The organism is Flavobacterium gillisiae (genome assembly GCF_900107635.1).
Lineage (GTDB): Bacteria > Bacteroidota > Bacteroidia > Flavobacteriales > Flavobacteriaceae > Flavobacterium > Flavobacterium gillisiae.
The window spans coordinates 172,545-230,215 of record NZ_FNRD01000008.1 but is presented as its reverse complement, the minus strand read 5'-3'; the positions used below and the strand labels follow the sequence as shown (position 1 = coordinate 230,215).

The window sequence follows — 57,671 nt, the reverse complement described above, 5'->3', positions numbered from 1 at the left end:
TTACTCTTGTTTTCTCTTTTCTGTAAATAGAAGGAATAGCTTCTTTTATGATTGCGAAATCAAGTACATTCTCTAATGCGTGGTCTTGAGTTGTTGTATTATGATTCGGTACTGTTTTTGCTTTTTCAGGTTTGTACAAAATTGTAGACAAATCTAAACCGCTAGCTTTATAATGTTTAATGGCTTTGTTGACATTTAATTTTTGTGATTGTCCTACCATTTCTTTTAAGGTTCTAAAGCCTAACTGAGCCATGATTTCTCTCAACTCTTCAGCAATAAAATACATGAAGTTAATGATGTGCTCTGGAGTTCCTTTGAAATTTTTTCTTAACTCAGGATCTTGAGTAGCGATACCAACTGGACAGGTATTTAAATGACAAGCTCTCATCATGATACAACCTGAAGCTACTAACGGCGCAGTGGCAAAACCAAATTCTTCCGCTCCCAGTAAAGCTGCTATTGCAACATCACGTCCTGTTTTTAATTGTCCATCACATTCTAATACTACACGACTTCTTAAGTCATTTAATATTAAAGTTTGTTGTGCTTCGGCAAGTCCAAGTTCCCAAGGAATACCTGTATGTTGTAATGAAGTTAATGGTGCAGCACCAGTTCCTCCGTCGTAACCTGATATCAAAATCACATCTGCTTTTGCTTTTGCAACACCGGCAGCGATAGTTCCAACACCCACTTCAGAAACCAACTTAACATTTACGCGGGCTTCACGATTGGCATTTTTTAAATCAAATATCAATTGTGATAAATCCTCAATAGAGTATATATCGTGATGCGGTGGAGGAGAAATTAATCCAACATATGGAGTTGAATTTCGAACCTTTGCAATCCACGGCACTACTTTTTCACCAGGTAGTTGTCCACCTTCTCCTGGTTTAGCACCTTGTGCCATTTTAATTTGGATTTCTTTGGCACTTGTCAAATAATTGATAGATACACCAAAACGTCCAGAGGCAACTTGCTTAATCGCACTATTTTTTGAATCTCCATTTAATTCTTTTTGGAAACGTTTTGGATCTTCTCCGCCTTCTCCAGAATTACTTTTTCCACCGATTCTATTCATGGCTATTGCCAAGTTTTCATGAGCTTCCTGGCTAATTGAACCATAAGACATGGCGCCAGTTTTGAATTTTTTTACAATTTCTGTCCAAGGCTCCACTTCATCAATTGAAATAGGGTCTAAGTTGTTGAATTCAAATAATCCTCTGATTGTCATAAGGTTTTTACTTTGGTCGTTGACCATAGTGGAGTATTCTTTATAACTTTCTGGACTGTTCAAACGTACTGCTTGTTGCAATTTAGCAATAGTAGTAGGGTTAAACATATGTTTTTCTCCGGTTCTTCTCCATCTGTAGATACCTCCAATTTCTAGAGATAATAAGCTGGCAACTGTCGAATTAGGAAATGCTTTTTGGTATCTTTGTTTAACTTCTTTTTCAATTTCCATCAAACCTATTCCTTCGATTCTAGAAGGTGTATATGGAAAATATTTGGAGGTAAAAGTTTTGTTTAAACCTAGAATTTCAAAAATTTGAGCTGCTCTATACGAATGTAAAGTAGAGATACCAATTTTGTTCATGATTTTCAGAATCCCTTTTGCAATAGCTTTATTGTAATTTGCAATGGCATAATCTGGATCTATCCCTGTGATGAAACCTTTATCTACTTGATCGCGAATAATTTCATTTACCAAGTATGGATTAATAGCACTTGCACCATAACCAAATAACAGTGCAAAATGATGTGGTTCACGTGGTTCTGCAGATTCAATAATGATTCCGAATTTAGAACGAACCTTCAATATATTCATCGAATGATGGATATATGAACAAGCTAATAGCATCGGTATTGGTGCCATTTTTTGACTAACGCCTCTATCAGAAAGTATAATGATATTGTGTCCTTCTTGTACTGCTTTAAAAGTTGCTTGAACACATTTTTCTAATGCACGCTCTAGTCCATTTGCTCCTTTTTCTATTTCATATAAGGTAGAGATAGATGCTGACTTGAAATCTGGATGGTCAATGTTTCTTATTTTATCTAGATCTTCTTTCGAAATTACTGGATTCTGAATTTTTAATTTCTTGCAATGTTTTGGGTCAATGTCAAAGATGTTAAAATCTCCACCAATTGCCAAACTAACATCAGTAATAATTTCTTCACGAATTCCATCCAATGGTGGATTGGTAACCTGAGCAAATAGTTGTTTGAAATAATTATATAAAAGTTGTGGTCTATCAGATAATACAGCTAATGGAGTGTCATTTCCCATTGAACTAATTACTTCAGTCCCTTTAGAGCCCATTGGGTTTATTACCGTTTTTAAATCCTCAATAGTATATCCAAATAAACGTAATCTAGTTTCAAAATCTATATTTTCAGTAGGAGTGCTATTATTAGTATAAGGTACTTGAGATAAATGCAGTAAATTTTCATCTAACCATTTCCTGTAAGGACGTTTTGTTACAATTGCATTTTTAATCTCATCATCTTCAATAATTCGACCAGCATTCATGTCAACTAAGAACATTTTTCCAGGCTCTAAGCGGCCATGTTGAACTACATCTTCTGGTTTTATATCCAGAACACCTATTTCAGATGCCATGATTACAAATCCCTCTTTTGTAAGGGTGTAACGAGAGGGGCGCAAGCCATTTCTGTCAAGAAGCGCTCCAATTACATTTCCATCCGTAAATGGAATAGAAGCAGGACCATCCCAAGGCTCCATAATACAAGCATTGTACTCGTAAAAGGCTTTTTTGTCATCAGACATGGTTTGATGTTTTTCCCATGCTTCAGGAACGACCATCATCATGACTTCTGGTAATGAGCGTCCTGTCATTAATAAAAGTTCGACAACCATATCCATAGAAGCAGAATCTGATTTTCCGTCTAGTATTATAGGGAACAATTTTTTGATATCATCGCCAAATACATCACTTTTCATCAATTCTTCACGGGCACGCATTCTGCTTACATTTCCACGAAGGGTATTGATTTCTCCATTATGACACATGTATCTAAATGGCTGCGCCAATTCCCAAGAAGGAAATGTATTAGTAGAAAATCGTTGATGAACTAAAGCTAGTCGAGTCACCAAATCAGTATCGGTTAAATCAGTATAGTATCTACTGATGTCTTCTGGCATCAATAGACCTTTATATATTATAGTAGTAGTAGAGAGACTAGAGAAGTAGAACATATGACTTTCTGAAATCTTTGAATTCAGGATAGTGTGTTCGGCTATTTTTCTAGCTGCGAATAATTTGGCATTGAATTGTTGTTCGGTTAGTTCCAACCCATTCTTGCCAATAAAAATTTGTTTTACTGTTGGTTCTTTTTCAGCTGCTATTTGTCCAAGGTTGGATACATCGACAGGAACATCTCTCCATCCGATTATATTCAAATTTTGATTGCGTATAGCAGTTTCAAATGTAGTTTTGCAAAATTCAACTTGGTTTTTCTTTTTTGGTAAGAAAACCATTCCCACTGCATACTCTCTTGTTTCTGGAATAGTGAAGTCACATACTTTTTTAAAAAAATCATGAGGAATGTCAAAAAGAATTCCCGCTCCATCTCCAGTTCGTCCATCTGCACTCACTGCACCACGATGCTCTAATTTTATTAAGATATCGAGTGCTTTATGAATAATGTCATTAGATTTAATTCCATTTAAATTACAAATAAATCCTGCGCCACAGTTGTCATGTTCAAATTCAGGCAAATAAAGGCCTTGTTCTTTAATTTTCATGCTTTATAATTTTTTTTATACAAAAATAGAGATTTCATTAAATATAATGTAGCGTATGTAGTTAAAACGGGTTATTTTTGCAGTAAAACTATAATAACGTTTAATAAATGATAATAATCATATTTAAGCGTATGGGAATTACAAAATCGACAACCTGATTTAGTTGTAATGACGATAATTTAAGATATATAATGCGTATCATCAAATTTACGGATTTAATTTCAAACGTTATAGTAACTTTTACTCCAATGTTTTAATGGACTTTTACTTTTCTTTAAATTTAAATTTTCGTGTTATTTTAAATTTATTGTTTAACTTGTAATATAAGAAATTTAAATAGGGAAAAGATTTTTCTGTTAAGATGAATTTTGCTATTTTTGTGCCACTTATATTCTGAAATAAATTCAGGATCCAGACAAATTCTATATTATGAACATACACGAATATCAAGGAAAAGAGATTTTAGCTAGTTACGGAGTTCGCATTCAGCGTGGTATCGTTGCTAATAATGCAGTTGAAGCTGTTGCTGCTGCAAAACAATTAACTACTGAAACAGGAACAAGTTGGTTTGTAATTAAAGCACAAGTTCATGCAGGTGGACGTGGAAAAGGTGGGGGAGTAAAACTTGCCAAAAACTTACAACAAGTAGAAGAGATTGCAAGTCAGATTATTGGAATGCAATTGGTTACGCCTCAAACTTCTGCAGAAGGTAAAAAAGTACACAAGGTTTTAGTTGCTGAAGATGTTTATTATCCTGGTGAAAGTGAAACTTCAGAATTTTATGTATCTGTTTTATTGAATAGAGCAACTGGTCGTAATATGATCATGTATTCTACTGAAGGTGGAATGGATATTGAAGAAGTAGCAGAGCATACTCCGGAATTAATTTTTACTGAAGAAGTTGATCCTTCTGTTGGACTTCAAGGTTTTCAAGCAAGAAGAATTGCTTTTAACTTAGGTCTTTCTGGAAATGCTTTTAAAGAAATGGTGAAATTCATCGATGCTTTATATAAAGCATATATTGGTTCTGATGCATCAATGTTTGAAATCAACCCAGTTTTAAAAACATCTGACAATAAAATTTTAGCTGTTGATGCTAAAGTTAATATTGACGATAATGCTTTGTACAGACAAAAAGCGTATGCTGAGATGCGTGATATTCTTGAAGAGAATCCAATCGAAGTAGAAGCAAAAGAAGTAGGATTAAACTATGTAGATCTTGACGGTACAGTTGGATGTATGGTTAACGGAGCTGGATTAGCAATGGCAACTATGGATTTAATTAAGTATGCTGGTTTTGAGCCTGCAAACTTCCTTGACGTAGGTGGAACTGCTGATGCAAAACGTGTTGAAACTGCTTTCCGTATTATCTTAAAAGATCCAAACGTAAAAGCAATTTTGATTAATATTTTTGGTGGAATCGTTCGTTGTGACCGTGTGGCACAAGGAATTGTTGACGCTTATAAAAATATGGGTGATGCTATTAAAGTGCCAATCATTGTTCGTTTACAAGGTACTAACGCAGCAATTGCAAAAGAATTAATTGATAATTCAGGAATGCCAATTTTATCGGCTGTTGAATTCCAAGAAGCAGCTGACCAAGTAAAAGCAGCTCTTTCTTAATTAGAAAATTAGTTAGATATAAAAAAATCCTGAGTGAAAGCTCAGGATTTTTTAGTTTGTAAAGAATCTATTTAATGCCAATTGCTTCTCCTCTTAAAAGAACCTTATTCTTATTGTCTAAATTTTCTTTAGTTTTCAGCAAGATGTTAATTATGTCAAATTTAGTGTCGCTTTTTCTTAAATTGTAAAACTCGTTTGAATTCGTAACTTCAACAGTTAAAATATAGTTTTTATCTATTTTGAAGGTTTCGATATTGTCTTTAATAAATTCCCCATTTATCATATAGATGACGTCGGCTTTTTTAATTTTAGTATATTCAGATTTGATTTGTTCTAAACTTAAAAAAATGTATTTATTAGGGCTTTTAGAACTAATGTGTATTTGTCCAGAATAGCTATTGCTGTTAATTATCGTGTCATTTTTAATAATGTTTACAGACTCTATTTCGTCAGAATTTATATATTTCATATTATTAGCAGAAAAAAAAACAGAGTCAATGAACATCGCTGGTTCTTTAGATTTATTATTTTGTCCCAAGCAGAGTGTAGTAACGAATAACAACAAGGTCGTTTGGTATGATTTCATTTTTGGAGAGATAAAATAGTTTTATGATAATTTAAATGTACAAAAAAATCCTGTTGGCCGCGGCGAACAGGATTTTTTAGTTTTTATTAGTTTCCGATTTGTTGGAGCTCATCGGATTCATATATTTCAAAACCTTTTTTGTTTTTTTGTGCAATTCTAAAAAGTGCTTTTGCGACGGCGTCACTTTCTATGGGCTTGTATTTTTTAATACCTCCAATAAATATAAAGGAGAATATTTTCATAAAAACAGCGCCTAGTTTTTCTCCCAGTCTAAACTCTTTTCGATCTCCTAGAAGTAAAGAAGGTCTCAAAATTGCAACACTTTCAAAACTTGAATTTTTCAAAAAGTCTTCTATTTCTCCTTTGGTCTTCAAATAGAAACTCCCAGAAGCTTTATCTGCACCGAGAGATGAAATAGTTAGAAATTGCTTTACGTTATTTTTTAAAGCAAAGATGGCAAACTGTTGTGGATAGTCAAAATCTACTTTTCTGAAAGCTTCTTTACTTCCCGCTTTTTTGATAGTAGTACCAATGGTACAGAAAAAATCATCACCAACAACTAAGTTTTGATAGCTTTCGGGCTTATCAAAATCTATAATATGTTGTGTCAATTTTGGATGTGTCTTTCCAGTATCTCTTTTTACAAAAGTAATTACTTTATCATAGGCTGCACTTTCTAAAAGATTATCCAATAATTGGGAACCAATTAAACCAGTACTTCCAATAATTAATGCAGTTTTCAAAATCGAGTTATTTTTTATTCTTTCCGAAATTGTATTTTACTTTTTCTACGACCTGCGTTTTTGAATTTCCTTTAGGGTAATCTTTCTTAGACGGTTTTTTTGTTGCAGATTTTGTTTTCGAAGGAGCTTCATCACCTCTTGATTTATCCTCGTCTCTTGGTTTTGCTTTAAATTCAGGTCTGTCTTTAGATCCTTCCTTTGCAGGTATTTGTGCTTTATGTTTTGCTAAAACATCATTCGGATTTTTAGGATTTTCCTTAGTTCCACGTAAGTGAATAACTAAAGCATTCAGGAAATTGCGCAACACTTGGTCACCGCACTCCATATAATTTTCATGTTTTTCATCACGGAAAAAAGCACCTAATTCTGATTTAGTAATTCTAAAGTCTACTAATTCCAATATTTCAACTATTTGATCATCACGCAACATTAAGGCAACGCGTAGTTTTTTGAAGATATCGTTATTTGTCATCATATTCTATATTTTTTACAAAGGTACGTTTAAAAAGTAAGTGGTTGTAATTTTAGGTTCAGAATTGGTATTGGTTTAGAACACCAATTATTTTGTTTAAATCGTCTTCTGTGTGATTAGCTGTAAATATGATCCTGTTCAAATCTTTACCGCCGGTAGAATATTTAAAGTTAGTTACAATAATGTTATTGGCCGTTAAGAGTTCGTTAATTCCTTCTATTTCGGGATAGATGACAGGATAGTCGGGGTTAAAGGGAAATGATTCATTTTTTACCAATAAATTAGCAATGTATTTAAGATTGCTTTTTAACTTTAAATGTTGGCTTGTATAGATTGTTCCTGCTTCTGCTAGTGCTTCAATCAACGCAGGGCTCATTCCTGCACTTGAAACAAATGAAGGATTGTTCATCATTTGATCAATAAACGATTGATCAGAGGCAATAACACCACCAGTAACGCCCATTGCTTTTCCTAATGAAGCTACCATGATTTTCCGTTTGATATTTTTATGATGAGTCGTAGAAAAAATTCCACATCCGTTATTTCCTAAAACACCTAAAGAATGGGATTCATCAATAACCAAAGTAACTTCCTTATTAGAAACAATTAAATCGATAGCGGCTAAATCAACTGCTTTTATCTGGAAACTAGCAACTGCATCAGTGAGAATCGTTATCCGTTCAATTGTACTATCTAAAAGGCGCGGATTTAATTCGTTTTGGATAAAAAACGGTAAACTGTTGGCTACTTTTAAGGCAGTATGAGTATTAGGAAAGTGAAAGAAGACATCTGTATGAGGGGCAAGTTCTTCAATTACTAATTTTGCGGCAAGCATTCCTGAGGAAACAGTAACCGTAGCTTCGGCATGAATATAATCAGTCAGAAATTGTTCACCTTTTTCGTATGCTGTAAGTTGTATGTTTGAATTTCTGGAACTTCCGTAAGCAGAGCCCCAGCGCAGTATGTTTTTAACAATCAGCTGCTGAAATTCTGGATTTGCTGGCATTCCTAAATAGGCTGTTCCGCCAAAATATAAATAACTTTTCCCTTCGACCTCAATTATTCTGTCTGGAAACTGATTAATTTTCATTTGTAATTATTTTAAAACAACTCCAGTACCATTCAATTCAGAATAGATAATTTTTCCGTCTTTAATAGTTACTCCAGTTGCTATATCTTCCGCAAGAAGTAGCGCTCCGTCCATATCAACATAATCCAATTGTGGTAACAATTGTGCAATGGCTGAAATTCCCACTGAAGATTCGGTCATGCATCCTACCATTGTTTTCAAACCTAGTTGTTTTGCTTCTTGAATCATACGTCGGGCAGGAGTTAATCCGCCACATTTTACTAATTTGATATTTACTCCATGAAAATGGTTGTGGCATTTTGCGACATCTTCTTCGATGATACAGCTTTCATCGGCTATAATTGGAAGTACTGAATGTTTAAAAACTTCCTTGTGTCCTTCCCAATTATCTGCTTTCATAGGTTGCTCTAGGAATTCTACACCAAGTTTCTTTAGCTCAATTGAATTATTGATTGTCTCTTCGACTCCCCATCCACAATTAGCATCAATTCTAAAAATCGCATCCGTATGTTTTCTCAGTTCCGTTACGATGGCTATGTCTTCGTGGGTACCTAATTTAATTTTATAAATGGGCCAAGGCAATTCCTTCATTTTAGAAACCATTTTATCTATGGAAGCAATCCCGATGGTGTAATCGGTTAATGGATTGTTCTCTGTTGTATAGTTCCAATATTCATATAGTTTTTTTCCTTTTTTCCGAGCATACAAATCATTGTATGCCATATCCAAAGCGCATAGCGCAAACATGTCGTCTTTTAAGTGGAAATGCATTTTATTCCAAAAATCCTCAGGGGTATCACCTTCACTGGCTTCAATAATGCTGCGAATTTTGTTCAAATCTTCCGCCATTATTGGTACTGTAGTATTGTAATACGGATTAGATGTTGCTTCACCAAAACCTGAAAAGTCACCGCTTTTTAATTCGACAATTAATGAAGGTTGGAAATCGATAGATTCTCTTGAAATAGTAAACGTATGCTTTAATTTGAGGTCGTATGCTCTTATTATTAATTCCATAATTGATTGTAGATGTAAAATTTTATGTAAATCAGTGCTGACAAAGGATTGTAAATATAATGAATAAGTTAATATCCCAACCAAAGAATAGCTTTTGTAAAGCCATCCCGCCATAATTTTTCATTGTGTTGGCCGCCTTTTATAATTTTCTTTTCATTCAAGTTCAAACAGTAGCAACGCTTTGTGTTTATGAGATATTCCATTTTATTTAGGTCTGATACCATATCTTCACTTTCATTGTCGCCACACATGAAGTATATTTTGCTTTTTATTTTTTTTGTGTTTTCGGCTACATCATATATTTTATCTGAGAACCAAAATGAAGGACTGAAAACGCCCGCTTTTCCGAACACTTTTGGGTATTTCAAAATAGCGTAAAAAGAGACTAAGCCACCAAGAGAACTACCCATTATTAGGGTGTTTTTCTTTTTTGTCTTGGTTCTGTACTTTTGGTCAATTTGTGGTTTTAATGTTTTGACAATAAACTCAAGATAAGCATCGGCATTTCCTCCGCCGTATTTTTCGTTTTTAAAGGGTGTCAACTCTTCCATTCGTTTTTCATTTCCATGCTCGATTCCAATGACGATTAACTGTGCATTAATACTGTCTAGTTTTTCGTCAACATTCCATTCGCCTGCATAGGACGTTTTTGAATCAAATAAATTCTGGGCGTCGTGCATATAGATAACTGAATATTTCTTCTTTGAATTTTCATAATCCTTTGGAAGATAAACCCATATTTTTTTTGTAGTTTCTAATTGTGGAGCTTCAATCATAAAGGTAGAAACTTGTTTTGAAGCAGTGCTTTCTTGAGCGATTGTGTTAGTTAATGCAAAAAAAAGTGTAATAAGAAAGAGGAGTCGTTTGATCATTAAGGCATATTTTTATTTAGAAGCAATTTTGTAGCTAAAAATAGTGATTATTTTTATAATTTGATTTTGATTCCAATTAAAATCAGGAGTCTTTTATCTATATAGTGAGCTAGTTCAAATAATTAAATCATGCAATTTATAGAGCTTGATCTGCTTGTTAGTTTGATTTAGTTCAAATACTATTTTTTAAACTATTGAATTTTATTTATTTTTCGGTTTGCTGGTTTATTGTTTAAATCGCTGATATTGATGGTTGTAAGTTTGTTTTTCTGCGGTTTTTAGTTTGTTTTTGGAATTCTTACATTGCTTAGAATCATTAAGTGGCACAGTTGTTGGTTTTAACCAAATAGCTAATAATTAAAATTTTGAAAAAATGAAAAATATAAAACTACTCGCAATATTAGGAATTACCTTTTTTGCCTCAAGTGCAATAAATGCGCAAGTTTCAGTAGGTGTAAATATTGGATTGCCGTCAATCGTTATCTCGGGTCATTATGAGCGTGGATACGAACCGCAAAGAAGGACTGTTGAGCATCGAGAAGAGCGTGTTATATACGTTGACAATAGAGATTATGATGATGATAGATGGTATGATGAAAGAAGATGCGAAGGGAAAAAACATCATGGGAAATGTCATAAAGATAAAAAATATAAAGAAAGAGATCACGATGATCGCTATGATGATTAATCCTCATTTTAGATAAATAGTAAAAAAGAGAACCAATTTTGGTTCTCTTTTTTTTGTTTACCCCTTTTCATTTTCTATTCTGAAGTTGAGGCAAGTCATTAAAAAAAAAGTGAATTTTCTATACCGATTTTACTAAGATTTTGCCATTTCTAATGGGAGTTTACTTTGATCCTTTATATTCGAAAGAAAAACTTATGCTGTTGTCAAAAAAATAATATAATTTGGATAAATTGTTGAATCACTACTTGTTTTAGGGTTTTAATTATAAAAGCTATATTTTAGCTAAAATTAATAACTTGATGAACATGTACGAAGATAAAAAGAACTTACTTCTAGATATGATTGCTTTTTCAACGGTTGACGGTCATTTGAATAAAAAAGAATATGAATTTTTATTTTTTATTGCCAATGAATTGAATATCGAAAAAGGAGGATTCAATGATTTATTTCATCAAGAATTACCAATGTTGTCTTTAAAGAATGAGTCTCGAAGGATTCAACAATTTTATAGATTGGCGCTATTAATGCATAATGACGCGATTGCACAGGGCAAAGAGGCTACAGCGATTAAACAAATTGCAATACGCATGGGGTTGAATCCTGAGGCTGCCAAACGGGTGTTAAAAAAAATAGAGAAATCTCCCGGTACAACTATTGCAACAGATGTGTTATTGAAAATTTTTAAAGAAGAACGCAGCTAGGTCAGCTGTTCTTGTAATCTCTTGATGTCATCACGTAATTTAGCAGCTTGCATAAAGTCCAAATCTTTGGCTGCTTTCTCCATTGATTTTCGTTTTTCACGAATGCGCTTTTCTATTTCTGCTTTTGATAAATATTCTGTTTCTGACTCGGCAGCCGCATTTAAAGTAAGGCCTAATTCATAATCCGCCAAAGGATTCTTAGTAAAAGCACTTTCTATTTTTTTGTTTAGTGCTTGAGGGACTTGGTTGTTCTCTGTGTTGAAATTAATTTGTTTGGTTCTACGGTAATTAGTTTCGTCAATTGTTTTTTGCATGCTGGCGGTGATTTTGTCGGCATACATAATCGCTTTCCCATTAAGATTTCTAGCGGCTCTACCGATAGTTTGCGTAAGCGAACGATGACTGCGTAGAAATCCCTCTTTGTCGGCATCTAAAATGGCCACGAGAGATACTTCTGGTAAATCTAATCCTTCACGAAGTAAGTTTACCCCAATCAAAACATCAAACATTCCTTTTCGTAAGTCTTGCATGATTTCAATTCGCTCTAAAGTATCGATATCCGAGTGAATATAGCGACAACGAATATTAACCTTTGTAAGGTATTTGGCTAATTCCTCTGCCATTCTTTTGGTTAGAGTAGTAACTAAAACTCTTTCGTCTACTTCACTACGCGCATGAATTTCCTCAATTAAATCATCTATTTGATTTAAACTTGGTCGAATTTCAATTACGGGATCTAATAATCCTGTTGGTCGAATAACCTGTTCTACTACAACACCATCCGTTTTTTGCAATTCATAATCCGCTGGAGTTGCCGAAACGTAAATAACTTGGTTTTGCATCGCTTCAAATTCCTCAAACTTCAACGGACGATTGTCCATAGCAGCGGGGAGTCTGAAACCATATTCTACTAGGTTTTCTTTTCTGCTTCTGTCTCCACCGTACATGGCGCTAACTTGCGAAAGTGTTACGTGACTTTCGTCCACCACCATTAAATAATCTTTAGGAAAATAATCTAACAAGCAGAACGGTCTTGTTCCGGGCAGTCTTCCGTCAAGATAACGGGAATAGTTTTCAATTCCAGAGCAATAACCCAGTTCCCGAATCATTTCTAAATCAAAATTAGTACGCTCTTCTAATCGTTTTGCTTCTAAGTGTTTTCCTATTTCTTTGAAATAGTCGACTTGTTTAACTAGATCTTGCTGGATTTCCCAAATAGCACCTTGCAGTACATCTGGAGAAGTCACGAACATATTCGCGGGATAAATTGTTAATTTGTCAAATTTTTCAAGAACCTTAGAGTCTTTTGTGTCGAAACTTTCAATTTCTTCAATTTCGTCACCAAAGAAATGGATACGATACGCTTCATCTGCATAGCTAGGATAAACATCTACCGTATCTCCTTTTATTCTGAAACTTCCGGGATTGAAATCAGCTTCTGTTCGGGAATATAAACTTTGCACCAGTTGATGCAATAATTTAGTTCGTGAAATTATTTGGCCTTTCTCAATAGGGATTAAATTTTTCTGAAATTCCACAGGATTACCAATACCATACAAACAAGAAACCGATGCAACTACCAAAATATCTCTTCGTCCAGAAAGCAACGAGGCAGTTGTTGACATTCTCATTTTTTCCAGTTCTTCATTGATGGATAAATCCTTCTCAATAAAAACGCCCGTAACAGGCATAAAAGCTTCCGGCTGATAGTAATCGTAATAGGATACAAAATACTCTACTGCATTGTTAGGGAAAAACTGTTTGAATTCAGAATACAACTGAGCAGCCAAAGTTTTATTATGTGCCAAAACTAATGTGGGTCTTTGTACTTCCTGAATAACATTAGCCACTGTAAATGTTTTACCAGAACCAGTTACTCCTAATAAATTTTGGAATTTCTCGCCGTCAATAATACCTTGAGTTAATTTTTCAATGGCTTGTGGCTGGTCGCCTTTGGGCTGGTAATCGGATACTACTTGGAAATTCATTTGTATAAGAGGCAATGTTTTATAGCTGCAAAGTTACAAAGTTTATAATCATTCTAATACGAAAGTTAAAACCAAAAAAAAAAACCACCATGCTAAGCATGATGGTTTTTAATATAAAATCATTGTTTTACTATAAGCTGAAACTTAGTCTAGCAAAAATGAATCTTCCGTTTTGTCCAAATTGAGAAACATTTCTTGAATAAGTAAATTGGTTTGAATTTGATAAATCTACTGTTGATGGAGCAGCAGTATAATCAATTGCACCGTTTACTAATCTAGGTCTAATTGCAGTCGTTGGTCCGTAATTAGCATCTGGATAAATATCAAAAATATTATTTGCACCTATAACAACTTTTGCAGATTTAGAAAAATTATATGCAACAGATAAGTCTGTTATAACTTTTCCACCCCAAACTGGATGTTCAGTTTCAACTACTTGTCCATTAATTAGAGCACCTTCAATTCTTCCATCTCCATTTACATCAACTGTATTTGGGTCAGTAACTTGACCAAAATATACATTTCTCAAGAAGAAATCAAATTTATTTACAGAAAGTGAATTCGTTAAATTTGCTTTTACTCTTGGTACGGCTTCTTCTAAATAGATTCTACTAGTCTCAGAATAGTATTTGTTAACTTGTCCGTTAGCTTCTAATATTGGCGAACCATGAATATCACCTACCCTTGTTGTTTTAGAAATAGTTCCAGACAAATCAGTTTTTAAAGTCAATCCGTTTCCTACGTTAGCTTTATGGCTAATAACAACATCAATACCTTTTGATCTAGTGTCAATTGCATTTGCAAAGAATGTTGCTGCAGTAGCATTTGCAGAATCAAACAAAGCGTTTAATTGAGCAGCAGGAGTTCCTGCAGCAGGAGTTCCACCTGGTCTAGAAAACTGATCAGTAAGTACTACTCTGTCATCAATATTTACGATGTAAGCATCTGCAGTTAAAGTAAGTTTTGCTTCTGGAATTTTAGCAGTAAAACCAATACTTGCACTTTGCGACTCTTCTTGTTTCAATTGAGGAATTCCTAATAATTTAGCTGCTGGCGAATCATTACTGAATGTTCCTACTTCAAATGGTACACCACCTACGAATTGAGTAGCAGTAGAATTAAAGTAGATTTGGTGTAATGAAGGAGCTCTAAATCCTGTAGAAATTGCTCCACGTAGATTGATATTGTCTGTTAGTTTGTAACGAGAAGCTAATTTATAGTTTGTAGTTCCTCCAAAATCAGAATAATTCTCGTAACGAAGGGCACCGTTAAGTAACCATTTTTCAGTTACGTCATATTCTAAATCTGCATATACAGCGGCACTATTTCTTCCTTTATCAACGGCATTCACAGGCTTGAAACCTGGGAAAACTTGAGATGATCCAGGTCTAACAGATCCGTAAAAATCAGTTACCTTAATATTATTTGCTGTAGTTCCAGTAACGATTCCTCCGTTAATATCGTAGGTGTTGTAAGATTCCGGTTGACCTTGATTTATTTTGAAGTTTTCATGTCTGTATTCTCCTCCGAATGCTACATTCAATTTATCAAATTTTCTACTTACATCAAAATTGGTTGTGTTTTGAGAAAATCCTAATCCTCCAGCATCAAATTCTGTAGGAGATTTTTCTCTTAAGGTAGCATTTGATGTGTTTTCGATAGTATAATCGAAGGTGTTTTGACCATAAGTGTTACTTAAATCAAAATTCCAGCTTTCAAATATTTTTCCTCTAAGTCCAGCTGCTGCTGAAACATCATTAATTGTAGAGTGTATTTCAGGTAAGAAACCATTTGGATACAAAGCAGTGTATGCTCTTGATTGATTCGGTCTTCTATAAAAACCTGCAGCTTCACCTTCTCTGTAACTAGTACCTCCAAAAGCGTATACTTCAAGATTCTCGTTAATTGGATAAGCTCCATTTAAAAAGAATTGAGCGCTTTGTAGTGAAGATTGACCTACTTTCATGTTGAAAGCACTTCTTTCTAATTTTCTATATGCTAATTCTCCTGCTGTCGCATCAAAATTTAAAGCAGTTTGCATTTGTGAAATAGATGTCGCACCCAATATTGCAGTTTGTTGACCAGCTGTAAAATATCCTACTTGTGGAGCATAAGTCTTAATAAGACCAAGTATTTGAGTAGAATTCGGGGTGTTATTGATATTACCAAATAACGCATTAATGTTAGTTCCTGCTTCAGCAGCTCTTTGTTCAACAGCATTAAATGCATTGAATAGATTACCTGTAGCATCTTTAGCTCTACCTGTTTGTCCTCTTAATTGAAAACTTGCAGTGGCGTTAATGAAACTTTTTTCTTTACCCAAACCTGTTCCGTAGTTCATGTCTATCTGAGCATTATTTCCATCGTTACCACCTCTGTGATCATTTGCTCCTTTTGAAAATTGGCTTCCCGCAAAAAGGGCGATGTCAAATTTATTAGTTGCTTTTTTTACATTGATGTTGATAACACCTGCAATCGCATCAGAACCGTATTGAGCTGATGCTCCATCTCTTAAAACCTCGATTTTTTCGATAGCAAAAGCTGGTATAGCATTCAAATCCGTTCCTACAGATCCTCTTCCTGGAGATCCATTTATATTTACTAATGAAGAGGTATGTCTCCTTTTTCCGTTAACCAATACTAAAACTTGATCAGGTCCTAATCCTCTTAATTGAGCTGGGTCAATATGATCCGTTCCATCAGCTACAGTTGCAGTATTTGAAGTAAACGATGGGGCTACCATGTTCAAAATTTGATTTAAATTTACTTGTGCACCTTGAGAAGAAATTTCTTTCATGCTGATCACATCAATTGGTACAGCAGATTCTGTAACTGTTCTAGGTGCACTACGAGAACCAAGTATCACTACATCTTGCAGTGTTTCTCCACTTTCAGCTAGAGATACATTTACTGTGCTTCCAGTAACTTTTACACTTTTACTTTCAAATCCTATAAAAGAAAATTGTAAAACATCTCCGATAGCGGCAGATATTGCATATTTTCCATCAGCATCTGTTGAGGATCCCTTTGTGGTTCCCTTAACCAGAATTGATGTACCTGGTAAAGGCGCTTTTGTTCCGTCAGTAACGACTCCTGACACTTTAATCTCTTGGGCAGTCAATCCTGCCGAAAAAATTAAGGTTAAAATAAATAATAGTTGTTTCATGGTTTAGTTTGTTTAATTTGATTATTCAAAATTACAACTAAAAAAATCAATATGTTATTTAAATGTTAATTAATAACAAAATAGTAGCTGAATGTTGTTTTCGTTACGCATTATTGAATATTCGTCTGTGTTTATGTTGTTTTTGTGCTAAATTAATTTTTTTCAAACTATTTTTAGTATTGGATTATGTTGGTTTTTAAAGAGTAAATGCTATCAATTTATTTTTTATTTAAAAAAAGACAAGCCCTTTCTTAAATAAAAAAAAGGGCTTGTCTTTTTAAACGTATTTTTCGGTCTACGCGGGGTGTTTATATGTTTTGACAGTCTAATTTAACGGTTCAAACTTCCATTGTTTTTGTTGTGCTTCACTCAAAAAAGTCCAAGCAATTATTCGGCTTGTTTTTTGGCCTTGAGCCATATCAATCGTTTTTATTTCGACAACATTGACCTTGTTCAATGTTTTATAGATACTAGAAAGATGGGATTGCTTTGATACTAAGGTAGTGAACCAAAAACATTGCATAGGATATTTAGCACTTTCATATATCATTTGGGTAATGAAGCCTAGTTCTCCACCTTCGCACCATAATTCCGCATTATGTCCCCCAAAATTCAAAACGGGCTTTGTTGCTTTATTTGCAAAATCGCGAGATTCTAAATTATTCACTTTTCGCAAAGAACCTTTTGTAGCTTCTTCTTGTGATTTGTGAAAAGGCGGATTACAAATCGTGAATGCAAATTTATCTTCGGGTGTAATAATATTTTTAAAAATAAAACGAGCTTCAGTTTGTTGTTGCAGACTTATAAAATCAACTAATTTTGGATTGGCTTCAATTATTTTACTGCAATTCTCAATCGCTTTTTCATCGATATCTGTTCCTACAAAACTCCAGCCGTATTCTACATTACCAATTATCGGGTAAATACAGTTAGCGCCAACACCAATATCCAAGCCTTGAATTGAGTTGCCTTTTGGGATTATGCCATTATTACTGCCAGCCAGTATATCAGCGATATAATGAATGTAGTCTGCTCTTCCAGGAATGGGAGGGCAAAGATAATTTGCGGGAATATCCCAATTTTGAATATCGTAATAAGTAACTAATAATGCGTTATTTAAAGCTTTTACAGCTTCAGGGTCACTAAAATCAATCGTTTCAATATCTTGTTCGTTAATAGAAACATGTGGATTTAATTCTGGGCAGTTTTCTATTAAAAGTTTAAAATCGTAGCGAAATCGGTGTTGATTTCTAGTGTGTAAATTTGTTTTCTCAGTATTCTTTTTAGGTGTCATTTTTTTTATTTCAAGGCAAATATGCAGATTTTTTTTAAAATCAAGATTTGTAGCAAGTTATGTAAAAAAGTATTGCTTTAGTAATTTACTAAAGATTTGTTTTTAATTTTCTGGAATTATAAATTAATCACTGCATTCCATCATCAATAAATCACCTGCGTCATGTTCTATAATTACAATGCCATCTTTTACTACGTGATTGCTACTGCCTGTGCGATAACCAATGGTTAAAGTGTCATTTTGCAAAGGATAAAATAAATTTTCAGAATGGATGCCAGTTACATGTCCTATTGGAATTAGTGAAATAGGGGTATTTGCAGTGTACCACTTTTCGAATCTTTTGGATAGTAAAAAAACTTTTGAATGGTCGTCCAGAATTACAATTTTTAATTTTTCGCGGTAGCGAACAATATTTGTAAGGTTTGTTATCGTATGATCCGTACGTTTTCCTGTTGCCCAAACAACATTTACCGCAGGAATTTTTCTTTCGTACAAGTAATCAAATGCTTTTTCCAGATCTGTTTTGCTTTGGTCTGGGGTATGCACTATTTCAATAGGAAACTGAGATTTTTTGTAATATTCAGCGTCAAAATCTCGGTCAAAATCCCCTAATAAGACATCGACTTTTATATCCAATTTCATTACTCTTTCCATCGCAGAGTCAAGTACAATCACTAATGGTGACCATTCTAATAATTGTCCGAGTAACTCTGGATCGCAAGAAGCGCCATTAGCTATTATTAATGCGGGTTCTTGGTCGTCGCGAACGATGTGGTGTGAGGACATTTTAGAGTGTAGATTTCGGTTTTATTTTTAAACTTTAAAATTAGATTGAAAGACAAACGAATTTTAGTTTTGCAAAGTTAATCAAAATCTAATAAAGGTAACTACTGTATTACGTAGGTTCGTGTGTCCGCTTCACTCACGGCAAAATAGCCTAGTGGGTAATTAGTAGTATTCGTAGTATTGATAATATTTCCTCTAACAGTTGCAGGTGGAGATTGAAAAGGGCCACCGCCATTGCCTCCAGCTATACTTACTATCACATTGATGTAATTATAATAGGCCTTAGAAATTCCGTAATGACTTACAGTGATTTCGTCTCCTGTCTTTAAATCGTCATTTTGTGAAATACTGAAAAATTTGTTGCCTTGAAAGAAAGTGTCTTCATCGGCATAGTAATTTTTCTTTGTTTGATTTGAATAATTGTATTGGTACAGATAATAATTAGTTTCGTTTGCTGGATCTGTATAATAAGTTTTGATTTCAATATTTTTTCCGGTAAATCCACCTTCGTTATTTTGAACGATTTCAGAAATTGGCGATACTGATTTTAATTTTTCTGTAGCGGTATAAGTAGCTCCATTATGTATTACCGTTAGGGTATAGGTCTCATTGATTACAGGAATGAAATTACTGCAAATGTAAACTCCTGTATTAGGGGTTTCGACAAAATTAAATTGGGCATTGGAGCTGTTTGTAATAAATATTGTTGCGCCAGATACGACTGGAATTACAGAGCTAAAATAGCCAGTTGTTGTCGTTAATTTTATTTTTTGCACATTTCCGGAGTTTCCTTTAAGCCAGTTGATAGATGCTTCGATAACTAGTTTTGGAGAGGCAGTATCTAAATTTACATCCACAACTTCTTCACAACTGATAAGTAGAAAGGATAATAGTAGTACTGTATATTGAATTGCTTTTTTCATGTTGTCTGTTTTTAATTTCCGTTTGGAGTCTTAAAATTTAAAATTGTAACTAACTGCGGGTACCATCCCGAAAATAGAAGTTTTTATAGCTTCATTATTTCCGGTATCGTCGTTTCTTCTAAAATTAATGGAAGCCGCATTTTTTCTGTTATATAGATTGTAAATGCTAAAAACCCATTCTCCTTTCCAGTTTCTGCCCTCGTTTTTTCTCGGCGTCAAAGTAGCCGAAATATCAAGGTGATGATAGGTAGGAAGTCGGTTTTCATTTCTTAATCCATAACTTGGAACCGTAATTCCTAGGTATTCGTACTGACCGTTTGGATAGCTCACTGGTTGCCCAGTTTGAAGAGCAAAGTTAGCTCCAAAAGACCATTTCTCATTTAGATTATAAGAACCGGTGACCGCTACGTTATGTAGTTTGTCATAAGTTGAATTGTACCAGTTACCGCCGTTAATACCTGATTCTTCTGGCGTTCTTCCAGGAGTTTGTTGCTCTGATTTTGATAAAGTATAGGAAATCCATCCGTTTAATCTCCCTTCGTTTTTGCGAAGCATAATTTCTAATCCATACGATCTTAACTGGCCGTTCAAAATTATTTGTTCAATGGCTTTATTTGCAATTATATCAGCACCATCGATATAATCCAATCTATTTTTGACCTCTTTGTAATAGGTTTCTACCTCCAGTGAATAGCTGTCGTCTTTAAAGTTCCTGAAGTAACCAATAGCGACTTGGTCGGCAATTTGTGGTTTTATAAAATTATCACTTGGCATCCATACGTCTAGTGGAGTAGGTGACGATGTATTAGATATTAATTGTAAATATTGAGTCATTCTATTATAGCTCGCTTTTATCGCTTGAGCATCGTTTAACTGATAAGAAGCTGAAAATCTAGGTTCCAGATTATTGTAACTTTGAATCACTTCATTCTTGTCGTAGAATTTGGTTCCTATAGGTGTTGCCTTTTCGTAAATTTGTAAATCCGTATTGAAATTTAGAGGGCTATCGTTTTCATAAATATTCACTGTAGATGATCCTAATCTGTAAAATTGGCTGTATCGAAGTCCGTAGGAAAGAGAGAGTCTTTTTGAAACTTCTTGAACCGCACTAATATAGATCGAGGGTTCGAATGCATATTTTTTATCCAATTGGTCGAAATTGATTCCTGAGTCGCTATTAGATGGGCGTATGGTACCTGGATTAAAATCGTAATAGATAGCGTTTACACCATAGTTTAATTTGAATTTATCAGAAATGTAATTTTTAAAATCATATTTAATGTTGTAATTCTTAATGCCAGAATCCCATTTAAATCCAACGAAGTCCAAATCCAATCCATAGTAATAGTCACTGTAAATAAGGGACAGGTTAGAAAACAGTTTGTCTGAGAAAAGGTGGTTCCATCTTAGATTCAAAATTGAATTACCATAAATATTGGTGAAACTTTTGTTTAATGAAAAGACGTCTCGTCCAAAATATCCTGATAAAAACAAATTGTTATTCGGATTCAATTTATAACTCATTTTGGTGTTCAAATCATAAAAATAAGCAGAATTGTTTTTTTGATCTTCAGAAAGTTTTAAAAATAAATGAGCGTAAGAACTTCGACCTCCTATTAAGAAAGAGCCTTTGTCTTTTACTAATGGCCCTTCCAGTAAAAGCCTGGAGGAAATTAATCCTATACCACCATTCATATGGAATCCTTTGCTGCTTCCGTCTTTTTGGTAAATGTCTAAAACAGAAGAAACTCGACCTCCAAAATTAGCTGGAATTCCTCCTTTGTATAATTTTAAATCTTTGATGGCATCAGGGTTGAAAACAGAGAAAAAACCGAAAACATGAGAAGAATTGAATATGGTAGCTTCATCCAATAAAATCAGATTTTGATCTGCACCACCACCACGAACGTTGAATCCAGAAGCTCCTTCGCCTGCGTTTGTTACTCCAGGAAGTAGTAAGAGAGATTTTAGAACATCGACTTCTCCAAGTACAACTGGCATTTTTTTGATGGCAGAAATAGAAAGTTTGTTGAGGCTCATTTCCGGAGAGCGAATAGCGCTACGAGGATTAGTATCGGTAATGATTACTTCTTTAAGTATTTCACCACTTTCAGATAGACTGAAGTTCATTTTTTTGTTTTCAGATAATTCTATTTTTTGAGATTCAATCTGAAACCCGATGTAGCTAATTAAAACTGTGTAAGTAGCTGCGGGGAGAGTTATCGAATAAAAGCCATATTCATTTGTTGTAGTACTTGACTTGATTTCAGGAATGTAAACATTCACGCCAATAAGTGTTTCGTTATTTTTTATATCTGTAATTACGCCGCTAAGTGTAAATTTCTCTTGGGAATAGGAGGAGAGCGTAAATAAAACCCCGACAATTAAGATGATAATTTTCTTGAAGAACATACTATATATTTAGAATTGCAAATTTGGTGTAACGATAAGTGAAATTCGATTAAACAAAGGTTAAAAAAATATTAATAATAAAAAAGACAACCGTTGCGGGTTGCCTTTTAAAGTATAGTTAGTATCGTGAATTAATTAAGCAATTTTAGCTAAAACAGCATTAAATGTTGCGCTAGGACGCATTGCTTTGCTTGTTAATTCAGAGTTAGGCTGGTAATAACCACCAATATCTTGTGGTTTTCCTTGCGCTCCAATTAATTCAGCGTTAATTTTTGTTTCGTCTTCTTCCAGTTCTTTTGCAATAGGAGCAAATATAGCTTGTAATTCCTTGTCTTTGGTTTGAGCTGCTAAAGCCTCTGCCCAATACATTGCCAAATAGAAATGAGAGCCACGGTTGTCTATTTGTCCAATTCTACGAGCCGGAGATTTATCGTTTTGTAAAAACTTCTCTGTAGCTTGATCTAAGGCTTCTGATAAAACCAATGCTTTTGGATTATTATAAACAGAACCTAAATGTTCTAATGAAACGGCAAGAGCTAAGAATTCTCCAAGAGAATCCCAACGTAGATAACCTTCAGAAGTGAATTGTTCAACGTGTTTTGGAGCAGATCCACCAGCACCAGTTTCGAACAAACCACCACCATTCATTAATGGAACGATCGATAACATCTTAGCTGAAGTTCCTAATTCAAGGATAGGGAATAAATCAGTTAAATAATCACGTAAAACGTTTCCAGTTACTGAGATAGTATCTAATCCTTCTTTAGTTCTTTCTAAAGTAAAAATAGTTGCTTCAATCGGGTTTAAAATACGGATATCTAAACCAGTTGTATCGTGATCTTTTAAGTATTTTTCTACTTTTTCGATTACTTTTCTATCATGTGCTCTGTTTTCGTCTAACCAAAATATAGTAGGTACGTTTGTAGCGCGAGCTCTGTTTACGGCTAGTTTTACCCAGTCCTGAATTGGAGCGTCTTTCGCCTGACACATTCTGAAGATGTCTTTTTCTTCAACCGGCTGTTCCATTAAAACGTTTCCTTTAGTATCTGTAACGCGTACAACGCCGTCTGCAGTCATTTGGAATGTTTTATCATGTGATCCGTATTCTTCTGCTTTTTGTGCCATCAAACCTACGTTTGGTACACTTCCCATTGTTGTTGGGTCAAAAGCACCGTTCTTTTTACAGAAATCAATAGTTGCTTCATAAACACCAGAATAACAACGGTCCGGAATCAAAGCGATTGTATCTTGTAATTTTCCCGCTGCATTCCACATTTGCCCAGAAGTACGAATCATAGCAGGCATAGAAGCATCTACAATAACATCGGAAGGAACGTGAAGGTTTGTAATTCCTTTATCTGAATTTACCATAGCTAAACCAGGACCATTTTCAATTGCTTGAGTAATGGCAGCTTCTACTTCAGCTTGTTGAGGCTGACCTGCAATTTTTGCATAAACATCACCTAATCCATTTCTGGTGTCAATGTTTAATTGAGTAAATAAAGTTTTATATTTTTCGAATACGGTTGCAAAGAAAACTTCGACAATAGCAGCAAAAATGATTGGATCTGAAATTTTCATCATTGTTGCTTTCAAGTGTACAGAAAGCAAAACGTTTTCTTTTTTAGCTTCTGCAATTGCGTTAGCTACAAAGCTTTTTAAAGCTTTTAAGTTCATCACTGAGCTATCGATTATTTCGCCCGCCTTAAGTGGAGTACTTGCTTTTAATACGGTAGCCGTACCATCTTTTGCTACGAATTCAATTTTTACGTCAGTAGCTTCAGTAGTAGTTAGCGATTGTTCACTTCCGTAAAAATCACCACTTTTCATAGCTTCTACTTTTGTTTTTGAATCAGCAGACCAAGCTCCCATGGAGTGAGGATGTGCTTTTGCGAAGTTTTTAACCGCTTTAGGAGCTCTACGATCAGAGTTTCCTTCACGCAAAACTGGGTTTACTGCAGAACCTAATACTTTTGAATATTTGGTTTTAATTTCCTTATCTGCTTCGGTTTTAGGGTCTTCAGGGAAATTTGGTATTTTATAACCATGTTTTTGTAATTCAGCAATAGCCTCTTTTAACTGAGGTACAGATGCAGAAATATTTGGTAATTTAATGATGTTTGCTTCAGCTGAAGTAGCTAGTTTTCCAAGTTCAGATAAAGAATCTTCTACTTTTTGATCTTCATTTAAAAACTCAGGGAAGTTAGATAAAATTCTAGCGGCTAGTGAAATGTCTTTTGTTTCCATTTCAATACCTGCTGTTGCAGTAAATGCTTGTACAATTGGTAAAAAAGAATAAGTTGCCAATAAAGGCGCCTCATCAGTTAATGTGTAAACAATCTTTGATTTTTGTGTCATTTTTTTATTTTTATAATCGTATCCTTTGTTAAGTAGGATGTCAAATGTATGGTCTGCTTAAAATTAAGCGAAGCAAATATAAGAAAATCAGACTGAAAATTGACTCGGTTTGACACAGAAATATATGATTTTTCAGATAACTCACGTGTTCGTCTGAAAATGTTATTTTTATTATGGATTGCAACAGTGTTTAAGATTTAAAAAAAAGGCATAAAAAAAGTCCCAACAGTGTTGGGACTTTTATGATAAAGAGATATTTGACTATCTTCTTTTGTCTTTAATTTTTGCTTTTTTACCAGTAAGTTCTCTGAAGTAGAAAATTCTAGCTCTACGAACTGCACCTTTTTTGTTGATTTCAACTTTTTGTAAAGCTGGCAAGTTCACAGGGAAGATACGCTCAACACCTACAGCACCTGACATTTTACGAATAGTAAAAGTTTCTGTGTTAGCAGATCCTCTTCTTTGGATAACAACTCCTTTGAAAAACTGAGTTCTAGTTTTTTCACCCTCTTTAATTTCGTAGTACACAGTGATAGTATCACCAGCTCCGAATACAGGAAAATCTTTTCTTACTACTAATTCGTCTTTAACGAATTTCATTAAATCTGCCATGATAATTTTAATTATGGTTGTGAATCAGAGCAACATACGCGGATCTCGCCAGAGGTTAGTCTAAAGTGGTCGCAAAAGTACTTAAAAAAGTTTAAAGTTTAAAGTTTTTTTTAGTCTAAAGTTGAATCGTTCTGATAAAACAACTTTAAACCTTGAACTTTAGACAAAAAAACTACTCTTCTAACAAATCCGGACGTCTCGTTTTAGTATGTTCGTAGGCCATATCTTCACGCCATTTGTCAATTTTGGCAAAATTACCGCTGGTTAATACTTCAGGAACTTTCCATCCATTATAGTCCGCGGGTCTGGTATATATAGGTCCGGACAATAAGCCGTCTTGAAAACTATCTGTCAATGCTGAGGTTTCATCACTCAAAACACCCGGAATCAATCGGATTAAAGCATCTGATAATACTAATGCACCTAATTCTCCTCCTGATAAAACATAATCACCTATAGAGATTTCTTTAGTGATAAAATGGTCACGCACACGCTGATCTACTCCTTTATAATGGCCACACAAGATGATGATATTCTCATACATGGACATGGTGTTTGCCATTTTTTGATTTAGCGTTTCTCCGTCAGGCGACATATAAATAATCTCGTCGTAGGTTCTTTCGCTTTTCAAATGCGTAATGCAGGCGTCAATCGGCTGCACTGTCATTACCATTCCAGCACCACCACCATAAGGGTAATCATCAACACTTTTTTGTCTGTTGGTTGTGTAGTCCCGTAAATTATGAAAATGAACCTCTACTAATCCTTTGTCAATAGCACGTTTCATAATGGAAGCCTCAAATGGACTTCTTAGCAATTCAGGTAAAACGGTAACAATATCAATGCGCATGATTTTATATCTAAGTTTGAAGGTGCAAAGGTACAAAGTTTTTTTTCAGGAGCTAATCCAGCTATCCATTACAATCTTTTCCTTTTTAAAGAAAATAAGGAAAAGGATTTTCACTTCTATCTGGGCTATTATAGTGTATTTCAACAACGACCAACAATAGTTATGAGATCGTTTTAGTAACTGTTTTTTTTAACTACTTTTATGGCTAGAAATTAATAAATCTTAAAATATGCAATTTTTTTCAAAAATTAATCTGGCAAGCGCAATAGTTGTTTTTGCGGCTTCATTGCAAACAAACACGATTCAAGCACAAAATAATTCGGTTAAAATGACAAATCCTCTTTTACAAAGAAGTACGCTGCAGTATCAAGCTCCCCCTTTTAATTTAATTAAAGACGCGGATTTTAAACCCGCTTTCGAGTATGGTTTAGGAGTTCATGATAAAGAAATAATGGCAATCGCAGATAGTCCTGCTAAACCTAGTTTTCAAAATTCAGTACTAGCCTTAGAAACTTCGGGAGTTGATTTAAAAAGAGCAATGAGTGTTTTTTATAACTTAACGGGTTCTAATACTAACCCAACTTTGCAAGCTTTACAAGCCGAATATGCGCCTATTTTTTCGGGACATAATGATAAAATATATTTAAATAGCAAGTTGTACAAGCGATTCAAAGCACTGGATCTAGCAGTTTTAAAAGGAGAAGATAAAAAACTGACTCAGTATTATTTGCAGAAATTTGAATTAGCTGGTGCTAATTTATCGGATGCCGATAAAGTCAAAATGAAAAAAATTAATGAAGAGCTAGCTAGTTTAGGTACGCTTTTCGGAACGAAATTATTGATTGCCCGTAAAAATGGTGCCGTTTTGTTTGATAACGTTAAGGATTTAGATGGTTTGAGTGCTAATGAAATTGCTGCCGCAAAAGCTAAAGCAACCGAGGCAGGTCATGACGGACAATATTTATTAGGATTATCGAATACAACCCAACAACCGGTTTTGCAAAGCCTTACCAATAGAGCAACTAGGGAAAAAATATTCAAATCGTCTTGGACGCGTGCTGAAAAGAATGACGATGGTGATACTCGCGAGGTGTTAGAAAAAATGGCAAAACTGCGTTTGCAAAAAGCCAACTTGATGGGGAAAAAGAATTTTGCCGAGTGGAAGCTGCAAGATCAAATGGCTGAAACACCAGCAAGAGCTATGGATTTGTTAGCGAAAATTGCTGGCCCAGCGGTTGCTAAAGCAAAAGTAGAAGCAAAAGAAATTCAGGATTTAATTGATGCACAAAAGGGTGGTTTTAAATTAGAACCTTGGGATTGGAATTTTTATTCGGAGCAAGTACGTAAAGCCAAATATGATTTGGACGAAAGTCAAGTAAAACCATACTTTGAGTTGACAACGGTACTAGAAAAAGGAGTGTTTTTTGCAGCCCAAAAAATGTATGGAATTACCTTTAAGCAACGTAAAGATTTGCCTGTATATCACCCGGATGTTATGGCTTACGAAGTTTTCGATAATGATGGAAAATCAATGGCAATATATTATTTAGATTTCTATACAAGAGATAATAAAAATGGAGGTGCTTGGATGAATAGCTTTGTAAGTCAATCTCATTATTTAAAACAAAAACCAGTAATTGTTAACGTTTATAATTTTGCAAAACCAGTAAGCGGAACCCCTTCTTTAATTAGTTTTGATAATGTAATCACAATGTTCCATGAGTTCGGACATACATTACACGGGCTATTTGCTAATCAAAACTACAGCAGCCTTTCTGGAACGTCTGTACCACGTGATTTTGTAGAATTCCCTTCTCAAATTAATGAACACGCTGCTTTAGACCCGGAGGTTTTAAGAAATTATGCACTACATTATGAGACTAAAGAGGTGATTCCTCAAGAGTTAATTGACAAGATTAAAAAAGCAGAAACCTTTAATAAAGGATATGATGTTACCGAGCTTTTGGCGGCATCTACATTAGACATGAATTGGCATAGTGTAGAGAACGAAGCTGATTTTAAACCTACTTTAGTTTTTGAAAACGAAGCGCTTCAAAAATACGGATTGTTAGTAAACGAAGTGCCTACAAGATACCATACGCCTTATTTTGCTCATATTTGGAGTGGAGGGTATTCTGCTGGATATTACGCTTATACTTGGTCTAAAACGCTAGATTATAATGCTTTTGACTGGATGAAAGCTAACGGTGGTTTAACAAGAGAAAATAGTGAACGTTTTAGAAAATACATTTTATCAGTAGGGAATAGTGTAGATCTAAATAAAGCTTTCAAAGAATTCATAGGACACGATATGGAAATCGAACCTTATTTAAGAAACGCAGGGCTTTCAGATAAATAATCGTATTTTAATTTACCAATCAAAATGGCATTCGTAACGGATGCCATTTTTTTTATTTTTTTTGAATCATTTTCTGGAGCAATTTCCAGCTGTCCACTCTATCTATTGTGCCGAACACCTGCACAATAGGATGCCGTTTCCATCTGGGCTAGCACATCTAATTCGGATTATGTTTTGTTTCCAAATTATAAAGTTTCCTTAATATTTTTCATACAAAAATCTTTATGTCTAAATTTACATTTCATCAAAATAAACGTATAAAAGGCCAAAAATGAAATTCAAATTTATTCTTCCACTATTTTTTATAACTCTATTTTCCTTTGCACAACAAGAGCAGTTAAAATGGTTAGATATTAATTTAAGTAATTATGAATATCCTTATCCAGTGCATTTTATCACATTAAATGTGCAGCAACAAGAACTCAAAATGGAGTATATGGATGTGAAGCCAGACAATTATAACGGAAAAAATATTGTTTTGCTTCACGGAAAAAACTTTAACGGAGCCTATTGGCAAACAACTATTGCTGCTTTAACTAAAAAGGGATTCCGAGTAATCGTACCAGACCAAATAGGTTTTGGGAAATCAACAAAACCAGATCACTTTCAATATACTTTTCAACAACTGGCACAAAACACAAAACAAATTTTAGATACACTCGGGATTGAAAAAACAGCTGTTTTAGGACATTCCATGGGGGGAATGGTTGCCACTCGTTTTGCACTACTATATCCTGAAGTTACAGAGAAATTAATTCTTGAAAACCCAATAGGTTTAGAAGATTGGAAACTTAAAGTGCCATATCAAAATGTAGATTGGTGGTATCAAAATGAATTGAAACAGAGTTATGCTGGAGTCAAAAAATACCAGTTAGATAGTTATTATGATGGTAAATGGAAACCAGAATATGACCAATGGGTCAATCTTTTGGCTGGTTGGACTTTAAATTCTGATTTTAAAAAAATAGCTTGGAATTCAGCTCTAACTTATGATATGATTTTTACACAGCCTGTTGTTTATGAATTCCAAAACATAAAAGCGCCAACACTTTTAATTATCGGAACTAGAGATAGAACTGCTTTAGGAAAGCCATTGGTAAGTGAAGAGGTTAGAAAAACAATGGGGTTATACTCCGTTCTAGGGAAAGAAACACAAAAGAAAATACCAAATTCAAAACTTGTTGAGATACCTAATATTGGGCACATGCCACATATTGAAAGTTTTGACAAATTTATTCAGCCTCTCGCTGATTTTCTAGAGAAATAATAAGTAAAGTAAAATTGCAAAATAAGAATAGTACGGATGAGAGTAAATTTATCCTAATTAATAAAATAATATATTATGAGTACAGAAAATATAACAAACGGTCTACAAGCAACTTTAGATAATGCAAGAAACGTATGGGAAGCAAAAGCGCCAGAACAAATTAAAGAAATATACGCTGAAGGAATTGCTGATGTAACACGTCAAAATGTGGTTATAAACGCTAAGAAAAATCATGATATGGCGCCTAACTTTAGCCTTACAAACGCTATAGGAAAAGAAGTGCAATTAAGTGATTATCTTAAAAAAGGACCAGTTGTTTTAACTTGGTATCGTGGCGGGTGGTGTCCTTATTGCAATATGACTTTGCATTATTTGCAAGAGCAATTGCCAAACATTCAGTTAAAAGGAGCTAATTTATTGGCTTTAACGCCTGAGTTACCTGACAAATCAATGTCTACGGTAGAAAAGCACGAATTACAATTTGAAGTATTGAGTGATGTGGGGAACAAAGTAGCGAAGGAATATGGTATCGTTTTTAAATTGACTGATGATGTAGCCGCTTCGTACCAAAAAGGATTTGATTTACATGGTTATAACGGAGACGAATCAGATGAGTTGCCTTTAGCAGCTACTTATGTAATTGATCAACAAGGAAAAATTGTGTACACGTTTTTAGATGCTGAATATAGAAATAGAGCTGAAGCTGATGATATTTTGGCAGCACTTGATGCGATTCAGAAATAATACCAAACAAATTTATAATTTTGTTCAAATCCCTCCGGTATAATTAGGTCAAAGTTTTATTTACTACCCTCAAAAGTGAAAATCTTCTGGGGGTATTTTAATTAATAAAAGTAGTTTTTTTATGTTAAAATTATCTTTTGTTTAGAACAATAATCTAAATACACAACGTAATTTTGCGCGATGAATTTATCAAAGAAAAATGTCTTGTTTATGGCAGCGGCTACGGGACTTATAGTAGCGAATTTATATTATTGCCAACCCTTAATAGTTTTAATAGCAGACGAATTTAAAATTCCTCATGCTGATGCAGGAACAATAACTTATCTTACTCAAGCTGGCTATGCTATTGGCTTGTTTTTTATGGTTCCGCTAGGAGATAAATTAGAACGTAAAACACAAATTTTATATACCACTTTTGCTTCTGTAATTGCTTTAATTATTGCTGCTACAGCACAAAGTTATTTTATTTTAGAAATTGCCTCGCTTTTAATCGGAATCACATCTATCGTTCCGCAGCTTATTTTGCCGCTCGCGGCGTCATTAAGCGCTCCCGAAGAACGAGGTAAAGTAGTAGGGACAATCATGAGCGGACTATTAGTAGGAATATTATTATCGCGAACATTGAGTGGTTTTATAGGTGAGGTTCTAGGATGGCGCGCCATGTTTTGGATTGCCTCAGGATTGTGTTTGCTATTGTTTTTTATCATAAAAAAACAATTTCCTTATAATAAACCTGTTTTTAATGGTTCATACGGGCAACTGATTGGTTCGCTTTTTACTTTAATTAAAGAACAACCTTTATTACGAGAGGCTACTTTGATTAATGTATTTAGTTTTGCTCAATTTGGGGCTTTCTGGACCACGATGGTTTTATTACTCTCGGCAGAACCGTTTAATTTTAATAGTGCAACTATTGGTTTATTCGGAATCGTCGGGGCTTCGGGAGCTTTGGCAGCTCCTTTGGTTGGGAAGCTAGGAGATAAGGGAAGTTCCAGAGTTGCGGTAGGTTACGGTTGTATGCTGATCACCTTGAGCTTTATGATTTTTTATTTCTCAGGTACAAGTGTCATCGGAATCATTTTCGGAATTATATTTATAGATATTGGTTTACAAGGGGTACATATCTCAAATCAGACCCGTGTTTATTCGATAATGCCGGAAGCAAGAAACCGTATGAATACCGTATTTATGTCTTTTAGCTTTTTAGGAACAGCAGCAGGTTCGGCCTTTGGATTGTTTTTATGGCAATTTGGTGGCTGGCATGCGGTAAGCTTAGGTTGTTTGTTATTATCAGCATTAGCGTTGTCAGTGTACGCGTATACCTATAAATCAAAACGGAAAGCATTAGAAAGCATCAATGAATAAAAAATTAATTCGTAAATTTGCACTTCAATAAAAATTATACAACAATGGAAAATGGAATATATGCTAAATTCAACACTGCAAAGGGGTCGGTTTTAGTAAAATTAGAGCACGAATTAACACCAGGAACTGTTGGTAACTTCGTAGGATTAGCTGAAGGAAACTTAGAAAATAAAGTAAAGCCACAAGGAACAAAATTTTATAACGGATTGAAATTCCATAGAGTAATTCCTGATTTTATGGTTCAAGGTGGATGTCCACAAGGAACTGGAACTGGTGACCCTGGATATAAATTTGATGATGAATTTCACCCAAGTTTAAAACATGACAAACCGGGAATATTAGCTATGGCTAATTCAGGTCCTGGATCAAATGGTTCTCAATTTTACATTACACACGTTCCTACTTCTTGGTTAGACGGCAAGCATACTGTTTTTGGACATGTAGTAGAAGGACAGGATGTTGTTGACGCTATTGCTCAAGGTGATGCTTTGGAAAGTGTTGAAATCGTAAGAGTAGGAGAAGAAGCTGAGAAATGGAATGCTATTGAATCTTTTATTACTTTCAAGGGAGCACGTAACAAACGTGATATTGCTTTGAAAGCAGATGCTGAAGCTGCAATGGAAAAACTGGCTGCTGGGTTTGAAAAAACTGAAAGTGGTTTACGTTACCAATTCATCCAAAAAGGAGAAGGTAAAAAAGCAGAAAATGGTAAAACAGTTTCGGTGCATTATACTGGACAACTTCCTGATGGAAAAGTTTTTGATAGTTCATACCCAAGAAAGAAACCAATTGAATTTCCATTAGGACAAGGAAATGTGATTGAAGGATGGGACGAAGGTATTGCTTTATTGCGTGTAGGTGATAAAGCACGTTTCGTGATTCCATCTCATTTAGGTTATGGATCTCGTGGTGCTGGAGGAGCAATTCCACCAAATGCTACTTTGATCTTTGACGTAGAATTAATGGACGTTAAATAAATTTTAGTATTTAGTGATCAGTTTTTCAGTGATCAGCTTATATAATTCAAAATCCCATCTCGTGTAAAACGAGATGGGATTTTTGGTTTAATAGACATTTTTAATTTTCCACTTCCCTCTAACCTTCAGTCTTATTTCCACTTAATATTACATCCAATGCTCGGTTTCTGTTCGGGATTCAGCGCACGGTTGTACACAACGCTGTCAATAGCCCCGCGCAAATCGCTACCGCTTAAGGGAATTCCGTTTCCGGGTCTGCTGTCATCCAGTTGTCCGCGATAGACTAATTTGTCCTGGCTGTCATATAAAAAGAAGTCAGGAGTGCAGGCGGCATGGTAGGCTTTAGCTACTTCCTGTGTTTCATCATACAAATAAGGAAATTCAAAATTATTTTCAAAAGCAAATTCCGTCATGAGTTCTGGCGCATCCTGCGGATAATTCACTACATCATTACTCGAAATTGCAATAACCCCAAGTCCTTGAACGCGATAGTCATTAGCAATCATAACGACCTCTTCAATTACATGAAGGACAAACGGACAGTGATTGCATATGAATAGTACTAAGGTTCCTTTTTCCCCTTTTAAATCGGCAAAAGAAAACGACTCTGTTCCGGATGTCATGTCTTTCAGATAAAATTCGGGAGCTTTCGTTCCCAGAGCGGCCATATTTGATGGAGTTCGTGACATTGATTATTCTTGTTTTAGATTACAGGTTTAAAGTTAAGGAAAAAGGTTTGCTTTTAGTCTTAAATGATTATTTTTAGTTTTTATAACGCATTGGAATAAAACTATAATTTAAGATGGAGAATAATTTAACGTGGCAAGAATTTGAAAGAGTGGCAATGTACGTGGGCACCATCGTGGAAGTTAATGATTTTCCGGAGGCTAGAAAACCGGCATTCCAACTCACAATCGATTTTGGAGAAACTATTGGAGTCAAGAAAACTTCGGCACAAATTACCAAACGCTATTCTAAGGCCGATTTACTCCACCGTCAGATCGTTGCCGTAATTAATTTTCCAAAAAAGCAAATTGGCAAGTTCATGAGCGAATGCCTCGTGCTTGGCGCAGTCGGAGAAGAAGGAGATGTGATTCTGTTGGCGCCCGACTTCAAAATTGAAAATGGGCTCCGAATCGGTTAACAAGTACATACTTCCCTTTGATTGTAAAATATATTAAACATTATAATACTTGCTTCTATTAAAGGGTATTATTTATATAATTAAAGCTTCAATTATAGAAATGTTAATGTGTTAACAATTAGTATTTTAAATTAAAATTTATCGTAAATTTACTTTAGGTTTGATTATATGCGGCATAGATTTTTTACGCTTACTTAAATAATTATTAATCTGGAATCAAAGCTTTGATAAGGATTACAGCTTTCTAGCTGATATTATCAAAGTGATTGTCACTGATAAAATAGGATGTCTACACTTATTACGCTGCTGAAATTGATTTAAAAAAACATATGCTTCACATTAAACTGGTTGGAAATCAAGTGTTGGAAGCATTCGCATTTGGAGTATAAAATAGAAATAACTATATAAATCTAAAGTCTGATTACAATGGAAAAGCAAAAAATGATTGAGGTATTGCAATTTTGTGCTGCACAATGTACACATTGTTATGATGCATGCCAATTAGAAAAGGAAATGGATATGAGTGCATGTATGATGCATGATCAGGACTGTGCTGATTTATGTCGTTTGACAGCGCAAGTATTGGATAGAAAATCAGAGAATATAGATATCTTTTTAAAAACATGTTTAGTGATGTGTGAAAGATGCGCCTCTGAATGCGAAAAGCACCTGAAAATGGAGCATTGTGAAAAATGTGCTGAAGCCTGTCGTAAATGTGCAGAAATGTGTCATGAATATGAATTGGCGCATAGAGAGTAGTGCTGTCAACTTAAAGCATATGCTCTAGATACTAAAGAAAGTGTTTTACCCCAAAGCATTAATGAAAAAGAATTCATGACAGCAGTCAAACTATATATTGTTTAGTTTGGGGAACTGATGAGTTTGTGTAAAAAAAGTAAGGCGACGTAATAAAACAAAATAGCTACTTTTATGACGGTAGCTATTTTGTGATGTTAATGCAGGCTAATCACTTTTGTAATGTGCCACTTGGCATTTTTGTACTGCCACATTATTATAAATTTACTGGCGTTTGACGGTGTTCCAGATGGCTCTTGATTGTTGTGGAATTTATGTAATCCTATTTCTACTGCGCCATAATCTTTGATTGGGTATACTTCAATACTTCCTGTGACTAATTCTCTGGTTACTTTACCACAGATATTTCTTTTGGTAGCGTCTAGAAGCTCTTGCTTTGAAGTCATCAATCCTCCTTTATCATGATAAAATTCTAGACTATCCGCATATATTGCAGTCTGCGCATCCATGTCGCAGTTGTTGTAGGCTCGAAAAAAAGTACTGTCCATACTGATGATTTCATCATACAATGCTTGGTCATCTATAGTATAAGTATAGTCTTGTTCGCGGGTAGGAATGTGCTTCGAAGAGCAGGCGGATAGAAACAGAACAATCAACAAGAAAGGGAAAAGGAAGGTTTTTATGTTTATCATAACTTCAAAGTATTTAATATTTAGTACTTTTTAACAGTGCCGAATTTAGAAAAAGAACAATGATTAGAGAATTTTAAAAATAGTGTTGTAATTCCGGTCTAGCTTTCTTGTGCAATTTGCCAGATGCTCATTTTTATTCGAGTTGTGAAACCTAATTTTTCATATAATTTTACGGCACCGATATTAGCTTCTGCAACGTGTAAGAAAGGAATTTTGTTTTGCTCCAAAATAGCATTGACAGCGTGCGCCACAAGTTGTTTTGCATAGCCCTTTCCTGTGTGTTCTGGATGTGTAATAACAGCACTCACTTCTATGAAATTATCCATTTGCATGCGTTCCCCGGTTATGGCTACGAGTTGGTTGTTTTTAAAAATACCGTAATAATTACCTAAATCAGCTGTTTTGGATTTGAAATATTCTGGGTAAACGATTTTTACTAATGCCAAAAGTGCTGGTCTATGACTTTCGTCCAATTTTACAATTTCGTCAGTATAAGTCAAGTTGATTTTATCACTAACAATCATTTGTAAACACAACAATTCGTCTTTAAACTGTAGTGATTTAGGTAGGTTTGGTTTTGCACCAAATATAAAAAAAGAAGGAACTAATTTGGCGTAAGCCAATAAATCATCTTCATTATTAGAGAGTTCATTAAACGCACCAAAAGCACAATAGTCGGGATTATAAAAACGGGTTGTATTGTAATTAAATGCTAAGTTTTTATGGCTTTCCGCCAAGGAATACCAAACGGGGTTGTCTAGTTTATATTCTTCGTTCATCGTTTGATTTTATTATTCGATTGGTAAGCTTTGGTTTTGTCCCCATTCAGTCCATGAGCCATCATAAACCGCTTTTGGGTTCGTATCTCCAATAAGTTCATAGGCGATCAAATCAATACAAGCCGTTACTCCAGAGCCACAACTAAAGTATAAAGCGCTGTTTTGTTGCGGTAGTATTTTAGTCAATTCTTCTTTGGATAGAAATTTTCCATCACTTAATAAATCGGAGTACGGAATATTAATTGAACCAGGAATATGTCCGCTGCGTAATCCGGCTCTTGGTTCTTTGGTTTCGCCTAAGAAACGATCACTAGAACGTGCATCTATCAAGACCGCTTCTTTTGATTCGATATTAGCTAGAATTTGCTCTGTGGTTTTTACCATTTCGGGTTTCAGTTTTGATTCGAAATCGCCACTTTGATATGTTCTTTTTTCGGGTTTTTCGAGCGGCAGATTCTCTTTCGCGTAAGCGGGAAGACCACCATCGAGAACCCAAACATTTTCATGCCCCATAAGCGTGAATAACCACCACGCTCTGGGACTCGTGTATATGCCTACGCTGTCATAAACGACTATTTTACTGTCTTTGTTAATGCCTAGTTTTTGAGCCGCTTTTGCAAAAGTATCAGCAGTAGGAACGGTATTGGGTAATGAATTTGCAGTATCGCTGAAATCATTTTTAATATCAAAAATACGCGCACCTTTTATTTGAAGATCTTCAAATGGAGACTCGTCTTTGTTTTGATTTGCTTTTTGAGAGGCATCTAGTATAATTAAGTCTGCATCTTCAAGATGTTCCTTGAGCCACTGAACAGATACTATTGGATTTTTCATGATTTTTATATTTCGTTGGGTTGTGTGTTATTTTTTCGCTTGTTCCATTTCCAGATTTCAATCCAAAGTACCGAAACGGCACTTACACCAATACAAATCGCGATTTGATCTAGTTGCAATGGAAGAACATCAAAGAAACGTGCAATTGGACTGATATATACAATCATAGCAAGGAACAATAAGGTCAGTGAATTAGCAATCAGCATCATATTGTTTTTGTTTTTCAAGGAGGCAAAAACAGAATAATAAAAGGAACGATTTACTAAGGACAGAATCACATTCGAAAATACTAAAGTGGCAAATACCATTGTTCGTGTGAGCTGTTCATTACCTCCATTTTGTACGGTTAATTGGTACACAAATAAAACTCCTATAGTAATCCCGATTCCTTGCACGATACTTATTCCTAATTCTTTTAGCGATAAGAAGGTACTGCCTATTGGTCGAGGTGCTTGTTGCATAGCATTTTTTTCGGCAGGTTCATTTTCATACACAATGGAACACATCGGCCCCATGACTAATTCTAAGAAAATGACGTGAACAGGCGTGAAAATATCAGGATAAATCCAACCTAAAAATAAGGGTAAGGATACTGTTAGTATTATTGGAATATGAATGGAAACGATGTAGCGTATTGCTTTTTTAAGATTGGAATAGATGCGTCGTCCAGCGGCAACGGCAATAATCATTTTTGATAAATCGTCATCTACTAAAATTAGATCTGCGGCTTCTTTTGCAATTTCAGTTCCCTTTTTTCCCATGGCAACACCTATATTAGAGGCTTTCAATGCAGGTCCGTCATTTACACCATCGCCAACCATCGCTACCACTTGATTGTCTTTTTTTAAGGCATTCACAACGGCCAGCTTGGCTTCTGGAAACATGCGGGTTAAAAGGGTTGTGCCGTGAATGGCTTTTAGCATTTCGACTTCGTTCAGTTTCATGAACGCTTCACCTTCCATTACGATATCGGCATTTTTAATTCCTGCTTTTTCAGCAATGGCTTTTGTGGTTATCGTATTATCTCCTGTGATAACTTTTACCTGTATACCAGCTTCATAAAATTGTTGAATTACGCTTTGTATGTTTGCTTTAGGAGGATCGTAAAAAACCACCAAGCCCATGAAATGAAAGGGTAATTCCTGTTGGTCTTTTGGATAACTATTTTCTGCATAATCAGAATAAGCAACGCCAAGGATACGATAACCATTGGATGCCAATGTAATTATTGTGTCTTGGATTTGTTTTTTTTGTTCCGTGTTGAGGTTGGATACTTTTATAATGGTTTCCGGGCCACCTTTGGCAGCAATAATTCGCTTGCCTTCCCTATTCTCAAAAACGTGCGTCATCATGGGCGGTTTCCCTTCAAGCGGATATTCATGTACCATGGAAAACTGTCTGCGGGTGTCGTTGGTTGTGGTTTTCGCATATTCCTTATGCAGCGTTTTTTCCATTGGATCAAAAGGCACAGGTTCGCTCGCCCACATTGCGATTTCAATAACTTTTTTGGCCTCTTCTGTATCCCACTGCTCCTTTTCGTATAATTTATCGGTGCTAAAAGTGTAAACGGATTGCAGACTCATTTTGTTTTGGGTCAGCGTTCCTGTTTTATCCGTACAAATGATTGTAGCACTTCCCAAGGTTTCCACCGTTCTGATTTTTTTGACTATGACACCTTCTTTCATTAATCGCCAAGATCCCAAGGCCATGAAAGTAGTAAATGCCACTGGAATTTCTTCGGGAAGAATGGACATTGCTAGGGTCAGTCCTTTTAGTAAACTGGTTAAGATATTTTGTGTTTTCCAAAAATAAACGCCCCAAACCAATAGGAAAACAGCAATACCCATAATAGCCATCACTTTTACAAATTTTTGAATCTGAACTTGTAATGGTGTAGGTGTTTCTTTGATGTTTTGTAACGAGGCACCTAGTTTTCCAACTTCTGTATTAGCGCCAATTTTAGTTACTCTGTAAACCGCTAAACCAGAAGCGACTAAAGTCCCACTAAAAACAGATTTCAATTCCGTTTTTTCTGATTTGAAAACAGCATAGGGTTCACCGGTCAGTAGGGATTCATTAACAGAAAAATCATTGCTGTGTATAATTTCTCCATCCGCATTAATCGTGTTTCCTTCCTGAGCAATTACTAGATCATCGATGACAATTTCTGCAGTGGGAATTCTTGTTGGTTCTCCATTTCGCAAGACTGTACTCAACGGCTCATTCAATTTTTCTAAAGATTCCATTGCAATCCGACTGCGGTTGTCCTGATAAAAAGAAATTCCAGAGACGGCAACTATTGCAGCCAGCATAAAGTAAGCTTCGCTATTTTGTCCCATGACAAAATAAATGATTGATACGGCTATTAACAATAGCAACATGGGCTCTTTGAATAACTCAAAAAGAGCGATCCACCATTTGTGTTGTTGTTTGTGAATTTGTTTGTTCTGACCAAATTCATCCCGAGAAGTTTGAACTTCGGCATCGGTCAAGCCTACGATATTTTCAGGAATATTAATTTCTATTGACATAGTTTTGGGAATAAATACTGCTACTCAAATATAAGATTTTTAGTCGTAGTATCCCTGTTATAGTCATTGGTTTATGAAACAAAAGAGTATAATCCGAGCATGAAATTCAAATTATGCTTTTTCGGTGGTCATGAAGATAAAATAAAGACCAATTAAAATACTTGCAAATGCAGTTACTAGAAAAGCGGTGTCCGCGCCAAAGTGGTACCAAATCAATCCTGCCATGGAACTGGCGAGCATAGTGAAAAAGCTTTGAAAAGCAGAATATGTGCCGATAGCGGTCGCAGTATCCTTTTCGTTCGAAATATTGCTGATCCAAGCCTTGGAAACGCCTTCTGTTGCTGCAGCGTAGATTCCATAAAGCGCAAAAAGTCCTGCGAAAACATAAATGTTCTGTTTGAACCCCATGCCAAAATAGACAATCGAGAAAATAGTTATCCCGAAAACTAGCATTTTCTTTAAACCTATTTTATCAGCTAATATTCCTATTGGAAAAGCAAATAAGGCATAAACGAGGTTGTAAAAAATATAAATACCAATAACCAGCGTATCACTTAATCCAGATTCTTTGGCTTTAAGCAGTAGGAAAACGTCGGAGCTGTTAAATAAGGTGAAAGCTAAAAGACCGATTACGACTTTGCGGTACATAGGAGGACTTGATTTCCAATAGCCCAAAAACGAGAAGAAAGGAGTTGCTTTTTTATCTGTCGTAATTGTTCTTTGTTTTTCCTTTAACAAAAAGGTAGCGGCTATAGCCAAAAGTCCGGGAATGAACGCGAGGTAGAATAGGGTAACGTAATTTTCAGGATAAAAGTAAAGGTATAGCAAGGCTAATGATGGGCCCAAGACAGCGCCCAATGTATCCATCGAACGATGAAAACCAAATATTTTTCCTTTGGTTTGCGGAGTCGCTTCGTCAGAAAGGATGGCGTCTCTTGCCCCGGTTCGGATTCCTTTTCCAAAACGGTCGATGGTTCTTGCAAAGAAAATCCAAAGCGGATAAACGAATAGTGCCATCATGGGTTTTGAAATGGCACTAAATGCATAGCCCAGTTGCACAAACGGAACTCTTTTTGCGGTTATATCAGATCGCTTTCCAAAATAGCCTTTACTCAATCCTGCTGTAGCTTCTGCAACACCTTCGAGAATCCCAATAAGTACAATTGAAAAACCAATTGACTTTAAATAAATGGGCATGATGGGGTATAACATTTCACTAGCCGTATCAGTAAATAGGCTTACTAGAGACAAAATCCAGACGTTACGACTGATGTTTTTCAAAATAGGATGGATTGAAAATTATGTCCTATAAATGTAAAAAAAATGTCTGAAAATCATATGACTTTCAGACATTTAAAATAATGTTTGTATTGGAACAGATTACCTTCCTAAATGAATTCGATTACGATTTTTGAATTTCGTTTGCGTCATTTTTAACTGTAGTTTCTTCAATACTTTTTGGTCGGTGCATCACCACTTGTGGAAACGGAATTTCTATTCCTTCCTTGTCAAAGGCCACTTTTAGTCTTTTGCGAAGCTCTCCAGTTACCTCCCATTGTCTACTAGGTAATGTTTCTCCTAATATTTTTAGCATAATCGAAGAATCAGCAAAATCATTTACTCGCAAGAATTGTGGTGCAAGTATAATTGCGTCTTTCCATAATGGGTCAGTAGCGATTTCGTTTCCTACTTTGTTAATTACCGTAATGACATGCTCTAAATTCGAACTATATCCAACACCCATGTCTAAGTTAATGCGAGAAAAATCTTTGGAAAGATTAGATACTTTTTTTATTTCGCCATGAGGAACGTGATGAACGGTTCCGTCTAAGTCTCTTAACGTTGTTTTTCTTAAACTGATCTCTTCAACAGTACCGCCTGCATTATCAAAATTTACAATATCACCAACGCGGTATTGATTTTCAAGAATAATAAAAAGACCAGAAATAATATCTCTGATGAGGTATTGACCTCCAAAACCAAATGCTAGTCCTACAATTCCGGCTGCAGCCAAAATAGGCGCAATCTCGACTCCAAATTCTTGAAGCACCATCAAACCAGCGATGGTCATTAAGCCAATTTTAGAAGTAGTAGTAAATATCTGGATTAGCGTGTTTTCTCTTTTTTCTTCGGCATCTTTAGAAGAAATCCCGTCAGGTCTTACAGCAATTCTTACTGCTTTTTCGATAAAAGTTATAATAACCTTATTTAGAATTAAAGAGCCTATGACAATAAATACGATTTTAAGTCCGCTGGTTAATAGCCATGGGATAATTAGTTCAGCGTATTTGTCTGTGTATTTCATTAAAATCTCCTGCATGTCTTATATTTTAAGTTGTAAAAAGGGTTTTGTAAATATGTAAAAAGTCCAAAAACCATCTGATTTTTGGACTTCTTGCTTAAGTAAGTAAAATATTTAATTTAGAATTATAAATTAAATGTCATCAAAATCAATATCTGTAAAACTAGATATATTCGGCAATGCTTCATCTGCGGTTACTTTTTCAGTAGCATATTCTTTTTTGAAATCTTTTTGGTGTCTCTCTGAAATTACTTCTTCGCCTTTGTGGTTCAAAACATAAGAAGTCATATCGCCAAGAATTTCTGCGAAAGCAGAAAAATCTTCTTTGTACAAATATATTTTATGCTTTTTGAAGTGAAACGATCCATCTTCTTCAGTAAATTTTTTGCTTTCAGTAATCGTAATATAATAATCATCTGCTTTTGTTGCTCTTACATCAAAGAAGTAGGTTCTTCTTCCAGCACGTAAAACTTTAGAAAATATCTCTTCTTTTTCTAACATGTCATTTTCTCTCATAATCCTTTCTCTCAATTTATGGTTGTTAAATCGTAACCAAAAATCATAAAAATATATGTATTAAACAACAATTACTGCAATTCTTTTTCTGAAAGTTGTTTTAAATATAAGGAGGCATAATAGCCCTCTTGATTTACTAACTGGTTATGAGATCCTTGTTGAATAATTTTACCTCCATCGATAATAATAATCTTGTCAGCATTCTTAGCAGAGGAAACCCTATGACTCACAATAATAGTTGTTTTGTCTTTACAGATTTCGTTTAGATTATTCAAGATTGTTTCTTCGGTTTCGGTGTCAACAGCTGATAAACAGTCGTCAAGGAGTAAAATTGGAGGGTTTTTAATAATCGCTCTGGCAATAGAAACTCTTTGTTTTTGTCCTCCTGAAAGTGTAATCCCTCGTTCACCCAGAACGGTGTCGTATTGTTTGTTGAATCCTACGATATTATCATGAACCACGGCACTTTTTGCAGCAGCGATTACCTCTTCATCAGTAGCATCTTCTTTACCAAATTTGATGTTGTTTTTTATAGAATCTGAAAACAGAAAAGCATCCTGTGGAACTATCCCAATACTGTTTCTCAAATCATTAAGATTTAAAAGACTGATCTCCTGATTGTCAATGGAGATTTTTCCATCAGTTACATCATATAGACGTGAAATCAATGATAGAATGGTTGATTTTCCAGATCCTGTTTTTCCCAGAATTGCTAATGTTTCCCCTTTCTTTACAGTGAAAGAGATGCCTTTAAGTGCCTTTATATTCGTGTCTTCATAAGTATAGCTTACATTTTCAAATGAAATCGAGCCGTTTATGATTGATTTATTCGGATTCTTGTTTTTTATTTCGGGTTCGATTTTTAGGAATTCATTCAAACGTTTTTGGGAAGCTTCTGCTTCTTGAACCATAGAGGAAACCCATCCTAGCGAAGCTACGGGCCAAGTAAGCATGTTCACATACAAAATAAATTCGGCGATTGTACCGATACTTTTAATTGTACCTTCAATATACATCAATCCACCAAAGTAGATTACAACCAGGTTGCTAATTCCGATAAGAGCCAACATTAACGGACCGAATAAAGACTGTACTTTGGCTAAGTTTAAACTTTTGCTTTTGCTTTCTTTGGCCAAGGACACCATGTTGTTTTGGTGTTGGTCTTCTAGTGAATAGGCCTTGATTACTCGGATACCTGAAAATATTTCTTGGGAGAAACTAGATACTTTCGATAAATATTGTTGAAAAACAGTACTTCTCTTATTGATTTCTGAACTTAATTTGAAAATACCATAAGACAATAGAGGTAAAGGAAGAATCGTGTATAGAGTCAGACGAGGAGAGACATTGTACATGTACACAATAACGATTGTGAAACGGATAATCGTATTGATGGAGTACATGACGGCGGGCCCCACATACATTCTCACTTTTGAAACATCCTCGCTAATGCGATTCATTAAATCTCCTGTGCGATTCTTTTTGTAAAAGTTTTGTGATAAATTTTCATATTGCCTGAAAACTTCATTTTTTAGATCAAATTCAATGTGACGCGACATAACGATTAGTGTTTGTCTCATTAGAAAAGTAAGGAAACCAGCAATTATTGTGGTTGCAATGATCAACAAAATATTCGAAAGTAACTCTTCTCGAATTACTGATGCCGAGATATTTTTGTCTTTAGAAAACGCTTCAATAACTTTAAAAGAACTACTGATCAATTTAGGAGTGAACAGCATGAAGATTTGTGCGATGATTGTGAAGATAATACCCAGTGAAAAACTGTATTTGTATTTGACGAAGTATTTGTTTAAATAAAGTAATTCTTTCATTTTTTTAAGATATTCTGTATTGTAATCGTTTTAATTTTATGATTTTTTTTAATTTTCCACTAATTTTCAATTTTGCTTTTACAGCCTTGAATTGTTGAATTGGTAAATTTTATTAAAAATATCGATAGATATTCATTTTTTGTGTAATTTTGACTTGTCTTTTTGACAAATTCATAATTTTATCACTATAAAAATTAATACTATGGATGCAACTTTCACAACAGGAAAGGAACTTCAAAAAATGGATCCCGTTTTTGGACAATTATCATTTGATGATCACGAACAGATTGTATTTTGCAACGACAAAGATACGGGTTTAAAAGCAATTATTGGTATTCATAATTCGGTTATGGGACCAGCTTTGGGAGGAACCCGCATGTTTAATTATGCTAATGAGTGGGAAGCATTAAATGACGTATTGCGTCTTTCGCGTGGAATGACTTTTAAGGCAGCAATTACAGGACTGAATATTGGAGGAGGAAAAGCCGTTATTATGGGCGATGCCAAAACTCAGAAAACACCTGAATTGATGCGTAAGTTTGGTGAATTTGTACATGGTTTAAGCGGAAGATATATTACTGCAGAAGATGTAGGAATGGAAACTAGAGATATGGATATCGTTCGCGACGTTACTCCTTATGTTACTGGAATTTCTGAAGAAAGAGGAGGAGCGGGAAATCCATCGCCCGTTACTGCTTATGGAGTGTACATGGGAATGAAAGCGGCTGCAAAAAGTAAATTTGGATCAGATTCTCTTGCTGGAAAGAAGGTATTGGTTCAAGGAATTGGTCACGTGGGTGAAACTTTGGTGGATTATCTAACTAAAGAAGGAGCCATTGTTACGATTGCTGATATCAATGAAGAAAAGCTATATGAAGTAGGAACTAAATATAACGCTACTATTTATACTGGAGCTGATTTATACACGGCAGATGTAGATATCTACGCGCCTTGTGCGATGGGAGCAACTATTAATGACGCTACGGTTCACAAAATAAAAGCAAAAGTAATTGCTGGCGCTGCTAACAATCAATTAGCAAACGAAGATGTTCATGGTGCAATTTTGCAAGAGCGCGGTATTTTATATGCTCCTGATTTCTTGATTAATGCTGGTGGAATCATTAATGTTTATGCTGAATTAGCGCATTATGGTAAAGAAGAAATCATGCGTAAAACAGAGAATATCTACAATACAACCTTAGAAATTATTGATTATGCTGTTGCTAATGGAATTACGACGCATCATGCGGCGCTTACCATTGCTCAAAACCGCATCGATCAAAGAAAAATAGAGAACAGTAAAAAGTAATTTATTTTTTAATAAGTTAAGAGTCACAGTTTTCAGGATAGCATTGAAAACTGTGACTTTTTTAGTATAAACGAAACAAAATTAGCAGCAAAATCTTTATTTGATGTTTTAATTTTATTTTGAAAAAGGAAATGCTTATTTTTGCAAACTAATTTAATAAAAGTTCTTACAAGGTGGTAAATAGAAGACACATTCGCGTTAAAGTCATGCAGTCCATTTATGCAATGCATCAAAACGGTTCTGATAATCTAGAAAAAGAAGAGAAATTCCTTTTTTATAGTATCGACAACATTCAAGATTTATACCTTACAATGATTTCTTCCTTATCGGAAATATGTAAAAAAGAATCAGAATTTTTACATAAATCAAGTCTTAAGCATCTTGCAACTCCTGAGGAGCGTAAACCCAACGAAAAATTTATTAAGAACAGCATCTTTCAAATTCTTGCCGAAAACAATTCTCTTAGCATCGCTATGGAAACGCGTAAGATTGACGCTTGGACTTTGAATGACGATTATATTTTGTTGTTGCTCAACGCTATCAAAGCAAGTAAGTTTTATACAGATTACATGAATAACGCAGCATCTTCTTTCGAAGAAGACAAACAGCTTATTGTAGATTTGTTTATGGAAGTAATTGTACCAAATGAAAAATTGTACGAATACTTGGAAGACGATAAACTGACTTGGATTGATGATATACCATTGGTAAACACTCAAATAATTAAGCAGTTAAAGGCGATGAAACCTATTATGGATGATAACTTTAGCGTGCCTAAAGTATACAAGGATAGTGAGGATAAGGCTTTCGTTAAAGACTTGTTTAGAAAAACAATTTTGAATGAAGCAGAGCTTGCAAAAGAGTTTGTTGACAAAACTCCAAACTGGGATAGTGATAGGATTGCTGAGGTAGACACTATTATCCTTAAAATGGCTATTTGTGAGTTTTTAAAATTCCCTTCAATTCCAGTAAAAGTGACGCTAAATGAATATTTAGAACTAGCTAAGGAGTATTCTACACCAAAAAGTAGTATTTTTATCAACGGAATTCTAGATAATTTAGTTAAAGAACTAGAAGTCAGTAAAAAATTAAATAAAACCGGTCGCGGTTTAATGTAACACTAATAATAAAAAAAAAAGAATTAAAAATTATGGAACAGTTAACTCAATTTGCACCTTTCTTATTAATGTTTGTAGTGATCTATTTCTTTATGATCAGACCACAACAGAAAAAAGCTAAGAACGAAAAAGAATTTGAAAGCGCTTTAAAAGTTGGCGATAAAGTCATCACTAAAAGTGGACTTCACGGTAAAGTTTCAGAGCTTGCAGAGACTACAGTTGTAATTGAAACAATGTCTGGAAAATTAAAAATGGAGCGTTCTGCAATTTCTATGGAAATGAGCGCGACACTTGCTAAAAAATAATCTTTTTTTTAAAGAAGTAAAAGAGACCGATGCATTTGCATCGGTCTTTTTTTTTAGCTGCATTTGAGTTTGAAAACAAACGAACTTCCTTTGTCTTCGGTGCTTATTAAATCTAAGGTTGAATCGTGTAAATCTAGTATCTTTTTGGCAATGGCTAATCCTAGTCCAGTGCTATTTTTTAAGTCAGTGTAATTATTGGCGCGGTAATATCGGGCAAAAATGCGCTCTCTATCTTTCTCTGGAATTCCTATGCCATTGTCAGTAATAGTTATTTTTACTGTGTTGTTAAGGCATTTTTCTGTCGTGATACTGATGTAACCATTTTCGGGAGTAAATTTTATTGCGTTGTCTAATAAGTTTTGAATCACTCTTTCAATCAAAGAAATATCAGCAAATACGGGTGCTAATTCTTTCGATAAAAAGGTGTCAATAGTAATCTTTTTATTGTGCGCAATAAGATGGTATTTTGAGCTAATATCATTCACTAGTTCGCTAATGATAAAGGCTTCCTTGTTAGGACGAATTTGGTTGGCTTCTAATTTTGATAGCTCAAAAAGTTCGTGGACTAATTTCTCTAATTTTTCTGAACTCTGACTCACCATGTCAATGTAGCGTTTTCGTTCTTCATCGGTGATGGTTTTTTCTTTAATTTGTAGGGTTTCTAGATAGCCTCTAATGATGGCGATCGGAGTTCGTAAATCGTGAGAAACATTGGCGATAAGCTCCCGTCTTAAATTTTCTACCTCTTTAAGTTTGTCAATGTTTGTAGTTAGAATATCAGCCATTTCATTAAACATCTGTGCTAATTGTTTTTCGCTACCTACAGTGTTTAAGTCTATTCTGGAAGTTAGATCTCCTTGTCTAAATTGTTGCATGACTTGGAGCATTCTAGTATAGTTTTTAGTAATTGTTCGAATGATAAATAGACCAATCAAAAAAGTAAAGAATAAGGTGATTCCCATCGTTCTATAGCTTATTTGCAATAGGTAGCTTGTGAACAAGTTGTCGGATTCTGCTTTTTGTTTTTCGCCATTTAAAACTACGTATATATAAGCATATAGCATATTATTCATCGTTAAGGGATATGCTGAAAAAACCTTTTTCGTTGCTGGGTTTAAGGGATCGTCTCCTTTGATGAAACTATTTGATTTATCCTCAATAAATTCTTTTATGGGGAGTAAACTAATTGTATTAGTTAGTAATTTTTTCTCTGGAGGATAATAGGAGATGATTGCTCCTTTTGGGTCAACCAAGTACACTTCTAGATTAGGGTTTATAGCTTTAACGTGATGAAACATCTCATTTAGAGCAGGTTTAATCACTTCTCCGTTGTAAAACGGGGTAGAGTTCTCAATGATGTTTTTGGCCGTATTATGGTTTAATTGTTGATTGACTTCGTCTAAGTATTCTGTCGAATATTTGTAGCTTATGTAGACATGTGACGCCCCTACTATGGCAAGCAAGATGAAGAAAACCAAAGATATTTTCCAAAATAAGCTGTTGAATTTTTTCAGTCCCATAATTATTTTATTTCATCTGTAAATCGGTACCCTATTCCCCAAGTGGTTAGAATGTATTTTGGGTTCGTTAAATTAGATTCGATTTTAGTTCGTAAGCGGTTAATATGTGAGTTTACGGTATGTTCATATCCTGAAAATTCATATCCCCAAACAAGATTTAGCAATGTTTCTCGAGAGTAACTTATTCCAGGATTTGACATGAATAAGTATAGTAAATCAAACTCTTTTGGCGTGAGTTCAATCTTTAATTGATCTAGAGTTACCTTTCGCTTTAGCGTATTTAGTTGTAATTTATCACATTGCAGTATTTCATCTAATGCCTCTTTGTCAATATGATTGATCTCGCTACGGCGTATTAATGCTTTTATGCGGGCGATAAATTCTCTTATGCTAAAGGGTTTTGTTAGGTAATCATCGGCACCTGTTTCGAGACCGATTATTTTGTCAATTTCCTCGGTACGTGCGGTGAGCATCATAATGGGACTTTTGATTTTGTCGGCTCGTAGGCGTTTGCAGATTTCGATTCCATCAATATCGGGTAGCATGATGTCTAGGATTATCACATCATAACTATTGGTTGTAGCGAGATGAAGCCCTTCAAAACCGGTGTGCGCTTTCCTCACCGTACAATGAATGTCTTTAAGGTGAATCGTGGCAAGCTCGACAATAGAGGGATCATCTTCGATCATCAAAATATTCTTCATAATCTACTATTTTTTTGTAGTATTTGTAAATATAAAGGTTTAGGGTCGAAAAGGAAAGTTATTTCTTCTGATATACAATTCCCACCGAGAAAATGTTGTTTGCATAAATGTTTTGCGCTTTGACGATGGCACTATTGGAATTGAAATATTGTGCTGTGATTCCAAAATTCTGTCCCAATTCATACATTCCGCCTACAGAAACGCCGGTGTAACTTGTTCCGTCACCTCTAATAAAATCGGCTGTTTCAGGTTTCGCTCCCACACCAGTCAAAATAGATACTTTGGAGTTGATCCATAATTTGTCAAAAAACTGATAGCCCACCTCAATACCGGCTTGGTATTGGTTTTGAAAATTACGTTCCTTATATTTTGTTCGATAATTAAAAGCACTATAAGCACTAGCATACAATTTTAAAGGTGCGAAAGAATGAGAAATCGCCAAGGTGGTCCATACATTAAATTCGCCATCACCCGATGGAAGGTTAATTTTCTCCAAAGGATTGTTTTTATTAGTAGCAAAATTATCTTTTTTTCCGGTAGGTAATTCTGGTGCAATCGAAATAGAAAGCGGGAAAGACTTTTGTAATAAGGCATATTTCAATTCCAATTTTATATCACCAAAACCGCTCACTTTATTAGTGGTTTCGTAACCATTTTGTTTGTAGAGCGGGATAAAAGTAATGGCAGTCAAACGATCTGTAATGCCATATTCGCCATAGAACGAAACTGCATTTTGTGAAAACTCACTGGTTTTTAAACTGTTTCCGTTGTTGTTTCTAAAATCAGATGAGGTATAAGTACTATAGTCTAATTTTAAAAAATAAGTGTCTTTTGCTTTCGTCCAGCCGCTTTGTGCGATCGTGCTCGTAGGTAGGTATAAAGCTATCGTCAAGAAGGTATAAATATATTTTTTCATTTTGTTGCTGTGTTTAAAAACAAAAGACATCGGTAAAATACCAATGCCTTTTGCTTCAGAAAAACTAAATTATTACTTTAATTGTCCGTTTCCAAAAGGAATGTTGGCAGAACCACACCAGATGATTAGGTAATCCAAACCTACAGGAATTGTTCCGTTTACTTTGTAATACGCTTCACCGTTTGCTGCTACTATTCCGATTAATTTCAAATCAGGATTTCCAGTACCAGGACTTGCTGTGAAAGCAGCTGTTTTTGATAAATAAACAGTTGCTGTTCCTGTTCCAAGTTCTGTTTTAAAATCAGATCCCAAATGGATAAACGTGGTATTTTGACTGTCTGTACCAATTTCGATTTTCCCTGTTGTTGGTGTGCCGTTTTGTGCGGTCAAAGTTCCGGTTTTCGTAACCGTGAAAGCACCTACTGGTTTTGCTGTATCTACTTGTACTGTTACAGTTTCAGTATCACTAGAACAAGATACTGCTGTTAAAGAGGTCAATGCTAATGCGAAAATTGCGATAAAAATTCTTTTCATGATTTTTGTTTTAAATGGTTATTCATTTTTGTTATTGCAAATATCCGCATCAAGTATCACAGAAATATCCCGAAAGAATTACAAAAGAATAAACTTTCAACTTGGTGTAAAAGAACAAACCCCAAAAAAGCTGTAGCCTTTTTGGGGTTTGAAAGTAGTATCGTAAATTAATTATTTCTTTTTCTTTGGAACAACCAACCCATAATCTGGCATTGCAGTCAGTTCCGCTATTTTTACAATAACGTTTACTGCCTTTTGCATACTTTCAACAGGTACGTACTCGTACTTTCCGTGAAAATTATGTCCACCAGCAAAAATATTCGGGCATGGCAATCCCATATATGATAATTGACAGCCATCAGTACCTCCACGAATGGGTTTGATTAATGGTTTAATATCTAATTCCTTCATTGCTTTTTCGGCAATGTCAACAATATACTTTACAGGAACGACCTTTTCTTTCATATTGTAATACTGATCATTGATCTCAGCTATTGCAACATCTTCGCCAAATTGTTTTGCAAATTTCTTATTGATTTTGCGGACAATCTTTTCAACTTTTTCTTTTCGTTTTTCGAATTTAATCTTGTTGTGGTCTCTGATTATTAATTCTACAACAGTTTCTTCGATACTTCCGGTTAAGTGGTGCACATGATAAAAACCTTCGTATCCTTTTGTTGTCTCAGGTGTTTCGTCTGAAGGCAATGCCGTAATAAAATCATTGGCAATTAACATAGAGTTAATCATTTTTCCTTTGGCATAACCGGGATGCACACTTTTACCTTTGAAAGTAATTTTGGCTCCAGCCGCATTAAAATTTTCGTATTCTAATTCTCCTACTTGACTTCCGTCCATGGTGTAGGCCCAATCAGCACCAAATTTATTTACATCAAAATGATGCGCTCCACGACCAATTTCTTCGTCAGGTGTAAAACCAACTCTGATTTTTCCGTGTTTGATTTCTGGATTGTTAATTAGGAATTCCATTGCTGTGACAATCTCCGTAATTCCGGCTTTGTCATCAGCACCTAAAAGAGTAGTTCCGTCAGTTGTGATTAAGGTTTGCCCTTTGTATTGCAATAAATCTTTGAAATAGCTTGGAGATAAAATGATATTTTGTTCCGCGTTTAAAACGATGTCTTTACCGTCATAATTAGGGATAATTTGAGGCTTTACATTGGCTCCGGTAAAATCAGGAGTAGTGTCAAAATGCGATACAAATCCAATTGTAGGAACGTCGTGATCTACATTGCTTGGTAAGGTCGCCATGATATAAGATTTGTCATCTATAGTCACGTCTTGCATTCCTATTTTTTTTAGTTCTTCAACCAATTGATTGGCTAAGACCCATTGTTTTGCTGTACTTGGAGTTGTTTCTGAGTTGGGATCTGATTCCGTGTCAACAGTAACGTAACTGATAAAACGGTCTATAATATGTTGCATAAAGTATTTTTATAATGAGGTACAAATATAAGGTTTATTTAGAAAGAAGGGTTCAAAACTCCCATTTAGAGTTAGAATACCATTAACGATTAGCAATTGTTTTAATGCATCATTTGTGCTCCTTCCGTATTAGAATTCGCTTGGCCGTAATGCATCACTTTTACTTTTATTTTTCCGTTGGTGTGAATAGTAACCAGGAAAAGATAGTCGTACTCTTGATCTTCGATAGTCGGTATTGGTCTTTTGGCTCCTAAGGCTTCAATCGTTTCTAAAACGGTATTAGAATGGCCTACGACTAAAGCGCATTTTCCTTCGTTTTCCTTGAGAATCATTGCCGCTGCGGCTGTTAATTTTTTCGCATCATATATTTTTATTTCCTTTTTTTGATTTTCAGATGTAGGTCTTGCGGTAGCCTCAGTACGCTTGTAGTTTGTACTATAAATTGTGTTTAATGATTTGTTTTCTAATTTTTCAGCAAGCGCAATAGCTCTTTGATTTCCATTCTCGGTCAGCAACGGATTGCTGTCTTTTGGATCGCTTGTAACTTTTTCGGCATGGCGCACTAAATAAATTCGGGTTGGTTTTTCTGCTTGCGCAAAAAGGCCAACGGTCAGAAATAATAGTAAAAAGCTGCAGTAATTTTTCATGTGTTTGGATGTTAATTGCATTGGCTAATTTAGAAATAAATTAAGGATTCTTTGTTTTGCGTTACTGTTTTCTTGTAAATCAATATTGTTTTCGGGATAGTGAAATTAAATTTTAAGGCTAAAGATTTATTTATCGGTTAGATAGTTCTATTTTTGCAACACACAACAAAACACTCATGTATAAATTAGTTATTCGTCCCATACTTTTTTGGTTTGATCCAGAAAAAGTACACTATTTTACTTTTTCCCTGATTCGATTTTTATCTAAAATTCCAGGATTCTCTTCACTATTTAAATTACTTTACGGAGTCAATGACAAACGATTAGAAACCGAAGTGTTCGGGTTGAAGTTTAAAAACCCGGTAGGACTTGCCGCTGGTTTTGATAAAGACGCTAAGTTGTATAAAGAATTGTCTAATTTTGGTTTTGGGTTTATAGAAATAGGGACGCTTACGCCAAAAGGACAAGAAGGAAATCCAAAAAAACGCTTGTTTCGATTGAAAGAAGATTCGGCTATTATTAATCGAATGGGTTTTAATAATGGAGGTGTTTTAGAGGCGGTAGAACGACTTAAAGAAAATACCGGGGTTTTAATTGGAGGGAATATTGGAAAAAACAAACTGACGCCAAACGAGGATGCCACCTTAGATTATGAAATTTGTTTCGACGCCTTGTTTGATCATGTTGATTATTTTGTGGTGAATGTGAGTTCGCCAAATACACCTAATCTTCGTGCCTTGCAAGACAAAGAGCCATTGACTCAATTGCTGCAAACCTTACAAAATAAGAATTTGGCAAAGCCAAAACAGAAACCCATATTGCTCAAAATTGCTCCAGATTTGACAGATGAGCAATTATTGGACATTATAGATATCGTGAAGGAAACTAAAATTGCAGGAGTTATAGCTACGAATACGACTATTTCGCGTGAAGGTTTACAATCTGAAAATAAAACAGAAATGGGCGGACTATCAGGAAAACCATTAACAAACCGTTCTACAGAAGTGATTCGTTTTCTATCTCAAAAAAGCAACAAAGCCTTTCCTATTATCGGAGTAGGGGGGATTCATTCTGCAGATGATGCGATAGAAAAACTCGAAGCGGGCGCCAGTTTAATACAATTATATACGGGTTTTATCTATGAAGGTCCCGCTTTGGTGAAAGCCATAAATCAAAAAATAGTAAGCCGCATGTAAAAGTGATTGCTTTGCACTATTATCAAAATGCGTAATTCTTCATTGTGAATTACGCATTTTTATTTCCTAAAAAATTTTATAATCTTAGTCTTTGCTACTATGCAAGTTTTCTTATCTTTGAAAACCTATGGAGCCAATAAAAATTATAGAATGTCCTCGTGATGCCATGCAAGGCATTAAGCCATTTATACCTACCGAAAGAAAAGTAGCGTACATTCAATCTTTATTGAGAGTAGGCTTTGATTCGATCGATTTTGGGAGTTTTGTGTCGCCAAAAGCGATTCCGCAAATGGTAGATACCGCTGCTGTATTGGCACAATTGGATTTATCGCAAACAACAAGCAAATTACTGGCTATTATAGCTAATACTAGAGGAGCGGAAATGGCTTCTGAGCATGCTGAAATTCAATATTTAGGATATCCTTTTTCAATATCCGAGAATTTTCAGATGCGAAATACACACAAAACCATTGCTGAATCTTTAGTTACCTTAGAGCAAATTCTAGAAATTGCCGATAAAACTAATAAGGAAGTAGTTGCTTATTTGTCTATGGGTTTTGGAAATCCGTATGGAGATCCTTGGAATGTAGAAATTGTTGGGGATTGGACGGAGAAATTATCCAATATGGGAGTGAAGATTTTGTCACTTTCAGATACTGTAGGGAGTTCTACTCCGGACGTAATCAGCTATTTATTCTCTAATTTGATTCCAAAATATCCCGAAATTGAGTTTGGAGCCCATTTGCATACCACGCCAGATAAATGGTTTGAGAAAATAGATGCAGCTTATAATGCGGGTTGCCGAAGATATGATGGCGCTATTCAGGGATTTGGAGGTTGTCCAATGGCTAAAGACGATTTAACGGGTAATATGCCGACAGAGAAGTTGTTGTCCTACTTTACGGCGAATAAGGAAATTACAAATTTAAATCCCTTAAGCTTTGAAAGTGCTTACAATGAAGCTTCTAAGTTGTTTGGCGAGTTTCACTAAAAAACACTAAAGGATGAGATTGTGGTAATAGTACATGAATGTAATAATAAGTTAATAACAACGTCGTTGTTATTACTATAAATACTTTATTTTCGTTGCTTACACTCTTAGTATGAATCATTACCACTCCATTAAAACTATAGGATTATTGCTACTTGTGTTGCTGTCTTTTTCATGCAGCAGTAATTTAGATTTTGATCAAGTAAACGATTTTAAATTAGAACCTGTTTTTATTGCAAACCTGACCTATTTTGAAATTCCTGCCAATCAATTTATAGAGAATGGAATGGAGCAGAATATTGCTTTTGATACGCAAGAATTTGATATGTTCCGGGATTCTTTTTTTCGAAAAAATTTAAGACGAGCCGACTTCTTTTTTGAAATCAACAATACAATTAATAGGTCTTACTCTATCGATATTATATTATTAGACGAAAATGACCAACCACTTTATAGGGTTCATTTTGATGTTCCGGCTTATTCCGGCACACAAAAATTAGTAACCCGAACAGAAATTTTCGAAAATGCTACCCTCGATTTATTAAAAAGAGCCAAGAGAATGGGGTTTGTTATAACGATGGGTGCCGGTCCTGCTTTAAATGCCAATAGTCCAGGAAGTTTAAAATTGCGTTCAAGTGCAACTGCTTATCTCGTGGTAGAATGAGAAAAGTATTTCTGTTATTCATGGTATTAGTATCTGTTGGTTGTTTGTCTCAAAATAAACAAATTTTATATAATTTTACGGCAGTGCCTCAGTCTTTAATGACTAATCCTGGCGCTGATGTTAGTTATAAATTTTATTTTGGTGTTCCATTACTATCGGGAATTTCTGTTAATGCCGGATCGACTAGTTTTTCGGCTTATGATTTATTTGCTGATAATGGAGTGAATTATAACACCAAACTACGCGATGTAGTACATCGTTCTTCTCGAAACGACAAATTGGCTTTCAATGAGCAAATAGAATTATTTAGTGGCGGTTTTAAATTAGGAGATTGGCTTGAAAACAAAGGATATATTTCTTTTGGAATGTACCAGGAGTTTGACTTTATGATGTTTATGCCAAAGGATATAGCTATTCTTGCCTTAGAAGGAAACAGGGATTATCTGGGTAAATCATTTAATTTAGGGGATTTGAGTTTAAGAACGGAAATGCTTTCAGTACTGCATGTGGGTTTTCATAAAAATATAACTGAGAAGCTTATTCTTGGTGGACGGGCCAAAATTTATTCGAGTGCTTTTAATGCGTCCTCTACTAAAAATTCAGGATATGTCTATACTATTCCAGCTACAAATACAGTGTACGAGCAAGTTATTTATTCCGATTTGCAATTGAATACCTCAGGAATTTCAGAATATATTGCCGAGGGTTATGAAGGTGATGCAGTGGGAGATATTAGGAAAAAGACACTGTTTGGTGGAGACCTAGGACTTGGATTTGATTTAGGACTGACGTATTATCCTAAAAAGAACATTCAGTTTACAGCCAGTATTCTTGATGTTGGATTTATAAAACACAGCAAAGATGTGGAAACGCTCACCTATAGGGGTTATTATAAATACGAGGGTATAAACCCAAATTTTACTGGTGCTAATACTTCAGGTAGTACATATCAGCAGTTTGTAGATGCTATTCCGCGAGACACTATTTACAGTGCATACAAGACTTGGAGACCTATAAAAATTAACAGTTCATATCAATATTCATTCAATGATTCGAGAGGAGGAGCAGACTGTAATTGTACTGTATCAGAATCGGAATATAGAAATGCAGTAGGAGGGCAGCTCTTTGTTATGAGTACTCCAAGAGCTCCGATGATGGCATTGACTGGGTATTATAGAAGAAATATTCTCGATAAACTACAAATGAAAGCAACCTATACAGTAGATTCCTATTCGTTTAAAAATATAGGATTAGGAATGTCAAGTAGGTTGGGGGCATTCAATGTCTATCTCATGGCTGATAATTTATTAGAGTATAAAGATTTGGCGAAAGCCCATAGCTTATCGTTTCAATTTGGATTTAATTTTATTTTTAAAGAGACTAATTCGCCGTACTAATCCTCTTTTCAACCGATTGTGATTATTTTAAGTTATTAAAAATTTCCTTTTAAGTAGGGGTATTGCACATTGGCAGAATCATTTTCTACTAGTAGTATTGGTTTTTAAATCCTTATTTTTTTTACTTTTTTAAATCAAAATAATTTGCTATATTTGCACGCAATTCAACTACAAATTGCAACATGATAGCACATAACTCCAAGATTATCGGCGAAGGTTTAACATACGACGATGTATTATTAGTTCCAAACTACTCTAATGTGCTTCCTCGAGAGGTAAGTATCCAAACAAAATTTTCAAGAAATATAACGCTTAATGTTCCTATTGTATCCGCAGCTATGGATACCGTTACTGAAAGTGCTATGGCAATTGCTATGGCTCAAGAAGGTGGAATAGGTGTTTTGCACAAAAATATGACAATCGAGCAACAAGCTGCCAAAGTACGTAAAGTAAAACGTGCGGAGTCAGGTATGATTATCGATCCTGTTACTTTACCGCTTACTTCTACAGTAGCGGACGCTAAAAATGCGATGAAAGAATACGGAATTGGTGGTATTCCTATTATCGATGAAGATCAAAGATTAAAAGGAATTGTAACCAATAGAGATTTGCGTTTTGAGAAAAACAATGCAAGACCTATTATTGAGGTAATGACAAGTGAAAATTTGGTTACCGTTGCTGAAGGAACTTCATTGGAACAAGCCGAAGTAGTTTTACAAGGTCATAAAATTGAGAAACTTCCAGTTATCAATAAAGAAGGTAAATTAGTGGGATTAATCACTTTTAGAGATATCACTAAATTAACTCAAAAACCAATTGCTAATAAAGATGTTTACGGGCGTTTGCGTGTAGCAGCTGCTATTGGTGTTACTGGTGATGCAG

At 35.0% G+C, this 57,671-nt stretch carries 49 protein-coding genes (2 of these 49 cut by a window edge); 18 read left to right on the top strand and 31 right to left on the bottom strand.

Annotated features, from left to right (window positions below):
* Positions 1-3,766: the 5' portion of a glutamate synthase large subunit gene (gltB, locus tag BLV35_RS12655; RefSeq protein WP_091090674.1), read on the bottom strand. It extends 749 nt beyond the left edge of the window; the window shows 3,766 of its 4,515 coding nt (coding positions 1-3,766); the start codon lies at positions 3,764-3,766; its stop codon lies beyond the left edge, outside the window.
* A gap of 429 nt (positions 3,767-4,195) precedes the next feature.
* Between gltB and sucC the strand changes: the two genes are divergently transcribed.
* Positions 4,196-5,389 carry an ADP-forming succinate--CoA ligase subunit beta gene (gene sucC / locus BLV35_RS12650; protein ID WP_091090670.1) on the top strand — a complete coding sequence of 398 codons (1,194 nt, stop codon included), beginning with the start codon at positions 4,196-4,198 and terminating at the stop codon, positions 5,387-5,389.
* A 67-nt stretch (positions 5,390-5,456) separates the two neighbouring features.
* Here sucC and BLV35_RS12645 read toward each other — a convergent pair whose 3' ends face one another.
* The 6 genes from BLV35_RS12645 to BLV35_RS12620 all read right to left on the bottom strand — a co-directional run bounded on the left by BLV35_RS12645 (position 5,457) and on the right by BLV35_RS12620 (position 10,169).
* Positions 5,457-5,975 (bottom strand): hypothetical protein, encoded by a 519-nt coding sequence (locus BLV35_RS12645; protein ID WP_091090666.1) that lies wholly within the window; start codon positions 5,973-5,975, stop codon positions 5,457-5,459.
* Positions 5,976-6,061: 86 nt separating this feature from the next.
* Entirely contained in the window at positions 6,062-6,718 is a 657-nt protein-coding gene (locus BLV35_RS12640; protein WP_176980616.1) for an oxidoreductase, read from the bottom strand.
* A gap of 7 nt (positions 6,719-6,725) precedes the next feature.
* Positions 6,726-7,190: a DUF1456 family protein gene (locus BLV35_RS12635; protein WP_091090659.1), complete on the bottom strand. Its 465-nt coding sequence runs from the start codon at positions 7,188-7,190 to the stop codon at positions 6,726-6,728.
* Positions 7,191-7,248: 58 nt separating this feature from the next.
* On the bottom strand, positions 7,249-8,280 hold the full coding sequence (locus BLV35_RS12630) for an aminotransferase class I/II-fold pyridoxal phosphate-dependent enzyme (RefSeq protein WP_091090656.1): 1,032 nt from the start codon (positions 8,278-8,280) through the stop codon (positions 7,249-7,251).
* Positions 8,281-8,286: 6 nt separating this feature from the next.
* Positions 8,287-9,297, bottom strand: a complete 1,011-nt coding sequence (locus BLV35_RS12625) for a dipeptide epimerase (RefSeq protein WP_091090653.1) — start codon at positions 9,295-9,297, stop codon at positions 8,287-8,289.
* A gap of 68 nt (positions 9,298-9,365) precedes the next feature.
* Positions 9,366-10,169 carry an alpha/beta hydrolase gene (locus BLV35_RS12620; protein WP_091090649.1) on the bottom strand — a complete coding sequence of 268 codons (804 nt, stop codon included), beginning with the start codon at positions 10,167-10,169 and terminating at the stop codon, positions 9,366-9,368.
* 373 nt (positions 10,170-10,542) lie between these two features.
* On the opposite strand from BLV35_RS12620, the gene BLV35_RS12615 reads away from it, so the two are divergent.
* Together BLV35_RS12615 and BLV35_RS12610 are read left to right on the top strand one after the other, a co-directional pair.
* On the top strand, positions 10,543-10,857 hold the full coding sequence (locus BLV35_RS12615) for a hypothetical protein (RefSeq protein WP_091090646.1): 315 nt from the start codon (positions 10,543-10,545) through the stop codon (positions 10,855-10,857).
* A gap of 299 nt (positions 10,858-11,156) precedes the next feature.
* Positions 11,157-11,558, top strand: coding sequence for an excinuclease ABC subunit B (locus BLV35_RS12610; RefSeq protein WP_091090643.1), 402 nt, complete (start codon positions 11,157-11,159; stop codon positions 11,556-11,558).
* Here the strand turns inward: BLV35_RS12610 and uvrB are convergent.
* The 9 genes from uvrB to trmD all read right to left on the bottom strand — a co-directional run bounded on the left by uvrB (position 11,555) and on the right by trmD (position 25,947).
* The gene (gene uvrB / locus BLV35_RS12605; RefSeq protein ID WP_091090641.1) at positions 11,555-13,546 is read right to left on the bottom strand and encodes an excinuclease ABC subunit UvrB; all 1,992 of its coding nucleotides are present in this window, start codon (positions 13,544-13,546) and stop codon (positions 11,555-11,557) included. The two genes, BLV35_RS12610 and uvrB, sit on opposite strands and share 4 nt — an antisense overlap.
* Before the next feature lie 130 nt (positions 13,547-13,676).
* Positions 13,677-16,712, bottom strand: a complete 3,036-nt coding sequence (locus tag BLV35_RS12600) for a TonB-dependent receptor (protein WP_091090638.1) — start codon at positions 16,710-16,712, stop codon at positions 13,677-13,679.
* Positions 16,713-17,037: 325 nt separating this feature from the next.
* Positions 17,038-18,006 (bottom strand): 23S rRNA (adenine(1618)-N(6))-methyltransferase RlmF, encoded by a 969-nt coding sequence (gene rlmF, locus BLV35_RS12595; protein ID WP_091090634.1) that lies wholly within the window; start codon positions 18,004-18,006, stop codon positions 17,038-17,040.
* Positions 18,007-18,129: 123 nt separating this feature from the next.
* Complete coding sequence (locus BLV35_RS12590; protein ID WP_091090629.1) at positions 18,130-18,792, bottom strand: thiamine diphosphokinase; 663 nt, start codon at positions 18,790-18,792, stop codon at positions 18,130-18,132.
* A gap of 101 nt (positions 18,793-18,893) precedes the next feature.
* On the bottom strand, positions 18,894-19,715 hold the full coding sequence (locus tag BLV35_RS12585) for a DUF4249 domain-containing protein (RefSeq protein ID WP_091090626.1): 822 nt from the start codon (positions 19,713-19,715) through the stop codon (positions 18,894-18,896).
* Between the two features lie 30 nt (positions 19,716-19,745).
* On the bottom strand, positions 19,746-22,127 hold the full coding sequence (locus BLV35_RS12580; RefSeq protein ID WP_091090622.1) for a TonB-dependent receptor: 2,382 nt from the start codon (positions 22,125-22,127) through the stop codon (positions 19,746-19,748).
* Between the two features lie 135 nt (positions 22,128-22,262).
* A complete protein-coding gene (locus tag BLV35_RS12575) occupies positions 22,263-24,485 on the bottom strand; it encodes an NADP-dependent isocitrate dehydrogenase (protein WP_091090618.1) in 2,223 nt (740 codons plus the stop codon).
* Between the two features lie 261 nt (positions 24,486-24,746).
* Positions 24,747-25,097: a 50S ribosomal protein L19 gene (gene rplS, locus BLV35_RS12570; RefSeq protein ID WP_091090614.1), complete on the bottom strand. Its 351-nt coding sequence runs from the start codon at positions 25,095-25,097 to the stop codon at positions 24,747-24,749.
* Positions 25,098-25,269: 172 nt separating this feature from the next.
* Positions 25,270-25,947, bottom strand: a complete 678-nt coding sequence (gene trmD / locus BLV35_RS12565; RefSeq protein WP_091090612.1) for a tRNA (guanosine(37)-N1)-methyltransferase TrmD — start codon at positions 25,945-25,947, stop codon at positions 25,270-25,272.
* A gap of 229 nt (positions 25,948-26,176) precedes the next feature.
* Between trmD and BLV35_RS12560 the strand changes: the two genes are divergently transcribed.
* The 5 genes from BLV35_RS12560 (at position 26,177) to BLV35_RS12540 (ending at position 32,659) form a co-directional block, all read left to right on the top strand.
* On the top strand, positions 26,177-28,306 hold the full coding sequence (locus tag BLV35_RS12560) for a M3 family metallopeptidase (RefSeq protein ID WP_091090608.1): 2,130 nt from the start codon (positions 26,177-26,179) through the stop codon (positions 28,304-28,306).
* A 271-nt stretch (positions 28,307-28,577) separates the two neighbouring features.
* A complete protein-coding gene (locus BLV35_RS12555) occupies positions 28,578-29,573 on the top strand; it encodes an alpha/beta fold hydrolase (RefSeq protein WP_091090605.1) in 996 nt (331 codons plus the stop codon).
* 75 nt (positions 29,574-29,648) lie between these two features.
* Positions 29,649-30,317, top strand: a complete 669-nt coding sequence (locus tag BLV35_RS12550) for a peroxiredoxin-like family protein (RefSeq protein WP_091090602.1) — start codon at positions 29,649-29,651, stop codon at positions 30,315-30,317.
* A 180-nt stretch (positions 30,318-30,497) separates the two neighbouring features.
* The gene (locus tag BLV35_RS12545; protein ID WP_091090599.1) at positions 30,498-31,682 is read left to right on the top strand and encodes an MFS transporter; all 1,185 of its coding nucleotides are present in this window, start codon (positions 30,498-30,500) and stop codon (positions 31,680-31,682) included.
* Positions 31,683-31,726: 44 nt separating this feature from the next.
* On the top strand, positions 31,727-32,659 hold the full coding sequence (locus BLV35_RS12540) for a peptidylprolyl isomerase (RefSeq protein WP_091090594.1): 933 nt from the start codon (positions 31,727-31,729) through the stop codon (positions 32,657-32,659).
* 131 nt (positions 32,660-32,790) lie between these two features.
* Here BLV35_RS12540 and BLV35_RS12535 read toward each other — a convergent pair whose 3' ends face one another.
* Positions 32,791-33,348, bottom strand: a complete 558-nt coding sequence (locus BLV35_RS12535) for a thioredoxin family protein (RefSeq protein ID WP_091090591.1) — start codon at positions 33,346-33,348, stop codon at positions 32,791-32,793.
* Positions 33,349-33,461: 113 nt separating this feature from the next.
* Here BLV35_RS12535 and BLV35_RS12530 point away from each other — a divergent pair, with 113 nt between their 5' ends.
* Entirely contained in the window at positions 33,462-33,803 is a 342-nt protein-coding gene (locus tag BLV35_RS12530; protein ID WP_091090589.1) for a tRNA-binding protein, read from the top strand.
* 426 nt (positions 33,804-34,229) lie between these two features.
* Positions 34,230-34,562 (top strand): four-helix bundle copper-binding protein, encoded by a 333-nt coding sequence (locus BLV35_RS12525; protein ID WP_091090585.1) that lies wholly within the window; start codon positions 34,230-34,232, stop codon positions 34,560-34,562.
* Positions 34,563-34,756: 194 nt separating this feature from the next.
* On the opposite strand, the gene BLV35_RS12520 is transcribed toward BLV35_RS12525, so the two are convergent.
* The 8 genes from BLV35_RS12520 to BLV35_RS12485 all read right to left on the bottom strand — a co-directional run bounded on the left by BLV35_RS12520 (position 34,757) and on the right by BLV35_RS12485 (position 44,045).
* Positions 34,757-35,251 (bottom strand): nuclear transport factor 2 family protein, encoded by a 495-nt coding sequence (locus BLV35_RS12520; protein ID WP_245712055.1) that lies wholly within the window; start codon positions 35,249-35,251, stop codon positions 34,757-34,759.
* A 98-nt stretch (positions 35,252-35,349) separates the two neighbouring features.
* Positions 35,350-36,030, bottom strand: coding sequence for a GNAT family N-acetyltransferase (locus BLV35_RS12515; protein WP_091090582.1), 681 nt, complete (start codon positions 36,028-36,030; stop codon positions 35,350-35,352).
* A 12-nt stretch (positions 36,031-36,042) separates the two neighbouring features.
* Complete coding sequence (locus BLV35_RS12510; RefSeq protein WP_091090578.1) at positions 36,043-36,864, bottom strand: sulfurtransferase; 822 nt, start codon at positions 36,862-36,864, stop codon at positions 36,043-36,045.
* A gap of 5 nt (positions 36,865-36,869) precedes the next feature.
* The gene (locus BLV35_RS12505) at positions 36,870-39,395 is read right to left on the bottom strand and encodes a cation-translocating P-type ATPase (RefSeq protein WP_091090575.1); all 2,526 of its coding nucleotides are present in this window, start codon (positions 39,393-39,395) and stop codon (positions 36,870-36,872) included.
* A gap of 111 nt (positions 39,396-39,506) precedes the next feature.
* Positions 39,507-40,676 carry an MFS transporter gene (locus BLV35_RS12500; protein WP_091090571.1) on the bottom strand — a complete coding sequence of 390 codons (1,170 nt, stop codon included), beginning with the start codon at positions 40,674-40,676 and terminating at the stop codon, positions 39,507-39,509.
* A 121-nt stretch (positions 40,677-40,797) separates the two neighbouring features.
* The gene (locus tag BLV35_RS12495) at positions 40,798-41,715 is read right to left on the bottom strand and encodes a mechanosensitive ion channel family protein (protein ID WP_091090568.1); all 918 of its coding nucleotides are present in this window, start codon (positions 41,713-41,715) and stop codon (positions 40,798-40,800) included.
* 114 nt (positions 41,716-41,829) lie between these two features.
* Positions 41,830-42,213 (bottom strand): PUR family DNA/RNA-binding protein, encoded by a 384-nt coding sequence (locus BLV35_RS12490; RefSeq protein ID WP_091090563.1) that lies wholly within the window; start codon positions 42,211-42,213, stop codon positions 41,830-41,832.
* A gap of 71 nt (positions 42,214-42,284) precedes the next feature.
* Positions 42,285-44,045, bottom strand: a complete 1,761-nt coding sequence (locus BLV35_RS12485; protein WP_091090560.1) for an ABC transporter ATP-binding protein — start codon at positions 44,043-44,045, stop codon at positions 42,285-42,287.
* 202 nt (positions 44,046-44,247) lie between these two features.
* On the opposite strand from BLV35_RS12485, the gene BLV35_RS12480 reads away from it, so the two are divergent.
* The 3 genes from BLV35_RS12480 to yajC all read left to right on the top strand — a co-directional run bounded on the left by BLV35_RS12480 (position 44,248) and on the right by yajC (position 46,777).
* Complete coding sequence (locus BLV35_RS12480; RefSeq protein WP_091090557.1) at positions 44,248-45,354, top strand: Glu/Leu/Phe/Val family dehydrogenase; 1,107 nt, start codon at positions 44,248-44,250, stop codon at positions 45,352-45,354.
* Between the two features lie 206 nt (positions 45,355-45,560).
* Positions 45,561-46,472, top strand: coding sequence for a transcription antitermination factor NusB (gene nusB / locus BLV35_RS12475; RefSeq protein ID WP_091090552.1), 912 nt, complete (start codon positions 45,561-45,563; stop codon positions 46,470-46,472).
* A 32-nt stretch (positions 46,473-46,504) separates the two neighbouring features.
* Positions 46,505-46,777, top strand: coding sequence for a preprotein translocase subunit YajC (gene yajC / locus BLV35_RS12470; protein WP_091090549.1), 273 nt, complete (start codon positions 46,505-46,507; stop codon positions 46,775-46,777).
* Between the two features lie 53 nt (positions 46,778-46,830).
* On the opposite strand, the gene BLV35_RS12465 is transcribed toward yajC, so the two are convergent.
* From BLV35_RS12465 to BLV35_RS12440, 6 genes are all read right to left on the bottom strand, one after another.
* Positions 46,831-48,297: a sensor histidine kinase gene (locus BLV35_RS12465; protein WP_091090547.1), complete on the bottom strand. Its 1,467-nt coding sequence runs from the start codon at positions 48,295-48,297 to the stop codon at positions 46,831-46,833.
* Between the two features lie 2 nt (positions 48,298-48,299).
* Entirely contained in the window at positions 48,300-49,001 is a 702-nt protein-coding gene (locus BLV35_RS12460; protein ID WP_091090544.1) for a response regulator transcription factor, read from the bottom strand.
* Between the two features lie 58 nt (positions 49,002-49,059).
* Positions 49,060-49,917: a transporter gene (locus BLV35_RS12455; protein WP_143031859.1), complete on the bottom strand. Its 858-nt coding sequence runs from the start codon at positions 49,915-49,917 to the stop codon at positions 49,060-49,062.
* Positions 49,918-49,989: 72 nt separating this feature from the next.
* Positions 49,990-50,451 (bottom strand): DM13 domain-containing protein, encoded by a 462-nt coding sequence (locus BLV35_RS12450; RefSeq protein WP_091090537.1) that lies wholly within the window; start codon positions 50,449-50,451, stop codon positions 49,990-49,992.
* Positions 50,452-50,622: 171 nt separating this feature from the next.
* Positions 50,623-51,894, bottom strand: coding sequence for a peptidase T (pepT, locus tag BLV35_RS12445; RefSeq protein WP_091090534.1), 1,272 nt, complete (start codon positions 51,892-51,894; stop codon positions 50,623-50,625).
* A 101-nt stretch (positions 51,895-51,995) separates the two neighbouring features.
* The gene (locus BLV35_RS12440; RefSeq protein WP_091090531.1) at positions 51,996-52,541 is read right to left on the bottom strand and encodes a SixA phosphatase family protein; all 546 of its coding nucleotides are present in this window, start codon (positions 52,539-52,541) and stop codon (positions 51,996-51,998) included.
* 176 nt (positions 52,542-52,717) lie between these two features.
* On the opposite strand from BLV35_RS12440, the gene BLV35_RS12435 reads away from it, so the two are divergent.
* The 5 genes from BLV35_RS12435 to guaB form a co-directional block, all read left to right on the top strand.
* A complete protein-coding gene (locus tag BLV35_RS12435; RefSeq protein ID WP_091090527.1) occupies positions 52,718-53,737 on the top strand; it encodes a quinone-dependent dihydroorotate dehydrogenase in 1,020 nt (339 codons plus the stop codon).
* A 127-nt stretch (positions 53,738-53,864) separates the two neighbouring features.
* Positions 53,865-54,728, top strand: coding sequence for a hydroxymethylglutaryl-CoA lyase (locus tag BLV35_RS12430; protein WP_091090523.1), 864 nt, complete (start codon positions 53,865-53,867; stop codon positions 54,726-54,728).
* A 112-nt stretch (positions 54,729-54,840) separates the two neighbouring features.
* Complete coding sequence (locus BLV35_RS12425) at positions 54,841-55,392, top strand: hypothetical protein (protein WP_091090520.1); 552 nt, start codon at positions 54,841-54,843, stop codon at positions 55,390-55,392.
* Positions 55,389-56,789, top strand: coding sequence for a DUF5723 family protein (locus BLV35_RS12420; protein WP_091090517.1), 1,401 nt, complete (start codon positions 55,389-55,391; stop codon positions 56,787-56,789). The genes BLV35_RS12425 and BLV35_RS12420 overlap by 4 nt, the downstream gene beginning before the upstream one ends.
* A gap of 182 nt (positions 56,790-56,971) precedes the next feature.
* Positions 56,972-57,671 carry the beginning of an IMP dehydrogenase gene (gene guaB, locus BLV35_RS12415; RefSeq protein WP_091090514.1) on the top strand. Its footprint extends 773 nt past the window's final position, so 700 of the gene's 1,473 nt are visible here — the first part of the coding sequence; its start codon is at positions 56,972-56,974; its stop codon lies off the right edge, out of view.

Coding starts and splice junctions, on each gene's coding strand:
- trmD (WP_091090612.1), bottom strand. CDS start 25,947: ATGCGCATTGATATTGTTACCGTTTTACCTGAATTGCTAAGAAGTCCA.
- BLV35_RS12590 (WP_091090629.1), bottom strand. CDS start 18,792: ATGTCCTCACACCACATCGTTCGCGACGACCAAGAACCCGCATTAATA.
- uvrB (WP_091090641.1), bottom strand. CDS start 13,546: ATGAATTTCCAAGTAGTATCCGATTACCAGCCCAAAGGCGACCAGCCA.
- yajC (WP_091090549.1), top strand. CDS start 46,505: ATGGAACAGTTAACTCAATTTGCACCTTTCTTATTAATGTTTGTAGTG.
- BLV35_RS12435 (WP_091090527.1), top strand. CDS start 52,718: ATGTATAAATTAGTTATTCGTCCCATACTTTTTTGGTTTGATCCAGAA.
- BLV35_RS12430 (WP_091090523.1), top strand. CDS start 53,865: ATGGAGCCAATAAAAATTATAGAATGTCCTCGTGATGCCATGCAAGGC.
- rplS (WP_091090614.1), bottom strand. CDS start 25,097: ATGGCAGATTTAATGAAATTCGTTAAAGACGAATTAGTAGTAAGAAAA.
- BLV35_RS12635 (WP_091090659.1), bottom strand. CDS start 7,190: ATGACAAATAACGATATCTTCAAAAAACTACGCGTTGCCTTAATGTTG.
- BLV35_RS12535 (WP_091090591.1), bottom strand. CDS start 33,348: ATGTCACGAACTCCATCAAATATGGCCGCTCTGGGAACGAAAGCTCCC.
- BLV35_RS12440 (WP_091090531.1), bottom strand. CDS start 52,541: ATGAAAAATTACTGCAGCTTTTTACTATTATTTCTGACCGTTGGCCTT.
- BLV35_RS12425 (WP_091090520.1), top strand. CDS start 54,841: ATGAATCATTACCACTCCATTAAAACTATAGGATTATTGCTACTTGTG.
- sucC (WP_091090670.1), top strand. CDS start 4,196: ATGAACATACACGAATATCAAGGAAAAGAGATTTTAGCTAGTTACGGA.
- BLV35_RS12450 (WP_091090537.1), bottom strand. CDS start 50,451: ATGAAAAGAATTTTTATCGCAATTTTCGCATTAGCATTGACCTCTTTA.
- rlmF (WP_091090634.1), bottom strand. CDS start 18,006: ATGACACCTAAAAAGAATACTGAGAAAACAAATTTACACACTAGAAAT.
- BLV35_RS12645 (WP_091090666.1), bottom strand. CDS start 5,975: ATGAAATCATACCAAACGACCTTGTTGTTATTCGTTACTACACTCTGC.
- BLV35_RS12530 (WP_091090589.1), top strand. CDS start 33,462: ATGGAGAATAATTTAACGTGGCAAGAATTTGAAAGAGTGGCAATGTAC.
- BLV35_RS12520 (WP_245712055.1), bottom strand. CDS start 35,251: ATGATAAACATAAAAACCTTCCTTTTCCCTTTCTTGTTGATTGTTCTG.
- BLV35_RS12505 (WP_091090575.1), bottom strand. CDS start 39,395: ATGTCAATAGAAATTAATATTCCTGAAAATATCGTAGGCTTGACCGAT.
- BLV35_RS12480 (WP_091090557.1), top strand. CDS start 44,248: ATGGATGCAACTTTCACAACAGGAAAGGAACTTCAAAAAATGGATCCC.
- BLV35_RS12495 (WP_091090568.1), bottom strand. CDS start 41,715: ATGCAGGAGATTTTAATGAAATACACAGACAAATACGCTGAACTAATT.
- BLV35_RS12600 (WP_091090638.1), bottom strand. CDS start 16,712: ATGAAACAACTATTATTTATTTTAACCTTAATTTTTTCGGCAGGATTG.
- BLV35_RS12580 (WP_091090622.1), bottom strand. CDS start 22,127: ATGTTCTTCAAGAAAATTATCATCTTAATTGTCGGGGTTTTATTTACG.
- BLV35_RS12615 (WP_091090646.1), top strand. CDS start 10,543: ATGAAAAATATAAAACTACTCGCAATATTAGGAATTACCTTTTTTGCC.
- BLV35_RS12510 (WP_091090578.1), bottom strand. CDS start 36,864: ATGAAAAATCCAATAGTATCTGTTCAGTGGCTCAAGGAACATCTTGAA.
- BLV35_RS12620 (WP_091090649.1), bottom strand. CDS start 10,169: ATGATCAAACGACTCCTCTTTCTTATTACACTTTTTTTTGCATTAACT.
- BLV35_RS12545 (WP_091090599.1), top strand. CDS start 30,498: ATGAATTTATCAAAGAAAAATGTCTTGTTTATGGCAGCGGCTACGGGA.
- BLV35_RS12560 (WP_091090608.1), top strand. CDS start 26,177: ATGCAATTTTTTTCAAAAATTAATCTGGCAAGCGCAATAGTTGTTTTT.
- BLV35_RS12525 (WP_091090585.1), top strand. CDS start 34,230: ATGGAAAAGCAAAAAATGATTGAGGTATTGCAATTTTGTGCTGCACAA.
- BLV35_RS12490 (WP_091090563.1), bottom strand. CDS start 42,213: ATGAGAGAAAATGACATGTTAGAAAAAGAAGAGATATTTTCTAAAGTT.
- BLV35_RS12585 (WP_091090626.1), bottom strand. CDS start 19,715: ATGAAAAAAGCAATTCAATATACAGTACTACTATTATCCTTTCTACTT.
- BLV35_RS12540 (WP_091090594.1), top strand. CDS start 31,727: ATGGAAAATGGAATATATGCTAAATTCAACACTGCAAAGGGGTCGGTT.
- BLV35_RS12515 (WP_091090582.1), bottom strand. CDS start 36,030: ATGAACGAAGAATATAAACTAGACAACCCCGTTTGGTATTCCTTGGCG.
- BLV35_RS12550 (WP_091090602.1), top strand. CDS start 29,649: ATGAGTACAGAAAATATAACAAACGGTCTACAAGCAACTTTAGATAAT.
- BLV35_RS12455 (WP_143031859.1), bottom strand. CDS start 49,917: ATGAAAAAATATATTTATACCTTCTTGACGATAGCTTTATACCTACCT.
- BLV35_RS12460 (WP_091090544.1), bottom strand. CDS start 49,001: ATGAAGAATATTTTGATGATCGAAGATGATCCCTCTATTGTCGAGCTT.
- BLV35_RS12630 (WP_091090656.1), bottom strand. CDS start 8,280: ATGAAAATTAATCAGTTTCCAGACAGAATAATTGAGGTCGAAGGGAAA.
- BLV35_RS12485 (WP_091090560.1), bottom strand. CDS start 44,045: ATGAAAGAATTACTTTATTTAAACAAATACTTCGTCAAATACAAATAC.
- pepT (WP_091090534.1), bottom strand. CDS start 51,894: ATGCAACATATTATAGACCGTTTTATCAGTTACGTTACTGTTGACACG.
- BLV35_RS12555 (WP_091090605.1), top strand. CDS start 28,578: ATGAAATTCAAATTTATTCTTCCACTATTTTTTATAACTCTATTTTCC.
- BLV35_RS12420 (WP_091090517.1), top strand. CDS start 55,389: ATGAGAAAAGTATTTCTGTTATTCATGGTATTAGTATCTGTTGGTTGT.
- BLV35_RS12625 (WP_091090653.1), bottom strand. CDS start 9,297: ATGGAATTAATAATAAGAGCATACGACCTCAAATTAAAGCATACGTTT.
- BLV35_RS12610 (WP_091090643.1), top strand. CDS start 11,157: ATGAACATGTACGAAGATAAAAAGAACTTACTTCTAGATATGATTGCT.
- BLV35_RS12465 (WP_091090547.1), bottom strand. CDS start 48,297: ATGGGACTGAAAAAATTCAACAGCTTATTTTGGAAAATATCTTTGGTT.
- nusB (WP_091090552.1), top strand. CDS start 45,561: ATGCAGTCCATTTATGCAATGCATCAAAACGGTTCTGATAATCTAGAA.
- BLV35_RS12575 (WP_091090618.1), bottom strand. CDS start 24,485: ATGACACAAAAATCAAAGATTGTTTACACATTAACTGATGAGGCGCCT.